41 protein-coding genes and 1 pseudogene (1 of these 42 running past the window's edge) are annotated in these 40,673 nt (G+C 42.3%); 13 read left to right on the plus strand and 29 right to left on the minus strand.

Annotation, left to right across the window (positions count from 1 at the left end; translation table 11 throughout):
- Nucleotides 1-128, plus strand: partial view of a nucleoside recognition domain-containing protein gene (locus GJB61_RS19670; RefSeq protein WP_154120711.1) — the 3' end only. 1,099 nt of this gene lie to the left of the window's left edge; the window shows 128 of its 1,227 coding nt (coding positions 1,100-1,227); its start codon lies off the left edge, out of view; it ends in the stop codon at nt 126-128.
- Here GJB61_RS19670 and coaD read toward each other — a convergent pair.
- The 8 genes and pseudogenes from coaD to GJB61_RS19705 all read right to left on the minus strand — a co-directional run bounded on the left by coaD (nt 100) and on the right by GJB61_RS19705 (nt 5,841).
- Complete coding sequence (gene coaD / locus GJB61_RS19675; RefSeq protein ID WP_154120712.1) at nt 100-618, minus strand: pantetheine-phosphate adenylyltransferase; 519 nt, start codon at nt 616-618, stop codon at nt 100-102. The two genes, GJB61_RS19670 and coaD, sit on opposite strands and share 29 nt — an antisense overlap.
- On the minus strand, nt 602-1,210 hold the full coding sequence (rsmD, locus tag GJB61_RS19680; protein ID WP_338115961.1) for a 16S rRNA (guanine(966)-N(2))-methyltransferase RsmD: 609 nt from the start codon (nt 1,208-1,210) through the stop codon (nt 602-604). Before rsmD ends, coaD begins: the two co-directional genes overlap by 17 nt.
- 339 nt (nt 1,211-1,549) lie before the next feature.
- Nucleotides 1,550-1,663 carry a YjcZ family sporulation protein gene (locus GJB61_RS32405; RefSeq protein WP_338115976.1) on the minus strand — a complete coding sequence of 38 codons (114 nt, stop codon included), beginning with the start codon at nt 1,661-1,663 and terminating at the stop codon, nt 1,550-1,552.
- A gap of 168 nt (nt 1,664-1,831) precedes the next feature.
- The gene (locus GJB61_RS19685; protein WP_154120713.1) at nt 1,832-2,317 is read right to left on the minus strand and encodes a DUF2798 domain-containing protein; all 486 of its coding nucleotides are present in this window, start codon (nt 2,315-2,317) and stop codon (nt 1,832-1,834) included.
- A gap of 179 nt (nt 2,318-2,496) precedes the next feature.
- Nucleotides 2,497-2,748: pseudogene (locus GJB61_RS19690) on the minus strand (DUF2935 domain-containing protein); the annotation flags it as partial.
- Between the two features lie 106 nt (nt 2,749-2,854).
- Complete coding sequence (locus GJB61_RS19695) at nt 2,855-3,253, minus strand: VOC family protein (RefSeq protein WP_154120714.1); 399 nt, start codon at nt 3,251-3,253, stop codon at nt 2,855-2,857.
- Nucleotides 3,254-3,417: 164 nt separating this feature from the next.
- Nucleotides 3,418-3,969, minus strand: coding sequence for a hypothetical protein (locus tag GJB61_RS19700; RefSeq protein WP_229522024.1), 552 nt, complete (start codon nt 3,967-3,969; stop codon nt 3,418-3,420).
- Nucleotides 3,970-4,140: 171 nt separating this feature from the next.
- Entirely contained in the window at nt 4,141-5,841 is a 1,701-nt protein-coding gene (locus GJB61_RS19705) for an alpha/beta fold hydrolase (protein WP_154120716.1), read from the minus strand.
- 166 nt (nt 5,842-6,007) lie between these two features.
- Between GJB61_RS19705 and GJB61_RS19710 the strand changes: the two genes are divergently transcribed.
- Entirely contained in the window at nt 6,008-6,250 is a 243-nt protein-coding gene (locus GJB61_RS19710) for a hypothetical protein (protein ID WP_154120717.1), read from the plus strand.
- Nucleotides 6,251-6,328: 78 nt separating this feature from the next.
- Here GJB61_RS19710 and GJB61_RS19715 read toward each other — a convergent pair whose 3' ends face one another.
- The 9 genes from GJB61_RS19715 to nirB all read right to left on the minus strand — a co-directional run bounded on the left by GJB61_RS19715 (nt 6,329) and on the right by nirB (nt 13,211).
- Nucleotides 6,329-6,547, minus strand: a complete 219-nt coding sequence (locus GJB61_RS19715) for a hypothetical protein (protein WP_154120718.1) — start codon at nt 6,545-6,547, stop codon at nt 6,329-6,331.
- 165 nt (nt 6,548-6,712) lie between these two features.
- Nucleotides 6,713-6,859 (minus strand): hypothetical protein, encoded by a 147-nt coding sequence (locus GJB61_RS31295; RefSeq protein ID WP_195724402.1) that lies wholly within the window; start codon nt 6,857-6,859, stop codon nt 6,713-6,715.
- A 119-nt stretch (nt 6,860-6,978) separates the two neighbouring features.
- A complete protein-coding gene (locus tag GJB61_RS19720) occupies nt 6,979-7,401 on the minus strand; it encodes a hypothetical protein (RefSeq protein ID WP_154120719.1) in 423 nt (140 codons plus the stop codon).
- A gap of 126 nt (nt 7,402-7,527) precedes the next feature.
- On the minus strand, nt 7,528-7,809 hold the full coding sequence (locus GJB61_RS19725) for a holin (RefSeq protein WP_154120720.1): 282 nt from the start codon (nt 7,807-7,809) through the stop codon (nt 7,528-7,530).
- Between the two features lie 5 nt (nt 7,810-7,814).
- On the minus strand, nt 7,815-8,621 hold the full coding sequence (locus GJB61_RS19730) for a glycoside hydrolase family 73 protein (RefSeq protein ID WP_154120721.1): 807 nt from the start codon (nt 8,619-8,621) through the stop codon (nt 7,815-7,817).
- Between the two features lie 172 nt (nt 8,622-8,793).
- Entirely contained in the window at nt 8,794-9,561 is a 768-nt protein-coding gene (gene cobA / locus GJB61_RS19735; protein WP_154120722.1) for a uroporphyrinogen-III C-methyltransferase, read from the minus strand.
- The gene (locus GJB61_RS19740) at nt 9,558-10,412 is read right to left on the minus strand and encodes a formate/nitrite transporter family protein (RefSeq protein WP_154120723.1); all 855 of its coding nucleotides are present in this window, start codon (nt 10,410-10,412) and stop codon (nt 9,558-9,560) included. Before GJB61_RS19740 ends, cobA begins: the two co-directional genes overlap by 4 nt.
- A gap of 33 nt (nt 10,413-10,445) precedes the next feature.
- A complete protein-coding gene (nirD, locus tag GJB61_RS19745) occupies nt 10,446-10,757 on the minus strand; it encodes a nitrite reductase small subunit NirD (protein WP_154120779.1) in 312 nt (103 codons plus the stop codon).
- 24 nt (nt 10,758-10,781) lie between these two features.
- Entirely contained in the window at nt 10,782-13,211 is a 2,430-nt protein-coding gene (nirB, locus tag GJB61_RS19750; protein WP_154120724.1) for a nitrite reductase large subunit NirB, read from the minus strand.
- Nucleotides 13,212-13,503: 292 nt separating this feature from the next.
- On the opposite strand from nirB, the gene GJB61_RS19755 reads away from it, so the two are divergent.
- The 4 genes from GJB61_RS19755 to GJB61_RS19770 all read left to right on the plus strand — a co-directional run bounded on the left by GJB61_RS19755 (nt 13,504) and on the right by GJB61_RS19770 (nt 16,356).
- The gene (locus tag GJB61_RS19755; RefSeq protein WP_154120725.1) at nt 13,504-14,100 is read left to right on the plus strand and encodes an ANTAR domain-containing response regulator; all 597 of its coding nucleotides are present in this window, start codon (nt 13,504-13,506) and stop codon (nt 14,098-14,100) included.
- A gap of 16 nt (nt 14,101-14,116) precedes the next feature.
- Complete coding sequence (locus tag GJB61_RS19760; protein WP_154120726.1) at nt 14,117-15,163, plus strand: anthranilate phosphoribosyltransferase; 1,047 nt, start codon at nt 14,117-14,119, stop codon at nt 15,161-15,163.
- 292 nt (nt 15,164-15,455) lie between these two features.
- Complete coding sequence (locus GJB61_RS19765; protein WP_154120727.1) at nt 15,456-15,743, plus strand: hypothetical protein; 288 nt, start codon at nt 15,456-15,458, stop codon at nt 15,741-15,743.
- Nucleotides 15,744-15,972: 229 nt separating this feature from the next.
- Nucleotides 15,973-16,356, plus strand: a complete 384-nt coding sequence (locus GJB61_RS19770; RefSeq protein ID WP_154120728.1) for a PilZ domain-containing protein — start codon at nt 15,973-15,975, stop codon at nt 16,354-16,356.
- Nucleotides 16,357-16,527: 171 nt separating this feature from the next.
- Here the strand turns inward: GJB61_RS19770 and GJB61_RS19775 are convergent, their stop codons facing one another.
- From GJB61_RS19775 to GJB61_RS19795, 5 genes are read right to left on the minus strand one after another with little or no spacing between them, the layout of a single operon-like run.
- Complete coding sequence (locus GJB61_RS19775) at nt 16,528-17,286, minus strand: hypothetical protein (RefSeq protein ID WP_154120729.1); 759 nt, start codon at nt 17,284-17,286, stop codon at nt 16,528-16,530.
- Nucleotides 17,280-17,981 (minus strand): ABC transporter ATP-binding protein, encoded by a 702-nt coding sequence (locus GJB61_RS19780; RefSeq protein WP_338115962.1) that lies wholly within the window; start codon nt 17,979-17,981, stop codon nt 17,280-17,282. Before GJB61_RS19780 ends, GJB61_RS19775 begins: the two co-directional genes overlap by 7 nt.
- 13 nt (nt 17,982-17,994) lie before the next feature.
- The gene (locus GJB61_RS19785; protein WP_154120731.1) at nt 17,995-18,369 is read right to left on the minus strand and encodes a GntR family transcriptional regulator; all 375 of its coding nucleotides are present in this window, start codon (nt 18,367-18,369) and stop codon (nt 17,995-17,997) included.
- On the minus strand, nt 18,369-19,115 hold the full coding sequence (locus GJB61_RS19790) for an ABC transporter permease (RefSeq protein ID WP_154120732.1): 747 nt from the start codon (nt 19,113-19,115) through the stop codon (nt 18,369-18,371). The genes GJB61_RS19785 and GJB61_RS19790 overlap by 1 nt, the downstream gene beginning before the upstream one ends.
- Nucleotides 19,108-20,082: an ABC transporter ATP-binding protein gene (locus GJB61_RS19795; RefSeq protein ID WP_154120780.1), complete on the minus strand. Its 975-nt coding sequence runs from the start codon at nt 20,080-20,082 to the stop codon at nt 19,108-19,110. Before GJB61_RS19795 ends, GJB61_RS19790 begins: the two co-directional genes overlap by 8 nt.
- A gap of 194 nt (nt 20,083-20,276) precedes the next feature.
- On the opposite strand from GJB61_RS19795, the gene GJB61_RS19800 reads away from it, so the two are divergent.
- On the plus strand, nt 20,277-20,648 hold the full coding sequence (locus GJB61_RS19800; RefSeq protein WP_154120733.1) for a hypothetical protein: 372 nt from the start codon (nt 20,277-20,279) through the stop codon (nt 20,646-20,648).
- A gap of 131 nt (nt 20,649-20,779) precedes the next feature.
- The gene (locus tag GJB61_RS19805) at nt 20,780-21,613 is read left to right on the plus strand and encodes a sulfurtransferase (RefSeq protein WP_154120734.1); all 834 of its coding nucleotides are present in this window, start codon (nt 20,780-20,782) and stop codon (nt 21,611-21,613) included.
- Between the two features lie 724 nt (nt 21,614-22,337).
- Here the strand turns inward: GJB61_RS19805 and GJB61_RS19810 are convergent.
- Both GJB61_RS19810 and GJB61_RS19815 read right to left on the minus strand, forming a co-directional pair.
- On the minus strand, nt 22,338-23,369 hold the full coding sequence (locus tag GJB61_RS19810; protein WP_154120735.1) for a DNA cytosine methyltransferase: 1,032 nt from the start codon (nt 23,367-23,369) through the stop codon (nt 22,338-22,340).
- 6 nt (nt 23,370-23,375) lie between these two features.
- Complete coding sequence (locus GJB61_RS19815; RefSeq protein ID WP_154120736.1) at nt 23,376-25,271, minus strand: ATP-dependent nuclease; 1,896 nt, start codon at nt 25,269-25,271, stop codon at nt 23,376-23,378.
- Nucleotides 25,272-25,726: 455 nt separating this feature from the next.
- On the opposite strand from GJB61_RS19815, the gene GJB61_RS19820 reads away from it, so the two are divergent.
- Both GJB61_RS19820 and GJB61_RS19825 read left to right on the plus strand, forming a co-directional pair.
- Nucleotides 25,727-26,845, plus strand: a complete 1,119-nt coding sequence (locus GJB61_RS19820) for a hypothetical protein (protein WP_154120737.1) — start codon at nt 25,727-25,729, stop codon at nt 26,843-26,845.
- Nucleotides 26,846-27,370: 525 nt separating this feature from the next.
- Nucleotides 27,371-28,861, plus strand: a complete 1,491-nt coding sequence (locus GJB61_RS19825) for a 4-hydroxyphenylacetate 3-hydroxylase family protein (RefSeq protein WP_338115964.1) — start codon at nt 27,371-27,373, stop codon at nt 28,859-28,861.
- A 328-nt stretch (nt 28,862-29,189) separates the two neighbouring features.
- Here the strand turns inward: GJB61_RS19825 and GJB61_RS19830 are convergent, their stop codons facing one another.
- Both GJB61_RS19830 and GJB61_RS19835 read right to left on the minus strand, forming a co-directional pair.
- A complete protein-coding gene (locus GJB61_RS19830; RefSeq protein ID WP_195724403.1) occupies nt 29,190-30,092 on the minus strand; it encodes a hypothetical protein in 903 nt (300 codons plus the stop codon).
- A gap of 226 nt (nt 30,093-30,318) precedes the next feature.
- The gene (locus tag GJB61_RS19835; protein WP_195724404.1) at nt 30,319-30,819 is read right to left on the minus strand and encodes a nucleoside deaminase; all 501 of its coding nucleotides are present in this window, start codon (nt 30,817-30,819) and stop codon (nt 30,319-30,321) included.
- Nucleotides 30,820-31,472: 653 nt separating this feature from the next.
- On the opposite strand from GJB61_RS19835, the gene GJB61_RS19840 reads away from it, so the two are divergent.
- Nucleotides 31,473-33,053, plus strand: coding sequence for a hypothetical protein (locus GJB61_RS19840; protein WP_154120741.1), 1,581 nt, complete (start codon nt 31,473-31,475; stop codon nt 33,051-33,053).
- Nucleotides 33,054-33,524: 471 nt separating this feature from the next.
- Nucleotides 33,525-33,956 carry a hypothetical protein gene (locus GJB61_RS19845; protein WP_154120742.1) on the plus strand — a complete coding sequence of 144 codons (432 nt, stop codon included), beginning with the start codon at nt 33,525-33,527 and terminating at the stop codon, nt 33,954-33,956.
- A gap of 424 nt (nt 33,957-34,380) precedes the next feature.
- On the opposite strand, the gene GJB61_RS19850 is transcribed toward GJB61_RS19845, so the two are convergent.
- The 3 genes from GJB61_RS19850 to GJB61_RS19860 form a co-directional block, all read right to left on the minus strand.
- Nucleotides 34,381-34,920 (minus strand): hypothetical protein, encoded by a 540-nt coding sequence (locus tag GJB61_RS19850; protein WP_154120743.1) that lies wholly within the window; start codon nt 34,918-34,920, stop codon nt 34,381-34,383.
- A gap of 939 nt (nt 34,921-35,859) precedes the next feature.
- On the minus strand, nt 35,860-36,333 hold the full coding sequence (locus GJB61_RS19855) for a hypothetical protein (RefSeq protein ID WP_154120744.1): 474 nt from the start codon (nt 36,331-36,333) through the stop codon (nt 35,860-35,862).
- A 213-nt stretch (nt 36,334-36,546) separates the two neighbouring features.
- Nucleotides 36,547-36,846, minus strand: coding sequence for an iron-sulfur cluster assembly accessory protein (locus GJB61_RS19860; RefSeq protein ID WP_154120745.1), 300 nt, complete (start codon nt 36,844-36,846; stop codon nt 36,547-36,549).
- A 197-nt stretch (nt 36,847-37,043) separates the two neighbouring features.
- Here GJB61_RS19860 and GJB61_RS19865 point away from each other — a divergent pair, with 197 nt between their 5' ends.
- Entirely contained in the window at nt 37,044-40,403 is a 3,360-nt protein-coding gene (locus tag GJB61_RS19865; RefSeq protein ID WP_154120746.1) for an S-layer homology domain-containing protein, read from the plus strand.
- Nucleotides 40,404-40,673: the final 270 nt, after the last annotated feature.

A 40,673-nucleotide genomic window follows, 5' to 3' on the forward strand; every position in this document is an offset into this window, starting at 1 on the left:
TAGAAACTGCTGATCTATGGTCTTTTTTTCCCAAGTTACTAGGCCTGCAAGTTCTACTGTTGCTTCTACTGTCGCTGCTTTCTTTAACTGTCTATCTTCTCACTTCGATTCGTCGTCAGAGGGGCTGAATTTACGCTTCATGGCTTGTTCAACCTCTGGCGTCACAAAATCCGTCACATCTCCGCCAAAATGAGCGATTTCCTTAACCACACTGGAACTTAAATAAGAATATTTCGGATTCGTCATCATAAAAATGGTCTCGGCATCCGGATCAAGATTGTGATTAATAGAGGCATTTTGCAGTTCGTATTCAAAATCAGTGACTGTACGGATGCCGCGTACGATGACCTGGGCATCCTTTTGCCGGACATAATTGACCAAAAGATCACGAAAGCTGTCAATTTCCACATTTGGAATGTCATGGGTAGCTTGACGCAAAAGCTCCTTTCGTTCCTCTACAGTGAACAATGGATTCTTGCTTAAATTGTTTAGCACAGCAACGATCAAACGATCAAACTGCTTCGCTGCACGCTGAATAATATCCATGTGCCCCATGGTTACCGGATCAAATGTACCGGGATATATAGCCACGCGTTCTTTTCTAATTTGTAGACTCATCTGTACCTCCCTCACCACTCTTGGTTTCTTCCGAACGAGCAGCTTCATACTGATAAATAGAAATAGTCGTTTCCCCATAAACGGCCTGACGCAGCCTGTAGAACCCCGAAATATCTTCGGGATACCCGTAGGCCGATTCATGTTCTAGTACAATTACTGCTTCCTTGTTCAGCAAGCCTTTTTGAGCCATAGCAAGCATCAGCTCGTCACCGTGCTTCAGACGGTAGGGAGGGTCCAGAAAGACAAGATCAAAAGAACGTCCCCGTTTCTCCATCGCACTAAGTGCTCTTCCGGCGTCATTGCGGTATACCTCTGCCTTCTCTTCAAGCCTTGTAGCTTTCAAATTCGCGCGCACCGTATCAATGCTTTGGGGTTCCATATCCACAAATACCGCGCTGTCCATCCCCCTACTCAAGGCTTCGATTCCCAGTCCGCCTGTACCCGCGAACAAATCGAGCGTTGAGCCACCTTCGAAATAAGGGCCGATCATACTAAATACCGCTTCCTTAACCTTGTCGGTCGTTGGCCGCGTTCCGCTGCCCGGAACACTTTTCAGGGGTCTCCCCTTTGCACTTCCCGATACAACTCTCACCAATCTCACCTGCTCTATATCTCTGTTTATTATGCCGGTTTGGGGCATAAGTCCACGCCTATCGTACCACATTTGCAGCATGAAATAAAAAAGATTGTCTCTATATGTCATGCAGCCCGTCACTTGCGATCTCCATAATAATTTCAATCGTATGTATAAGACTGGACATCGAGGGACATCATGTAGTTATCGACATCGCAAAATGTCGTAGACAACCGCGGAGCAGGCTTACGTTTCCCCATAAGCTCTTCGTCCGGTTTCTCCTCTCCCATGAAAGGGGCCCTAGTGATAGGGCCCCGAATTTATGTTTGTAGAGCCTTATGTAGTAAGGATTTATTGCTAATGGTGGCGTCTAGGGGCTTTAGAGATGATTACTAACAAGATAAACAGAACAAGGATAGCACCTGTAGAAGTAAATCCTTCACCGTATCCGCCAATACCTTCGCTCACTATTTAATCACTCCTTTGCAATAATGTACTGTTTAGAACTGAAGAATCGGGGGACTTCAAGTGGAGGTGCAGAGTATCGTCCGATTGCGAAAGAAAAGAACGCCCACATGGACGTTCCCTTAATTTCTGTATTCGTCTGCAACGTTCTGGTAAGTTACACATTTACAATTTCTATTTACGATTCTGTCTTGCATGTAATGTTTTCATTGCAAATCTTGCTATCGGCTGTGCAACCAACAGTTCAATCCAAAATGCTATACCAAAGTTTCTTGGCCAAATGTGAAGGAAGTTTTTAAATGGCTCTATGCTTATTTGTTTCGTCCCAACCCATGTGCCTATAATTGATAGTAAAATAGATAACACTGTGACATTCAAAAAAGTATTCAATAGTACCCTAGCATTAAATCCATCAGTTTGTCCTATGAATTTGGGCATTACTTTCCCAACTACTGGTCCTGCTACTAATCTTACGGATAAAACTACGATTATCCACATGAATGGAATAATCTTTAGTGTATCTATATACACTTCCTTGCTGAACCCTCGTTCCAATCCCACAATAATAGGAGCAATAGTATTTACTGAAATGATTGAAATAATTAATAAAAATAATATACCTTCTTTTGCGTTTCTAGGAAGTCTTGTTTCTCCATGCATGTTTGTCATCTCCGCGAATACTATTTCAGATGGCAGACGTATCAAGAGACATATATTTTTGGTCATTAAAAAACCAATATCTCTACACACTGATTTAATAATCATAACATTTTTTCCAAATGAATATCAGACCTTTTTACTGGGAATTTATTAAATTCAAGCAAAACTTTCACAACGTATCAGTGTAATATTTCTCTCTTGTTCACCTTAAAACCTGATAGGGATTGATCAAACATATCCAGAATAAAAAGGAATCGTTCAGCTTCGCGGAATACATGATCGGCTAACAACGGGTGGATAATACTCTTTATTTTGCATTCATCGATTAAATCACGCGCTGTCTTTTTAAAATCACGTAAAGATTGAACGGAAACTCGGTTTTCATCAACAAATTGACTCAATAGGGGAACCGTTTGTGATTGTGGTCGCATTCTTAAATGCCTTCTTCGAGAAATATAGAAAAAACGATACGCTGGCAATTACCGAAGTAACTGCCCACATACCGTTCTTTTGATACATGTGAGTGAGGAATGACATTTAATTGAAGATAGAATGGTGGTCTCCTACGATTGGTCTGCTTCTAAAACAAATTATATTGCCATCGGGATCTCGAAAATGCATTGATCTTGCACCCCAAGGATAAGTAGTAGGAGGTGTCAGAAATTCAACACCCATAATTTTTAATCTTTCATATTCCATATCTACATCATACACATTAAACCCCAAAGTGAAATTTCCTATTCCCCAATGTTTTGAAAAGTCAAATCCCATATCAGTTCCAGCAGCTTTTTTCGAGTAAATTGCTAAACCTGTACCTATAGTTTCAATTTCCGCATGAATATCATTTCCCTCTGCTACTGTTTGCAATATTGCTTCATAAAATTTAGTAAGGACTACCACGTTTTCAGTTATGAGACACACATCAGCAAATTCCATATATGCCCTCCTCAAACAGACTAAATTTTTTGTTTATTAACATCATTAGCGAGAATCAACGCCTTTAATGCTGAAGTTGACGATCTGACTAAACCATTGTACAAAAAAACTCCTTCACTTATAGCCGTGAAGGAGTCTCTTAATGTTTCTACCAAAACGAATTACTATTTCGCAGCCTTAGCAGCGTTCAGAATCGCTGTTAAATAACCTTGAGTATCCACTAGAGTAGCTCCGCTTACAGCATCGACCATTTGTTCTTTGGTCTTGTGCGTAAGTGTAGCTTCAAGTGATTTGATTGTTCTGCCAGTTGCATATTTCTCAACAGCAGCCATGTTTTTGTCATAAGAAACCGTGGATTTGGCTTCTTCTTTCATGTGCTCACTGTAATATTTAGTATTAGCCTTCTTCGAGGCAAGGACCATTGCTGGATCTTTGTAATTCTGTCCGAAATCGGAGTCAGAGTTAGGCACTCCCTTTGCCACATCTGAGCCCAAGAATTGATAGTCGTCCAGCGAGGCAGCTACAATCACACCATTTTGAACTACAGCAACTGCTACAGTAAAGCATTTTGTGCCATGAGCAGCCGCTTCAACCCGGCCTACCTTAAGCGGAGCACTTGCCGCCGACGAAACATTGTTCAGAGCGGAGCTATTACCTGCCCCTACAACAGCCAAAGAAATACCAGCAACTAGCAATAATTTTGTAACTTTTTTCACATACATTCCCCCGATTCATGTTATAAATAGCGCTTTCATGTTATAATTTATCAATATTAAGCATACCCGTCAGTTAAAAATGTTACTATAAATATGCAAATATATGGTATTAGCCTATTCATATCACATATATGTATAAAAAGAGCCGTCTATTAGACGGCCCCCTCTATATTATTTCTGCACCTTTATCCATTCCCCTATATCGCTAATCACTTTGGCATCCACAAACCCGGCAACGTTATACTCTGTAGCGGTTCCTGCTCCAACCCCGTCGTAATCGACAAAGAAATGATTCAAGCCCGGATATAGCTTATAAACAGCCAATGGATCATTTTTCAATACTTCCTGCCACAGTGTATAGTCTTTGTTGGCATAGACCTGGATATCATCCGCGCCCTGCAGCACAAGTACCGGTTTGGTCAGTTTGCGGGCGATAGTCTCTGTACTATGTTGGTCCATCTCCATGAAGTAATAGGCGGGGCTTCCAAACAAAGTTGCTGCTTTAGCCTCCGTCTCGCTCCATGTACTCATTTGGTTCGCTTTTGCTATTTCTGCTGCGAGCATGGCTTGAGATTGTGCCTTAAGTGGGTCTTTGTCATCCATGACCTTAAAAATGGCTGCGTATTGATCATTCATAATCTCCCACAGCTTCCGCGGTGATCCTGCCAATAGTATGAGTCCGGCAAAATCACCGCCCTCCGCATCTATTCTAGGTGCCAGCATCCCCCCCAGGCTGTGCCCAACCATATACACCCGTGCTGGATTAATCCGTTTGTCGCTCTTAAGTAGCAGAGAAGCCGCAATCGCATCGTCTACCGTTTCTTCTTTGACGGTTACACCTGCGGCTGCTTCACCCATAAATTGTTGCGGATAAGTATAAGTACGCTTGTCATAGCGGAGAACCGCTATCCCCTGCTGCGCCAGCCCCCATGCGATATCGCGGAACGGCTTGTACCCGTACGCAGTTTCGTCCTGATCCGACGCCCCTGACCCTTGAACTAACACGACTGCAGACAATGGACCCGTCGCATTCTTAGGTAATGTCAGTGTACCCTTCAGTGGATGTGTCGTTCCTGCCCCTATAATGATCTCCTCTTCTATTACACCCGCTGGAATAACCAAATCAGCAGGAAGTGGGGAGATGTGGAGCCCAATAATTTGACCGTTATTGTTATATAGACTTGTTACAGCTACATCTCCTTTGCTAAAAGAGACAGTGCTTACTATGGTAAGCCCATCATTTCCTTTGCTAGATTGAACTGATTTCAATTGCACAAAGTCTCCGTTCGGAGTAGCGATGCTTTCCCAGGCCTGCTGAAGCTGTGGAACAGAGACGGCTGTCTGCATAACCTCACTAAAATATCGTTGTGACAGCAGTTCATATTTACCAGAGGTAAAAAGACCGAGAACCGTGTTGGCCATTGCTTGTGGAGTGTTCACAACAATCTCTCCCGACACAGCATCATAAGTGGTCACCAGTCCCAGTGCATAGAAGAAGGACAAGGGTACATAAATACGATTATTTCGCAATACCACTTTGCCGTCAAAGGCGATTGTGTCCTGCCCATTAATCGTAACTTCACTTCCTCCAACCTTAAGTGTGAGCTCACTTTCTCCCCCCGCTAATTGAACGATGTTATTCTTTTTAATGAAGGAAACAGTAAGATCCAGTGCGTCTCCTGCTATACGGAGGGGTACCATCACAGTCGAGCCGCTTACATAGGGTGTGCCGTCCACCGGGAGTATCAACGCCTCATTATTAATACTGAATTTCACTTTTCCCGCTGCCCCGTGCGCTGTTGTAGCTGGCCAGGCCCAACCTCCTGAGAGCAGTAGACAACAAGACAAGACAATCGCTAACCCTTTTTTCACCAAAACCCTCTCCTCTCTTGACTCACAACACTTTTTACGGAACACATTAAGATTGGTTACAGCATCATTTGGAAATTCTAGCACAATAGAAGTTAATTAATTTCTCCCGCTTGTCTCCAAGTGCTGTTATGATTAAAAGATTAAATAGATGTAAGGAGGTATCTACTTGTTAAAGCTATCTGTATATCGCAGTTGTCCGCCTCAAGGAGATCCCAACGAAATCATTACTGGAGAAACAGTTCAGGATCTAATTGCCACACTTTATAATAAAACATTAATGAAATGGGCAGGAAAACTGAATGGCAAGGAAGTCATTGAGCAAATAAGTTCAAGTGATGTTGTAGAAGGTGTAGTCTGGTACCCCAAAGGCGACAAAAGATATTGGTTTGTTGTTGAACGCATTTCATGATATTACTAAAAAAATAGATACAAAAAAATAGAAGGCAGGAGAAGTTCCATACCTTCTATTTCTGCTATTCTAAAGATTTTAACAAGACCTCCGCAAATTTTTAATTGCAATTTCATTTAAACGTAGAGCTCTTTTAATGGACACCCTCGCTTCCAACACTTCCTGTCTTGCCCGGCTTCCAAGAGGTAAACAACGAAGATTTTCATTTATTTCTGCAAGTCTTCTCAATAGAATAACTCTTTGCGCCCGCAAAGCCTTTAAAGCTCTCCAAATTCTTGCTTTATTCTCAACAGACATTATCCAACACCTCTTTTCTTTTTATAGAATAAGAGATGCAAGAGATCACTTATCTGTCTGGATGATTTGGCAATTAAAGATTTAGGAATATAAGAAAAAAGATGACCCCTGTTAAAGACAGAAGCCACCCTTGAAAGGCAAGATCAGATTATTAATATCGTCCCCCTAGATAAAGCAGGCACTTAAAATAATAACTAGCAAGATATAAAGTACCAATATCGCACCTGTAGAAGTCCAAGGACCTACCGGACCCGGACATGGTCCTACACCAACGCCGCCAACATTGCCGCCGTAACCGCAATCAGCACCCATTAGAAAACCCCCTCCTTAAAGTTGAGTACAGAACAGAATATGTAGTGAATGTCTTTAAAGATTGGGCAATCAGTCAAAAAGAACCCCGTCATGATCTGACGGGGTTAAACAAATGTGGATTAATCAGAAACCAGAATACCATCAAAGCTCTCTGGACCTACACGAATTGTGCCAAGAATATTCGAAGCAACAAAGGCTGTATAGGTTAACTGCGGGGTAATCGGCGGCAAGAAATCAGCAGCCGAGAAGGTAATGACTTGCGGAGCCAATACACTAAGATCGAAAGTGGAAGTAGCAGAATAAACCAAGGGATCGGTTGGCAAGGTTCCTCTGACAATCGTAATGGTGATTCCCGCCAGAGCTAAAGGAAGCGTAACAGATATCGTTCCTTTAAGCAGAACACGCGGATTCGTGGTTACGCCCTCGGTGATCAGACCAATTTGACCAAAGAGCTGCGGGGTATCGACAACCAGAATAGGAATCGCTATGGAACCCGCGTAGCTGGCGTTCTGCGAGGTTCTTGCATCAAGATAAGTTCCCATATAAAGCACCTCCTTTCTTGTTGACATACAATAATGTATTAATAATTCTGATAGAGTGTGTGGTTATATCACCAGTGTTATATGCTTGTTTTAGGAGAGGAGATCATCATTCATTCAAAGACATGATTAACCATCCTTGGTTGTTCCCTCCCGTTTGTTAAAGGCCAGCTCGAAAAGCCCTGTCGCAGAGAGTCCTGCAAGCCCACCCGCCCAGAGACGCAGAATAAGACTCATGTCCGTAAAAGGATAGGCAATCGCCCCTACCAAGAGTCCTATTACCAATCCTACAGCTGGCACTATATTACGTGGAAGCTTTACACTATTCTTCACAAGCTGCACAAGCGCCATTACAAAAACAGCCAGTACAGAAGCAAAAGCAAGCACATTGTTAAGTGCATCATTATTCATATTTATCAATCCTCCTTACCTGTTATCAGCAGTCCTGCCCGATTAAGCACAGTTAATATTCGATAGAAATCATAGCTACCTCCTGAAGGAGAGTCTAGTAGTCCAGCAGCGATTGCCGCATTCACCGCGGGCTGCGCCCAAGCGGGTAAAGCCATCGCTATCTGTCCTTCTAACAGGCTCAGGCGCTCTGATACGTTCTTGATGGACTGACCCTGTTCTTGCACACCTGTCTTTAGTGTATCCTTACTGACAGTGAGGCTGGTTATCAAATTACGCAGTTCCGTCAGCCCCGTTTCCAGATCAACAAGCTTTTGTTTGTCTTCTGCCGACATTTCATCATCCTCCTTCACCTCATCGTCATATGGATACAGATTGAAGCTGTTCATAATCTGAATCAGCTTTGCTGCATAGCTCGGGTCCGTTGCATATCCGGCTGCAGCGATCTCTAGAGCAGCGGTCTTGCCAAGTGCGCCAATCACCTTACTGTATCGGCTATTATCCCTTGAGCCCACACCCACAATCAACTCGGAATGATCAGCAATAGATTCGCCCCAGTTGTTGTATGCGCGAAAAGCAGCAGCGACCTGTACAGCCTTACCACTAACATATTCAGTAGTTTGAATCATCATGCTTCCGGCTGGACCCTTGCCTTTGATACCGAACAGGTTATTGGCTTTTACCGTTAAAGAACTGCTGCCCCAGCCAGATTCAAGCGCCGCCTGAGAAATGGTCAGTGAGGCGGCAATCTTATTTTCTCGCATATTTTCTATAGCATAAGGAGCAATCCTAGCAATAAACTCCGGCTCCTTCATTTCATCACATCCTTTCTATCATATTTAATGCACTTTCTCTTTAAATGCTTGTGCTTATCCCCTACTAACTGCTTTGTTTCTGCTAGATTCTTGTTTTACAAGAATAGACGGATAAATTCTTATCTTTGGGCAAAAAAAAACACGCTCCAAGAGCGTGCACATCATTCCAATGTTAGCCAATTTGCGATCTGGTCGTAATTTCCAAACTCAGCAGTTGCTCACGCACCTTCACAACTTCCCCAACAATAATGAGCGCCGGATTAGCGATCTTCATCGCTGCAGCCAGCTTATCAATGTTTCCAAGTGTTCCGGTCACAGTCCGTTGGCGAGACGTAGTGCCATTCTCGATCAACGCAACTGGTGTTGTAATATCTTTCCCATGCAGCAGTAGCTGCTCACGAATGTGACTTAGCTGGCTAACCCCCATATACACGACGATCGTATCCACACTATGCGCAAGGATGTCCCAGCGGACAGGCGAGGCATGGTCATGGCAGCGACTTCCGGTCACAATGGCAAAGGAGGCAGCGAGCCCCCGGTGAGTCAGCGGAATTCCAGCAGAAGCAGCTGCACCAATAGCTGAGGTGATCCCCGGTATAACTTCATAAGGAATACCTGCCTCTGCCACAGCAAGCGCTTCTTCCCCACCTCTGCCGAATACAAAAGGATCTCCTCCTTTCAGACGGACCACTTTGTGGCCTTCGGCAGCATATTGAATCATTAACCGTTCGATTGTCTCCTGCGGCATAGAATGATGACCTGGTGATTTGCCACAGTAGATTCGGAGAGCCTCTATTTTGGCATAGTTTAACAATTCTTCATTCACAAGTCGATCATATAGAATTACGTCTGCCTCTTGGATACGGAGCATCGCTTTAATAGTGATTAACTCCGGATCGCCCGGTCCCGCTCCGACAATGGCTACACTACCCGGCCTCATGAACTTTTCTCTACTTTCTCTACTAATGAAGGGGATATCATCTTGTCGGCAGAGGCCCGACCTGTCTTAAAGCTTCTTTGTGAAAGGTAGAACAGGATACCAGTAAATACAACACCACCGATGAAATTACCGACCAAGACAGGTATGCCATTCCAAATCCACCAATCTGCAAAGGTAACATTCGCCCCCAACATCATACCTACGGGAATGACAAACATGTTCACTACCGTATGTTCAAAGCCTTGACCGAAAAAGGTCAGAATCGGCAGCCACATGGCCATTATTTTGCCTGATGTGGATTTAGAGGTTAATGCCATTACTGACCCCAGCGTAACCATCCAGTTACACAACATGGCTTTGATGATGGCCAGCAGCATCCCGTCTCCTCCCAAATGCTGGTAGGCAAGGGTCTTGCCTTCACTGGCCGTAATCAGGGTTTGAATTATCGGATTACTCATATCGGTGCCCATCTTCGTAATCGTAAGTGCGTACAGAACCGCATATACCGCACAGCCAAGCAAATGCCCGAGGATAACCCACAGGAAATTATTCAGCATTCGCCTTACCGTTGTTTTCTTCTCCAGCACCGCCAGCGGGATCAAGGCGAAGCTGCCCGTAACCAGCTCTAAACCGAGTAGAATAATCATTACGAAGCCTACCGGAAATAACAGCGCCCCCACCATCGGAATCTTTGTCTGAGCCGCTGCTGTAAAGGCTAGTGTTGTCGCACAGGCCAGAATTGCGCCACCCAGACTCCCTCGTACCAATAGCTGCATGATGGATGATTCCGCTTTATTTTTTCCAGCCTCCACCATTGAATTCAGAACTTCACTAGGCTTCACGTAGTCCATGATTATCCCCCCCCTTTTTATAAGTTATTTCTATTAAATGGTCACATAGATGGCGCCGTTGTCCGGATCAATCTCTACATTAAAAGTGGTAACACAGCCAGTATCCGGTTCCTGCACAGCTCCACTATGCAAATCTATACGCCAATCGTGAAGCGGACAATGCACCTTGGAGCCGCAGACCATGCCTTCTGACAGTGCTCCACCTTTATGCGGACATTTATTCTCAACTGCCAGGACTTCACCATCGGAAAGACGGAATAGGGCAATATCAGTGTCATTTACTCTAAAGGTGCGAGAGCCCAAGAGATCAATATCAGTAACTTTTCCCACAAGCATTTTGGTCATATTCATAGCATAGGCCCCCTCTTTTTATACAGTCTCAGTTTGTGTGATGGGTTCAAAATTCTTGCGCAGCTCCGGTTCGTTCACAATCTGCTTCCAAGGGTCGGTTGTCAGGCTGAGTGTCTTCTGTATTCTTTCCTGCAGCGCCAGACGATCCTCACGATTCTCCAAGGCCTTCTTCACACTATCCACACCTACGCGCTCTACCCATGCTGCCGTTCTCTCATTCCATCCAGCACTCTCGCGATAATATTGGAGAAAAGCACTCGCCCACTCTACTACCTCATCATCCGTCTTCACTACACAGAGCAGATCGGTTGCACGGACATGTACACCGCCGTTACCTCCGATATGCAGTTCCCAACCCCCATCAATTGCCACCACGCCAAAATCCTTAATCGTCGCTTCCGCACAATTGCGTGGACAGCCAGAGACAGCAAGTTTAACTTTAGCTGGCGCTGTCAGCCGTTCGAATTCTTTTTCCAGACGAATCCCCATTCCAATAGCATCCTGTGTGCCAAAGCGGCAGAAGGTAGAACCAACACAGGTCTTCACTGTGCGCAGTGTCTTCCCATAAGCGTGGCCGGAGGGCATATCCAGCTCCTCCCACATCTTCGGCAAATCCTCTTTCTTAACCCCAAGCAGATCGATTCTCTGTCCGCCCGTAAACTTCACCATTGGCACATCGAACTTTTCAGCTACTTCAGCAATCTTTTTGAGGGCTGCCGGCGAAGTTACACCACCATATATTCGCGGAACCACTGAGTAAGTCCCGTCCTTCTGAATGTTGGCATGATAACGTTCGTTCGTGAACCGTGATTCCTTCTCATCCACATATTCTTCGGGCCAGAGCATCCCCAGGTAGTAATTTAAGGAAGGACGGCATTTGGAGCAGCCTTCTTCCACATTCCACTCCAGCACATTCATCACTTCTTTGACCGTCTTGAGCTCCATACGTTTTATCTCGGAGACGATTTCATCACGTCCCAGTGAGGTACAGCCACAAATCCCTTCCTTGACAGTTACAACTGCATCACCTGCATACAATTGCAGTAATCCTTCGACTAGAGGCTTACAACCGCCGCAGGAGGCAGAGGCTTTGGTGCATGCTTTAATCTGACCTACGCTGGTGCAGCCCTCGGATTGAATCGCTTCAGCGATTCTCCCCTTGGATACTCCATTACAGCCGCAGATGATCTCATCATCTGCCATTTCTTCCAGCCGATTCCCTTGGCTCGCAGAGATGGCGTCCGCGGATATTCCTAACAGCAATTCTTTTTCCCGCCCTTTGATATTCTCGCCCTTCTTAATCATGGAGAACAGCTGTGCTCCATCATTGGTGTCACCAAATAACACAGCTCCGATGAGTTTGTCATTCTGGATGACCAATTTTTTGTATACCCCATCTATCTCATCCTGAAAACGCAGTGCGCGAGAATTCTCTGGCTCCGCAAATTGGCCTGCTGAGAAGACATTCACACCAGACACCTTAAGTTTGGTTGATGTCACAGAGCCGGCATAACCTTCAGTCTCAACTCCGGCCAACCTTTTGGCTAGAACAGCTCCTTGCTCATATAGGGGCGCTACGAGCCCATAAGCGATTCCCCTATGCTCTGCACATTCACCGACAGCTGAGATGCCAGGGATATTCGTCTCCATATAATCATTGACTACGATGCCGCGATTGATCGTAATCCCACTCTTTTGTGCTAGTTTAATATTGGGCTTGATGCCGACCGCCATTACAATCAAATCTGCTTCAACTGTACTTCCGTCAGCGAATAGTAAACTTTTGACTCTCTTTTGGCCAAGGATGGCTTCCGACTGCTTATTTAAAAGGAACTTCATCCCCTGATCCTCAAGCTCTTTTCTGAGCATGATAGAGGCGGGTTGGTCCAACTGACGTTCCATAATATACTCATTGATATGAACAACCGAGACTTCCATCCCGAGATGTAACAATCCTCTAGCTGCCTCCAAGCCGAGCAGGCCTCCGCCAATCACAACCGCCTTCCGATATGACTTCGCAGTTTCCTGCATAATCTCGCAGTCTTTGATATCACGAAAAGCAATAACACCTTTCTTATCTGCACCCGGCAACGGCAGCATAAAAGGATGGGAGCCGGTTGCCAGAATTAACTCATCATATTCTATTTCTATCCCTTGATCAGAATAGATTTTTCGTTTATCGGTGTCTATCGCAGTTACTGTCTGACCAATATATAAGGTAATGTTGTGGCTGCGATACCATTCCAGATCATTAATGATGATCTCATCCATATTTGCTCCACCAGCAAGAACAGAAGATAACATAATTCGGTTATAATTAGGATGCGGTTCAGATCCGAATATTGTAATTTCATAAGCCTCGGGAGCCAATTTGAGCAAGTGCTCAATCGCCCACACCCCTGCCATGCCATTGCCGACCAGTACCAGCTTTTTGCGTGTAGCTGTCATATTATCTCTCTCCTCTCCATGTAGAAAACGCAAACAGCCCGCTCCACTCCGCCCGGAAACAACCATTTCCATTGCGATAAGTGAAAGCAGGCGCCATTGCCGCTTCAAGCGAATACATCATTGTATTCGTGATTGATTATTTATTAAACCGACTATACAACAGAAAATAGAGATACGTCAACAATTATGACATTTAAATTTTTAAATTCTTAAATTTATCGACAAATCGGTTGCATCTGTGTTATATAAATTAACATTAAGATTCAATATAGTTATAAAGGAGCGTCAAACTATGCATTCCCTGTTGATCATTCATAATAGTATGGCAGAGATAGACATAGAAGAGCGTTCAGCTAGCAGTCCTGACAGTGTTCTTCGTTCCTGTGGGTATCTTGTCAAGATCGCCACTACCTCAAAGGAAGCTCTGTCCATGATCAGAGATGCGGATGCCTCGATTCTCCAATGCCCGATTACAGAGATCAACACCTGGGGTATTCTACTCATGCAGCAAAAAATTGCGCCGATTATCTGGTGGTGTACCCACGAGACTGCAAATCTCTCTGTCGCTGCCTGTGATGACAATATTATGGTAGATGGTGTATTATCGCCTTCTATGCTCGCTCAGGAGATTCACTGGACCCTTCATTTCAGTGCAAAACAATGCTTCGAGCGGCAGCAATGGCTGAAGGAACGGGAGCAGCTATTGTCCCGAATTGAGGAGCGGAAATGGATTGATATGGCTAAGGGCATTCTGTCCAAGGTGAAGAACATTTCCGAATCAGAAGCCTATGACCTTCTCCGCAAGCAAGCGATGAACGAACGCAAGCGTATGGTTGACGTAGCCACTTCTATCGTCAAGGTATATCAGCTGTTGCAGGATCAAACATAAGGGGGCTTACTTATTTATGATAAATATATTAAAAGAAGTCGCCCGAGGTAAGCGCGGGGCCCGTGATTTAAGCTACGAAGAAGCCGTCTATACAGCAGAATCTATTCTGGGCTTAACCGCTTCTCCTGTACAGATTGGAGCTTTTCTTATCGCCGAGCGCATCAAACTTGAAAGTATAGAAGAGCTGGAAGCCTTTGTCAGCGTTTGCCGTAAATACGCACATCGCGAACCCTTGCAGCAGGGACTGGATTGCGCAGGTCCCTACGATGGAAGAAAACGTTCCTTTGTGTCAACGTTCCCGACAGCATTTCTACTCTCGGCAGCAGGGTTGCCGGTTACTTTGCATGGAGCCGCCTCTTTGCCGCCCAAATGGGGAGTGACACTGCAGGATATCATTCACGAAACCGGGATTAATGTCACCCAGCTAACCCGTAGGGAAGCAGTAACTGCTGCCCGTGAGAGCGGAGTGCTGTTCGCTGCTGCGGAACAGTGGTGTCCTCCCTTGGGAGCGATCCGGAGTCTTCGTGAAGATATTGGCATGCGGACTATTTTTAATACAGTAGAGAAGCTAGTCGATTATTCCTGCTCTCCCTTCATCGTCTTCGGTATCTATCACAATACCGTCTTCGACCTCTTATCCAGACTCATTATCAAACTTGGTTATCAAAAAGCATTAATCATCCAAGGTGTAGAAGGCTCTGAGGACCTCTATATTGACCGTCCAACCCGTGTATACACTATAGAAAATGGTCTTTCCGCCTTGGATATTATCGATCCAGAGTCGCTGGGTCTGGACACCGAAGTACCTGAATTAGATTGGACGGCCCTTCAGCAGATAACAACAACAGAAGCTGTACTGCAGGGAGGCGGGCACATGGCCTTTTATAATCAGACGTTGTTAAACGGCGCAGCAAGGCTGCATTTGGCCGGAAAGGTCAATTCTTTAGAAGAAGGAGTGTATACGTGCAAGCATTTATTGGATAACGGTGAAGCTTGGTCCGTCTACACCAGATGGAAAAGCGCACTGCTAGGCAGTAAAGCAGCCTCCATTAGCCCAGCGTAAAAATACAACAACAAATCTGAGCACCAACACAGCACAAAAACCGCCATCTTTCGGCGGTTTTTGTGCTGTGTTGGTGCTGTTTATTCCAGATCGTTCGTGGTTCTCAAGAAGCCATTTCGAATGGTTCTTAACATTCGACTGATTCCCCACAGAACTGCGGAGTCATTTCTTCTTGATAAAGCTCATAGTTTGTATAAAAATTGTCCTGAGTTCTGCGAATGATAGTGCTTACATGAATCTCATATAGTATAATTTATTAAGCATTAGATGCCAAAAATAGGAGTGATTTCATTTGTCCGAACAATTCGAAATGTACGACGACCCGTTCAAGATGCTGATCCTACTGGCTACACTGATCTCAGAGAAGCAAGGTGTGGAATTGAAGTATGAGCATGTTCCTACTTATGAAAATGATGTATTCGCAATTCAACATGAGAAATTCGTCTATAAAAAAGACGGGACTGAAATTACCTGGTTTGAATTTCTGGGCAGAGACATTGCCTCTACTACCGACCTGAGCCGGTCCCAGTACAATAAGATGTTTGTGGATTGTATGGCTTCTCTTTACAGTCTTGAGTAGCTCTAGCGCTTCTTCATAATTCTCCTTTGCGGGAGCCTCTCCGGTAGATTCTTATCTGCGGAGGGGCTCCCATTTTGAGCACAATCCCCTCAGGTTTTCCCTCTCGTAATAAGGATAATTTAATGTGTGAAACAAATAAATTATTATCTTTTTTAAAAATAGAACTTTAGTAGATTGTCCTACTCCGCTCATTTCGATATAATAGCTAATAAACAAGCGGAGGTAAACTATGGGCGGCTCCAGTAGAAAAGAACCATTCCGTTATGTAATGAATCAGCCTATTGATTGCTGGCTCGAAGTACCAGCCAGTAATGCTGGTCCCGGAGCCGGAAAGTTAACTGAGGGGATACTGCTTGACCTCAGCCATTCCGGCTGTAAGGTACGTACTTCCTTAAATCTCCGCTTCACAGCGGGCGATACGAAGCTAATTATTCATTTTCAATTAAATGATGAGAAGCTACAATTTGAGGGCAGTGTACGTTGGGGCTGGATGTTCGGTCTCGGCCAGTACCAATATGGAGTAAGACTGGATCTGCAGGAAGCCGAAGAAGATGAACTTCTACGGGAACTGGAAACATGGACAAGTGCTCGAAGTAATGTTGAAGGAATGTAGGATCTATGGAGTTCTTTGGACGCCCTCCACACAGGAGTGGCGTTTTTTTGCGCAAAAACGAAAGCAAAGCTTATCCAGCCTTACTCTCGTCCACTGAACTACATCTTTAGATGATAATACCATTGTTCCGGCGATGAAGATAAGTGACTAATTTCCTAACTAAGTAGGCTATCAGGACTCTACTCTTTTCTTAACAAGTAGGACTGTTACATATAGTAGCAGAACTGCCGTAATCACTTCGAACACAGCCGGCCCTAGGTTAATGATGCTGCCGGAATTTGTATAAAAGTCAGGCGTAATCTTTCCCTCAACCATATGAAACTGTAAAGTATTCTCCAATCCGCTAAAAGAATTACTAAATAGCTGCTGCTTTATATAGGAAATTCCATTATTGAGTATAAAAAATATTGCGATTCCTATCCACACCTGCCCCTTTATCCGCACACTTCGTGCCACCGTTATGGACAGCATCAGAAGAATCATCAGGTACCCTGCTACCCAGAGCATTTGCAGCATACTTCCGAATGAAAGAGTCCAAAAATTTACCGGAAGGAAATCTGCCGAATGAAACATAATATAAAGACCCAGATGCAACCCAGCCATCACCACGACTCCCAGCAGAAGAATCCATCCCAATAGCAGCGGAGACAGAACACTAAGAACAGGGTTCACTGGCAATAGCCGCCGATGATAGGATCTCAAATTGTGATCATAGGTACGCACGTTATAGATTTGGAGGATAATCCCGGCAATCAAATAGGTAATTATATTTCCGATGAACATCCCTTCACTCGTTTTCTCCCCAAACCGCCATATCCCGGTTTCACCCGCAAATATCCATAAGCCGACTTGCACCAGCAGGGTAATTGCAAAAACTCGAAGAATCCGGTCCCGATTGCGTCTGAAATCATACTTAAGCAGCATTAGCATTCTGCATACACCTCTCTAAACAGTTCATCGATACTCTTCCCGTGACGGAGCCGGAGTTCATCCACTTCGCTATGCATGATGACTTCTCCCTCTTTCAGAAATATCACATCATCAAATATTCGCTCTATGTCTGATACCATATGGGTCGAGAGTAATATCGTACTGTCCTCTTCATAAAACTCCACCAGTGCATCAAGAATTCGAGTTCTCGCCACTGGATCTACCCCACCAATAGGTTCATCCAGCAAATATAGCCTCGCTCTGCGTGACAGGACCATTGTAAGCTGCAACCGCTCATTCATTCCTTTAGACAAGGTGTTCACCTTATCTTTTTCCTTCAGCTTCATAAATTCCAGCATGCGCTGAGCTTTGTCTGGATCAAAGTCAGGATAGAACGCACGCTGAAACTTTAGAGCATCACCAACACTCATCCATGATTCGGTCAGCGGTCGATCAGGCATGAAGGATACAACCGCCTTACTCGCAGGTCCCACAGGTCCCCCAAGAACGGCTACAGAACCGGAGGTTGGGTGGGTCAGACCAGCAATGATCTTCATTAATGTACTTTTACCGCTGCCGTTGCTGCCTAGCAGTCCGGTGATCTTACCTGCACCCAGGGTAACGGATACACCGCGCAGTGCGTGTGTGGCACTGTATTTTTTCGTAACCTCATGAACTTCCAGGATATTCTCCACCTTGCTAATCCCCCTATTCTCCATCCTTGGTCCCGATACTCTCCGCCACAGCCGCTAGAATATCCTCTCCCTGAAAGCCAAGATCCTGCATCCCACGGATAAAACGATCTAAAATGTCCTTGGCCATTTCTTTTTTAATCGTCATGATTGTCTCTTCCTTGCTTGTGACGTATCTACCCATTCCGCGCCGTGTCTCCACAATCTCCTCACGCTCCAGTTCTTGAAATGTTCTTTGCACTGTATTCGGATTAATCTGCATCTCACTGGCTAGTTCGCGCACCGAGAGGATCTTATCCCCTGGTTTCAGCTTGCCTGTGACGATTTCTCCTTTGATGTAATTCATGATCTGGAGGTAAATCGGCAGGTTGTTATCGAATTCGATTGTCATCAAGCAACGTCCCTTCGTCTAAACACGACAAATCCGGCCAAGAGAAATAGAAGCATATACACGGCGAGCATCGTAATGGAGAAACTTAAGGTCATCCCCCGCATGGGTGCTCCATTCCCTTCGTATGCAGAAAGATTCAAGTTAGGGAATAATACATATTTGTAGAAATCACGAGATATGACCAATTTATCTATCGTAATGGCGAACATTGTGATCCCGATCGTTACTCCAGTGGAAGTCGTCAAGATACCGATCATAAAGGCCAGAGTTACATACACAACGGTGTACACAAAACCATATAAGACCGACAACAGGATCTCTGAGAATCCAGCCTCTCCCCCATTTAGCCCAAACCATAAAATACCGGAGCCGTAGACTGCAATAGTAGTAACTATCGTCAGAGTCAAAGCATAGACCAGTACGATCACATATTTGGAAGCAAGAATAGCGGTGCGGCTGCGGGCCCGAATGAGAAGGAACTTAATGGTTCCTTGCCCGTACTCCTTGGACACAACACCAGCTGTACCGATGATAGCAAGAATGGTTAACGCCTGACCAATGCCATTGGGCAGCAGCATCGTCGAAGAGAAGTCAAAGGCCGATCCAAATAATTCAGCAGATACAGAATGTACTATATAACCTACTAGCAGCGGTAATAGAATGAGCAGCACATACGGCATAAAGAACATGCGCTTCTTGGACAATTTCAGCCATTCATTAATCATCAGGTTATTAAATCTACGCAATGAGGTTCCCTCCTGTCCATTTCAAGAAATCTTCTTCCAGACTTTGTTTCAGCTCTGTGATCCGGTAGATACCCACTCCGCCGATCCCAAGGGCTGTTACAAGCGCAGGTACATTACTATCCAACAGCGTTACTGTCAGCTCAGCGCGTGTACTATCCATACCATTCAACTGTGCAATCTCTGTTCCTTCCACGATGTCTATCGCAGATTGGAGCAAATCAACACGAATCGTTAGTTTCACCTGTGCTGCCGCTTCTTGCTCCTCACCCAACTTCGTCACCGTCACCAGCTTGCCGTTCTGAATGACCACCGCGCGGTGACATATTTGTTCAATCTCAGCCAGCATGTGACTGGAGATTAGAATGGAGATGCCTTCCACCTCGGCAATCGTGCGCATGTATTCGCGCATCTCGCGAATGCCGGCAGGATCAAGGCCGTTGGTCGGCTCATCGAGGATTAATAGCTTTGGCCGCTGAAGTAATGCCTGGGCAATCCCTAGACGTTGACGCATGCCCAGCGAATAGGCCTTCACCTTCTTGTTCATCGCTTCCTGCAATCCTACCAGCTGTACAACCTCATTGATCCTCTCGTCATTGACCTCATCTGTCATCCGCTGATATTGCTTCAGATTATCAAGTCCGGTCATATACGGATAGAATTCCGGGTTCTCAATAATGGCTCCAATGTGGGCAATGGCCCGCTTGAAATCATTCCGGATACTATGGCCCTGAATCATCACATCGCCTTCACTCATCCGAATCAGACCCGTCATCATCCGAATCGTCGTTGTTTTGCCTGCCCCATTGGGTCCGAGGAGCCCGACAATCTCACCCTTACGGATATCAAAAGACAGCTTATCAACAATCGACTTCCCCTTGATGATCTTGCTCACGCCATTCATTTGCAGCACTAAGGGTGCTTCCTTACCAGGCTCTACGTTCTGCTGCTTCATCGTCATTTGATTCATCATTATCTGATTCATCGAAATCCTCCCTGACCTTTTCATTGTGTCGGTGTTATAGTTAAATAGTACACTAACATAGATGATCTGTAAAGCCTAATTTATGTAAAATTTTTCTGCGATTTGGACTCTCTACTAGTCTCTCAACCAAACCAAACCTATTACCAAACATAGAATAGCAAATAAAGGAGGAATGACAAATGAAAAAAGAAGTCCATGTGTCTCAGACTTACCCGCGCCTGACCGTTTATAATGAGGAAAACTTCAGTGGAAGCAGCAGGATTTATACTGGCAACCTTGGCATCCGGAATACAGATTCTATTCTCGACGGGATAGAAAGCTTACGTTTCTTCTCCACCAGCAGTAATGCTACCTTGGTATTGTTCACAAGAACCCGCTTTAGAGGTAACTTCCGGGTACTGCGTGGAAATCGCAGCATCAGTGATCTTGACGACTACATTAACGGGAATGATGTGGAATCCATTATATCAAGCAATCAGCGTCTTACCTTAGAGCAGATCCGCAATATCCGCAGTAGTGGTGACCTGCCGTCAGGCTACCGGTTGATTTAATATCAATAAACGAATGGTTGAACAATGATTAGAGGAGTTCCAACAGCCTATTTGTGAAAGGCTGAGGTGCACCCTCTTTTATTTTCCGCTATAATGACTCCATACATATCAAAGGGAAAGAAGGTATCCATATGGACCCAGTAGTTTCTACCCGCTGGCTGCTTGCTCGTCTATTCGAGCCCGAGATGGTCATCGTCGATTGCCGTTTTTTGCTCTCAGATCCGGAAGCCGGACGCTCAGCCTACACTGAAGACCATATCCCTGGTGCAATTTATTTACATCTGGAGGAGCAGCTGTCCTCGCCTGTCGGCACTCATGGCGGACGCCATCCCCTGCCGAACATCACGGAATTAACCCATACACTTAGTAAAGCTGGCATTAATCGAGACAGTGTAATCGTTGCTTATGACGACCAAGGTGGGGCAATGGCTTCCCGTTTCTGGTGGCTGCTGCGTTACTTGGGGCATGAACGTGTCTATTTAATGGATGAAGGCTATTCTGCTTGGAAAAAAGCAAGCTTCCCCGTCAGTGCGCATCAGGCTGTACGTATCCCTAGTCAGTACGAAGCTGATGTTCAGCAGGATATGGTCGTTGGTGTGGAGGAAGTTCAAGAAGTGGTGCTTAATGGAGGGTCTTTGCTGGTGGACTCGCGTGAACCCCGCCGCTATCTAGGTCTGGAAGAGCCGATGGACGCCAAGGCGGGCCATATTCCGGGAGCGGTTAATAAGTTCTGGAAAGATGTGCTGGATGATCAGGGGCGCTGGAAAAGCTCCGCTATGCTGAAAGAGCAGTTTGCGGACGTTAAGCAGGAGCAGGAAGTTATTGTGTATTGCGGCTCAGGCGTTACCGCCTGCCCGAATGTACTCGCGCTGCATAAAGCAGGGTATGAGAATGTGAAGTTGTATGCGGGGAGCTGGAGTGACTGGATTTCTTATGAGGGGAATCCAGTGGCTACAGGGGAATAGTAAAGGCAAAGAGCCCGCGTATGACGCGGGCTCTTCGTACTGGAGTTATGGTGATGTAGAGTTCATACAGAGTGCCAAGTGGTATCTCAAGTCAACTAGGAGTCAACCAAAAACTAGAAAAAGTAGTTACAACTGAATGAGATTAAAGAATTTATTGGCGCTTCTAAAATACATCGTGTGAGAACGGGAGAGCGCTCTGAAATCAGATTTTTTACAGAGTAGGTGGTCGGTTAGTTCTAACTAAGAACAGACAACAGACGAACTGACCAACTGGATCTTGAACCCGTCACCGAGCAGTTCCCGCGTGGTCTGTTTGGCGGTCTGCTCTGCTTGCTGATACTAAGTCACCTGTACCAGAACAGACCATAGACTTAACTACATGGCTTACTGATAAAGCTGAAACTCGTACCGGAAGCCATTTTGGCGGATACTTCTTCTGGCAACTGATGCTCCGAAGCTCACTTTACTTTTTGGCGATCCCTGAGAAAGGCCGAGGAAGAACTTGCTTCCCCCGTACCGATGTAGGCCTTGCCTTCTAGCATGCTCATCATTATTAATGTATGTAAGCCGTTCGTTTGAATTATACTAAATAGAACACGTTGCCAAACCCTAAGCAGAGTACACAGAGTCAACACTCTTAAATTCGATCAACTCACGATCAATAGAGAAGGCTCATTTAAGAGCAAACTAAAATTAACTCCTTTAGAATCGTTATATACGCCACTTATACTTTTGTAGTCTCTGCAATAAGCAATTGCTTTAAATAAGATGCCTGTATCTCAGAAAATTTTGGTGGAAAAGAGTTACCAATCATTTGAGCCAATTCCCCCTTTGAAATATCAGAAGGAAATTTATAGTCTTTTGGAAACGTTTGAAGCAAAGCTGCCTCGCGTGCAGTGATGGTTCTATCTTCTGTTGGATGCAAAAACCTTCCTTTAGATGGGTTCAAACAACCACCTGTAATTGTAGAAGAGACTTTATCCCAACTTAAACGACCATAAATATCCGAGAAACCAATTCCATCTTTTTTATGGCAATCTAGCCAGTATTCTTGTGGTAAATCCTTTCTACTCCCTCCGTCTTTAGGGATTAGAGAAATAATTTTCCGTACTTTTTCACCATGCTTTGAAAATATTTTATGCATTGGATCGTCACTTTCTTCTGTAGACGGAAGCTTATTTATATAATCTCTTACCGTAGTTCTTTTATACACTGCATTTGAAGGAATTGCTACTCCTCCTATAAGTGATCCTAAAAGTACCAGTCTTTTTCTACGCTGAGGAACTCCATAATCTTCTACATTAATTACCTGGTAATCGAGACGATAACCTAACTCAATCAGTCGGTTTACTGTTACTTTAAAATAGTGATAATGTATGATCCCTGGGACATTTTCCATAATAATAAAAATAGGTTTAAGGCCCTCTATCATTCTTAAATATTCGAGGATTAATGTATTTCTTTCATCTTCTATAATATTTCCTCTATTTCGAGTACGTATATTAGAAAAACCTTGGCAGGGTGGACAGCCAGCGACTAAATTTATTTTTTTGTTTGAGTACTTACTTAAAATATCATTTATCTCTACATTCCGGATGTCATCTTGTATAAGGTTAATTTCAGGATGATTCATTTTGTAAGTTTTAGCTGCATTCTCATTATTTTCTATAGCTGCAACTACATTTACTCCTGCTTGTTTTAGCCCTTGAGTTAACCCCCCGCAACCTGAAAATAAATCTATTGCAATTAGTTCCATATGAAATCACCCCATTACCATTTCTTGATTATTTATGATTTTCATAAATCCAAGTAAAATTTCTTTAATTTCAACCTGAGATTCGTCGTTTGTTTCAATCCACTTCTTTATGAGCATATCTTCTATGAATCGTATTGAACTAGGATTATCATTTCCCGTCAGTACCATTGCAGTCTTTAAAATCTTAATTTTGTAATCTGACTCCTCCATCACCTCTTTAAAAGACGTTTTATCCTTAATAAGTAATATTTCAGATACATAATTTTCGTCCCAAATGATTTCTTCAGGCGTTGTTTTAGGAAGAAACTTAACGCATGACTTGTAATAATTAATATATTTTTTTTGAGCTTCAATTATTTGATCATCTCTACTTTTTCCATTTCCACCATCTTTAACAAAATTGATTTCTTGTCCTGTAAAACTTTTTATTTGTTCTTTTAGGTAATCCTTGTTGTGAAAATCCTTTACTGTTAATGTATTTAAGTCAACAATTGACCCATCATAACTTTGATCTCCATCAAAAAGCACAAAGTTTTTGTTGTTATCTTCATGTGCATAGTGCAATATATAATTTTGTTTCATATACGAGGCTCCTCCCGGAGTAAAAAAAACATTTAAATTATCAAAACGATCAGAATTATTTTTTATTACGCTAAATATTATTTTTTGGGCTAGCTCATCTTCAACATGAATCTTAGCATTATCATACTTTGAAGAAAGGCCTAAATATTTAAAAGCTTCACTTGGAAAGCATTCATCCAGTATATCTATTTTATTGGTATCTGGATTACGAATAAACCTTTTAATTGCTTCCTTTGGCATTCCTTCTGCAAAAGCAGGAGAATGCGTTGACATAATAACTTGATGTTTTTTCGTTTTAACTTGTTCCAACAAAAATAATAATAATAGCTTTTGAGCCCCAGGGTGCAAGGAGACTTCAGGCTCATCCAAAAGTATCAAACTCTTTGGTTGAGCATTTAAAACCTTATGAACTAATATTACTACGGCTATCTCTCCACTGCCAGCATGAGCTTCTGAATAAGTAAACCCATCTTTGCTCCATATAACGGACGTTCCCCATCCTTGAAAGAGTTTATGATCTATTAACTTTATATCCTTATAATTTTCTTGTAGGATTGATCCAATCGCCATTATTTCAGGCTCAGTTAATTGGATAGAACTTTCATTTTGTGGACAACCACGTATCTCATGGATTTCACCAGAATCAATCACATTTTTTAACTCAACTGATTTTAATCTTAAATAGTCTTGTTTTGAATTTGATTTCAAATGATCTATATTTCCAAAATAGAAAAATTTATCAAATGCACTTAATTCTTTCCTAAAATCAATATAAACTAATTCCTTTTCAATTGGATTAGATCGCTTTTGATTAGTATTCATTCGATACTTTGCCCTAGGCCTAGATGTCTCCCAGTATTCCATGCTGTTGCGATTCTTATGATGATTTCTTTGGTATAAAACTGAACTGTTTTCCCCATTATAATAATATTCATAAAAAAAACAATGTCGTTCTCTAACTTCTCCTCCGAAATCTTCTATTGGGTCTAGTTGTGATGAAAACCAATAATCACTTATATTTTTCCCTTTAGGAGAGCCATAAAGTGCATGTAGTGCAGAACTTTTTCCAGAACCATTTTTCCCAGTTAAAATAGTTAAAGGGAACTGGAAATTAATTTCGGAATGAAAAGTAAAATTTTTAAAAAAAGGAAATGCTAATTTAGTAATGTAATTATCAAACACTCTATTACTGTTCATCTTATTAATGTCTGCTAATGTTTTTTCGAATCTATCGTCAACTTCTTCTAATCCCAAATTCAGCCCTCGCTTTATATTTTTCTCAGTATTCCAATTTCCTCGGTAAACTCCACCAGCTTCCATCTACCTATAACAATTACAGTCCGTCACCTTTATATTCCATGAAACTTTCACGTTGTTTTTAGTAAAGTAACGTATTCGGTAAAGTATTGTAATTACTTCGTCAACATACTACAAGCTGAAAGAATCATTAAGTATTATAGATGTTAATTTCGCTAATGAGAACTAACATATTTAACGCAACAATACCATCATACAACCTTTACAAGCCCTATTATATTACAAAATTCTACAATAGTAGAATATATTTTTATAGGACTTGACCTTCTTTGTGCTCACTCTACTATACCTGATGCATACATCTAATGAAGAATGTTGAAAAGGATTTTTTTTCTGAATTCAACATGATTTAAGAGGGGATTATAATTCTTCGAAGAATTGATATAGCATGGGCGGTCTTAATACTTGCTTCGGTTAGCTAATCAGATCAGAAGGATTAAACTATATAGGGGGTTCACATGACATACTGTCTAGCATGGCGCAAAAAAAACAAACTTTTTATGATTGCCGACTCTGCCATCTCAATGAAGAGCAACAATGACACAAATGTAAATGAATTCTCCTCATTTGGAGAATTTCAAGAGAAAGACAGAGAATATTTAGTATATGAAAATCAAAATAAGCTCATCATTATTGATAATAAATACGTGATTTGTTATGCGGCTAGTGATATTAAGCACGCTTTTGAAGTTATACAATTATTTAAGGATTGTATATCATACGGCATTGAGGTAATAGAAGCTATAAATACGATTCTGAATTCTATCAGTTATACGGATGTCCAACTCTTGATTGGATATTCCGAGTCTGATGAAGTGAAACTACTTTTATTCGATTTAAAAACTATCAAATTCGGGGATTGTTTTGAAATAGGATCAGTTGCAGAAATAGAAGAATGGACAAGGTATTCGAATCGATGGATCAGTTGCAATTTAGCGGATGGACATGAACTGGTGATGACGATCGCTTATTTGCAGATGAAGGCTTTAAAACATGGGCTATTGAAGCATGGTGCAGGTGGAACATTTTCCGGCATAGAATTAACAAGGAGTGAAATAAAATGGTGTCCGGATTTGAACTACTGTTTGCTTGATTCAATGGCTAGACCGGAAGGAATAATCACCGTAATTAATCGTGAAAATATTTTGTGTACTTCATCGACCTATAATCGTTCAGTTAATATGTTTATTAATATGGGCGTGAGCGCGGACCAAGAAAGCCGCTTGCTTGATACTGCTCGGAGTTGTATGAAAATTCTTGAAGAGGTTGAAAGCGATTATTTAATTCTTACTAACATGAATCAAAAGAAAGTACTCATTTTGTATATTGATAAATGGTTACATAATAAAGTTTTTAATCTGTGGAAAAGAAATAGAGAAAAAGAAGTTGACTACCTGCTAGCATTACAACCTATCATTTATGATTTGCTGTTTACAAGTAAATATGGAGACGATGATGATTTAACGGTACATTGCATGGAGGCTAATACTGTTAAAACAGAATACATATCCTTAATTGATTTTGAAAAGAAGCATAATAAACACAGCAACGTTCAAAACCCTGAAGCGTATTATTGAGCCATTTCATTAATAAAACGGCATAGCCGTTTCTTCACCTAAACTAATTATACTGGCCCCAACGGCATTGTAGATGAAAGTTAAAGAAATAGTAGTGGTAGAAGTAACAATCCGTGGCCGTCACCGTTATTGGTGCAAGGGAGCAGACGAATCACAAAGCTTTTTAAATGCCGGGGATTTCGATCCATAAACATATCCAAAGCACAATCAACAGTTGGAGTGACTGGATTAGTTATGAGGTGAATGCGTTGGCTACTGGGGAGAAATAAGAATTAGCTGGAAAGCTGTTCTTAATCTCAACAAGACTGCGAGTATAAGACCCTCGAACAATGAATTTCTTTAAATAAGAGGGTATTCCACTACCCAGAGGCTAGCGGGATATCCTTTTTCTATAGAGTTTGGATACATCTCCCACGTCACTCTCAATCGATGTACGGACAATGTACAAAGTGGATCATGGTTACGTATATTAAATGCAATAACACGGCTTTATAGTCAAAGCTGTTTTTCAAAGAGGTGAATCGTGTGCCTATTAAAACAGGTGATCAATACATCGAACGTATCGACCGACAAAATATCAATATCCTGTACAAAGGAAAGCGTATCGAAGGTCCTTTATCCAAGCATCCTGCATTTCAAGGTCTCATACAAACACAAGCCGAAATGTACAACATGCAGTGTGATGAGCGTTATTTAGCGCTGATGACCTATCCTTCACCCGATACAGGAGAGCCTGTTGGTCTATCTTTTCTTCCACCCAAGAATGCTAAAGATTTACAACGCCGGAGAAGAATGATTGAACTCTGGTCCAACAGACATCATGGGTTTTTAGGACGTTCCCCAGATTATATGAATACAGCCATCATGTCTCTGTTTACAGCTGCCGATATCCTTGAGGATCTTAATCCGAAATATGCTGAGAACCTCAGGAAATACTACGCTTACTGCCGAGATCATGACATCACATTATCCCATGCATTCATCCAACCTCAAGCAAGCAAAATATCTGGCCAGATTGATGCTACAGAGGATTCTATCGCTGCTAAAATCGTAGAAATCAATGATGAAGGGATGATTGTAACCGGTGCTTTTATGATGGCAACACAAGGGGCTACATGCGATGAAATGCTTGTATTCCCGACTCCTTCACCCTCGTTTGTGGATGATGATAATCCGTTCGCGTTTGCCTTTGCAGTGCCTAATGATCTGCCTGGGATGACTTTTTTTTGCCGTGAAAGCTACGCAGCCTCATCTGCCTACGACCATCCATTAAGTTCAAGATATGAAGAAATGGATACACTAGTTATATTTGACCGCGTTCTTATCCCTCATGACCGTATATTTTATTACGGAAATGAATTGTACTGTTCCCGGTTGTTCAGCGAGAGTCACTTCCATACGCATATGGCCCATCAAATCATCACTCGCTATATTGCAAAAACCGAGTTCTTTCTCGGTTTGCTAGAATCTTTGGCGGAAGAACAGAACGTTGTCCTTGAGACTCATACTATTCTGCCTATTTCCAGAACCATAACCTATTTAGAGACATTCAAAGCATTAAGACTTGCTTCTGAAATAGGGGCTTCCCAAGACAAATTTGGATATCTCGTTCCAGACAAAGGTCCACTTTTGGCTTCGTCCGTTCACTTTTCGGAGTTTTATCCAGAACTGATTGAAATGGTTCAAAATCTCAGTTCAAGTGGTCTCATCATGATCCTCTCCGAGTCCGACTTCGATACAAGCGCTGGTTCGTACCTCAGTCAGTATTTGAAAGGTACGGTCTCGGAGGCTTGGTACCGAAACGCATTATTCCGACTCGCTTGGGAACTGGGAGCGGGTGCATTCGGGGGTCGACAAATCCAGTTTGAGCGATTATTTTTTGGCAACTCCCAAACACTGGCCTGGCGTATGTACAACAGCTGTTATAATCACGAATACTTCCGTCAAATCATTCACGAGTTTATTGCTCCAGAAGAACTCCGACCTAATTCAACAACGGATGGAGATTCTAATTAAAATGTAGGACTTTTTCCCACACTTTTGAAGGGGATTTGATATTAAACTAATCACAAGAATTATTTTCGAATCCGTATATATCTTGGAAGAGGAACAGTCGAAGCCTTCACAAAAACAAATATCTGATCGTGTAATTAATCTAATTATGAATAATTTTTTATAGATTGGCTGGTATGTTCACTAAAAATACGAAGAACCCGCGTCGGACGCGGGTTCTTTTGCGGTGGAGTTATGCTCATGCAGAATTTTTACTGAGTGCCAAGATGAGTTCTCCCTTGGCCCATTCCCATTCGTCAGTCCTCCCTAAGACCGGTCCAACTACCTTCCACTACAGCTTGGTCAGCACATGCGCGCTCACAAAGTAATCCCTGTCTTCGTATTCGTCATGGACGAACTCCCACAGCAGCGAAAACCTTAATTCAACTTTATACAACCGCATAATTTGCGGATGAACGTGGACAAATGCTCCCGGCAGGCACAAGCCTTGTTCAGCCAGATCCGGCAGATGCTCGTAAATCAGGTCCAAGTTTTCCCGGAGATTTCCTCCCGTCAGCTCCAGAGTCTTAAAAGTAGCCGGGCTGGTGTAGCCCGTTGTTTTCATGTGCTGCAGCAGCAGAGTATCGGTTAAATGAACAATCACCCCGTCCGATGCCAGGAGGCCACGCAAAGATTCAAAGATATTAATATGAATGCGTTCAAGCAGCCGATCCAGCTGAGTGCTGAATTCTGGCGTATGGGCAACCTTATTTTTCTTCCGATAAAAAAAGGCGGAAATGAGCTGCGTCGTGAAGCATAAATTCATGACCACGTCAAAAGAGGGGTGCAGCGGCGAGAAATCCACGTTAGGCAGCAAATCGTCGACCTTTTCTTTCAAGTCATCCAGCGAAGACACTTCCGCTCCTACTCCAGTCAGATCAATGATTACTCGTTCGTATTTTTCCGGGTGCGCCGACTTGGTCAGAAAGCGGTCCAGCGCTTTTTCATCGATATCGACAATCGTGATCCGTTCAAATATAGACTCAATGTACGAAATGGGCACATCGTTTCCGTTCCCGGCCCCGAGTAATAAAATATGCCCGCGTCCGCAGCAGTTATGCTCCAGAGTTTGCTCCAGAACTTGCTGGATTTGATCCCGGTAGCCCCCCCAGTGCTGCCAGTCATGCTGGGTCGAGTCGTTTCGGAGGGTGTTGGCTTTGCGGAATTTGACGTAAGGGACATTGACTTTTCTCATAAATGGATTCATAGCGAGATTCACCTTTTCTATCTAGAATGGAGCATTAACAATTCATTAAATCCATCAAAATCAAGATATTTGATTTTCAGAGGTTCATTATTTAATATTGGAACTCTAGCTGTATCTTTTCTGCGCACGTATATAACCACTCTTCAGACAAAACTGATCAATTTCTTGTTTTTAAGATGTGTAGCTGATCATCTATCGGATTGAGTGAGCACATTTATTGATCTAGAAATATTTGTTTATGTCTTTCTTGCTTTGGGATTAAGGGGTACCTCTGAAAAATCTCCATGCCTTCCTCTTCGAGTACAGGACCAATAACTTGCGTTCGGCCTGACCCAAATAATAAATCCTTACATGTTGGTTTCTGATTCCCCTTACTCACTGCCTTGAGTTTTTCTTGTGATACCCCATACACAACTCGGGATATCCTTGACCAGTGGATTGCTCCGGAACACATAATACATGGTTCAGTGCTACTATATAAGGTATATCCCTCTAAGGAAAATATTTTGTTATTGGAGCAATATTCTCCAATAACATTTACCTCTGCATGAAGTGTCGGATTAGATTTAACAACACTTACGTCAAGAGACTTATACTTTAATTCATTGTTCTGTACAAGAATTGCAGCAAATGGGTCATAATTCAATGATGCAGACTCCGCTGCTAGTTGATACACCAATCTTATGAATTTTATATCATCTATAGTGATGTCCATATCCGAACTCCTATCTAATGTGGTACGTGTCAGATTGGTCATTCTCAGCTTGTTCAGAATCTCCGTGTTGGTGATATAAAAAGGTCCCCTTCCATAAACAGTTGACCGCCTTTGCCGAGCTGGATTCATCTGTTTACGAGTTGGAAACCATTAAGTTCAATCTCTAAGGAACATATTACCATATGACTATTACCTTGAGGCAGTTTTATTTGATTCGATTATCTTATTGATTTTTTCAATGAGCTTATCCCTTTCCGATACTACAAATTTATATTCTTTCCCTGAATGAAGCTTGATCTAACCTCCAAGATTTCATTAATATAATTTCCAATAAGCTTCCTCAGTTTAAAATCGAATGATCTTCCTTCAGTTCTAGAAAATCCCTCTTGAGAGCAATTCGTTATAATCTCTCCAAAAATCATCGGTATTTAAAAATATAAAAACTATTGTCTCATTTTGATTGATCCATTTTCTCAACTCCCCGTCACTGTTCAGAAACAAATAAATCTACTTTCATATAAATAAATTCGCATCAGTTAGATTTCCATATGTAGGATCATCTCCCTTATTTAAATGTTTGTGACTTAATTTCAACTGGACCTTTACCGATAAAAATAAGATGTACATAGCTATCATTACAAGGAGGATATATTTTGAACAATGTCAAAAACAACAGCTCACTATTTACAAAGAAATTGCACAGGATACTTCTGTCACTTCTCATTTTAACAGTATGGGCAGGATATTTCCCTAATCCCGCAGCCTATGCGGAAACCGGCGATATACCGGTTATGAAATCATTTCCTGCCTCGGAACGGGTACGTTCTGAAGTTGAGTTTGCTTTTTCATATCCACATAGTAATTTACATATCGTTGTTACTGTAAAGCAAACTAGCTTTGATACCGGCGAGATCATCACCAACTCCTATGATTTTGAAGACCCTTCATTGAATTCCAAATATATATTAGGTGAACGGCCTATGAGCGGGAGTTCAGTCTTAACGCCTACCGGGCCGAAAAGCTATGTAGATGTAGTAGCCAAACTGGGTTCTACCCTCTATGAATTTGATTTCAACTCCAAGCAGCTAAAAAAAATCACGGATATCAATAATAAGTTTTCGGTTCGGGTGTATGGTTCTTTAGGTATCTATGAGACAATACACAATGAACTGTTAGCAGGTTATTCTAGCACGGACAGGCACCAACTCTACTCCATTCAAACGAACAAAGCAATTTTGCCGCAAGGAAAATATGAAATTATCGAGCGGATTACTCCTCAAAAAAATGCCGGTTCTGGACCATTTGAAACTACAGATTATTTGACCGTTGGAAAATCCTTATCAGATAAAGGAACTGACAAATATTATTTGGTCTCTTATGGCGGGAAGCTTACTCCAATACCGACGATATATAATAAGTTCAATCATGATCAGAGCAAAAAAATCTACTCTTTATTGATGGAAAATGGAAATGGACAGCTTCAAATGAAGGATAGCATCCGCTCAGGTCAGGAATTTTCCACTCTCACCTGGATCAAAGGAAATACCAAAAAAACGTTGTTGGAAGTACCCGGTTATATTAATGAATTCAGCATGCCTTCGTTTTCACCCAACAACCGCTATATGATTATTTCCAGCCAAGTTAGAGGAGTACATCTGGCATTTGTAGATGCCACCTATTATATCTTTGACCTCAACACAATGACCGTGATACAAAAAATTAAACCACACTACAAATTATATCAATACAAAATAGACTGGTTTAGCGATGTTTTATTTCAAATTTCATATGATACATCCAATCCGGGCGTGTTCTCTCCTGTCTTCTATCATATTCCTACTCAAACTTCTACGGCGTCCAGAGAATTGCTCGATTTCATGTCATATTTAGATAATTTCACATATGAAGGCTTGCTGTCATTAAATTCTCCAATTTCACTTCAGGTAGATGATCAGTATATTCGTTACAGCGGGAACGGACCTTTAGTGGAAAAGGATACCTTCTACATCCCATTGCTTGATTTTGCAGGACAGCAAGGAATAACCGTGAATATCTCAGCAACAGAGCTGCAGTTAAGCAAAGGGGACAAACGCACTTCAGTTGGGGTCAAAAATGCTAAAAAAATAGGAAGTATCTGGTATGTGCCACTAAAAGAGCTCCTACCGTTAGGCTATGGAGTATTGTTAGCCAGCTCACATTATATTATGCTTACAGTAAAAGATGGGGAAAGTTAAGCTGACTTGGTCAGAGTTGTGCTTCTTGACCTCTGACTCTGACTCTGGCTCTATGTCAACAAGAGGCTCCTAGATATTTACAAAGTGTGTCAGACGTAACGTCCGCTCGTATCTCGTAGCGCACTTTTCAGACATACAAAGAGCCGGATCAACCTCACCATAGCGGTGCTACTACCCCGGCTAGCATTCAAAAAACAAAACAGCTGCTGCAATCTTATCATCAAACAGTTCAAACTCATGACTTAGGAACTCGAACCGGAAATATCCTGCTTCGGCCGACAGATCTTTGGGCAAGAAGCCTCTGCTAATGCGGGGCTTTTTTGTTTTTGGTCGAACGGAGGCGCTTGAAGAAGAAATTAAGGCAAAAATTTGACCAGGTACCTAAAATACCAATATACTCCTAGTATGGGAAAAAATAATTTATATGATAGGTGCTTGCAGTATATATCCTTGTCTTTTGGAGGAGTCAATTTGAAAAAGAAGTTCATGCTGTCTTGCTTGATTGCTGTAATGTCATTAGCCGTTGCCGTACCAATGGGATTTACACAAGAAGCACCAGCGACGGTTAACACTAATGCTGTTACGCAGATTAGTATAGCTGTCGATAAAGACCTTACCGCTAATAATGGTTCTGATATAGCCGAATTTCACCCCAATAGTGCAATGGGGTATTACAAAATCTGGGTTCCTAATTATAGTACTGTAAGGCTTAACGCATTGTTGACAGACATGAATTCTGTTTACCAGGGCGAATACGTTATTCAGCCCGGCACAAGTAGCTTCTTTAGAAATAGCAGCAAAGCAACTGCAGAAAGTCGTTTTTCTGTAACATCAGGCGATGGTAGTAAATTGAACGGGCATATTAATATAAAAATTGCAGTGACCGCGAGTGAACTTCAGTAGGTTTTCACTTTTAGCATTGAAGGGGTAAGAGCCGCCTTATTGTCCAAACGAATCATTCCATCATGGGATTTTTCGTGAGGGGGATAAGGCGGCTTCTCTATGTAATTACTTGAGTACATATGTCTGAGCAGGATTCTAAAACTAAAACCCACATCAGATGAATTCCTATTTTTAATTCCTCTATTAAACGTGACAGCTATCTTTGTGTTACCTTTATCGATTGCGGCATTAAATATCCTTTATACATATGCTTTTTCGGTCAATATGCAGCAAAAAAATCCCTTATCATATAACCTTCCTGCGCGTTTTAGAGAACTTTTCATGAAAGATAAAAAGATTCATCCTGTACGCATGTATTCTTGCACTTTCATCATTAGTAATGGGAGCTCAGTAAGCTAAAGATGAAAGGAGATTAAATTGCTAATTAAATCGATTTGGAGTTTTTTTCCTTTTTGGGTGAGAAGAGATAACTGAAACTCACTAAAAAATCTATCCCCAACAGTAGAGACCATAACTTCATAAGTTTTCCAAGTTCCAATGTCTTTTCAGGATCACCAACCAATTTAATCATTAAAACTATAATTGAACAACCAATACAAAAGCCTAGCAGATGACGTATCCAGGCTTTAACCTCATTCTCAGCATGCGCTCTCCCATACCTTTTTATTGGCTTTGGTCCATCGGCAAACCAGTAAGCAAACTTTTGATCGGCCCAGCGAATAAGAGGACGTCCAAAAGCGATGCTCATTCCGATGTAATACGCGGCTAGCCCATGAACAAAAGAAGCCTCAGCTCCATTTTTCAAATTAATAAATGTGAATATCAGCAGCAAGGTATCAACGATCGGTGAACAGAGTAACAGCATTCCACCTAATTTTTTTTGGTGGAGAGTGTAGCGAGTAAACAGTCCAGCAATAACAAATACCCAAAATAAAACTTCACATAGAATGATTACGATTCCCATTGATATCTCCCTTTTCTATCTATTCTGGTATCAAGTCACTTTGTTTTTGTCCACCCGACAAACGTTTACTAGTAGTTCCATAGCCTATAATTGAATTACCTACTTTTCGTTTTTTATTTCATTCTCAACTTGATAGGAAGAGGAGGGTTAAAAAACACGAATTCCATTCATAATGGAGAATTACTTTTACACCTGTACAGATCTGAGTGAGGAACCCTTGCTGCGGCTTCATACTACTTATGTTGCCTCTCCATCAAAAAATCATTCTTGCTGCACGCTGTTCAACTAGGCGTGACGTCGATGACCGCGACTCCCTTTGAACAACCGTTGCAACGAGTTACAGATTCATTTCTTTCACACTTCCGCTTATTCGCTCCACTCGCTTCGAACACCCTAGTATTCAGTTCTTGTGAAGCTGCATAACTAAAACACCTGACTTTTACATGTGGTGTCTTTTTACTTTTATAGGATTAATATTATTTTATTTCATCTTTCAGCGGAATGATTCCAAAGTCCTATTTGTATTATTTTGGAATTTTATACCTATTTTTATCTTTCGTTCAATGACCTCTTGTAAAGAAAGCAAACACAGAAAATTTAAGCAGACAGTCTTAATTACAATGAAGAATTAAAACTTCTTACTTTTAGCAGTGGTATTAGAGAGACTGGATTTCTTATGAGAAGAATCTGGTGCTACAGGGGAATAATAAATACGGAGAACCCACGCTTAGCGCGGGCTTTTTATGTTGGAGTTATGGCGATGTAGGATTCGTACAGAGTACCAAGAGATAGTAGAAATTAACAGGGAATCAACCAGAAGTCATAGAAAGCAGTTTCAGCATGCAGTGGTCGGTAAGCAACAAAGAGCCTGCAGTATGCGCAGGCTCTTTATGTTGTAATTATAATGCTGAAAGCTTGTTCATAGTACCTATGATCAGGTTATGCCAACAATAATCCGTCAAAAGCCTGCTCCAGTGCTTGTGGATAATAAGGACTTATAATTTTATATGCATTCAAGTGAGGATTCTTCAAATCATTCTCATAGATAATCATATGCTGTCTTCCCTTTAAAATAATATCAAATCGTTGCTTGCGGTCAGCCTGAACTATCGTAATATAGTAGCTGAACTTTTTGTCAGAGTTTACATTTCGGGCCGATTTCATTAATTGAATATGAGAGAAATCAGCAAAAATTCTTTCAATGACAGCAGGATCAGTAATAATAATGTCTTTCTTCTCACCGGGAACTGACGACAATCGCGTGATTTCTAGCGAGGCGATTTCTTCCAAACGGATGGTGTTGGTTACGATTCGTTTAAATGAAGTATAGCGACTTGCTGTATAGGTCATCAAAGAGACGCCTACCCCTGTCAGAAGTGCACCAACAAGCATGTATTTTCCACTTTTCCCCATAGTACCCGTTCCTCCCTGTAATACGATTCTGTAAGCTCCAATTATAAAACTATAAAGACATTGGTGCAAATCTACTTAATTTAGATTAGCTGCCTCCACCATTCGGGACTTCTACCCTAGAGAAAAGTTCCCTTGCTGGGAGCGCGAAAAAAAGCCCCCTCATGGGAGCCTTTAATGAAACCTTCACATTTTTCAAACGAACTCTTTCCCTGCTTATTTTTCATTGAATCCGGTAGAAGGATTTGTTATAAAGAAGCCTTCTGGTTGCACATAAAAATATTGAATCCAAACCCCATCCAAAAGAGGTTCGCGTGTATCTAGCAATACGTCGATATCTTTATCTGTTTTGACAATTTCATCATGCTCAGTAGCTGTATCAAGAGTCACATCATAATGACCATGATTTCCATGATTCTGAGTGATAATTACACGAATCATCTTGCCTTGCCCTGCTTGACTACTCAACATATCTTTTAATACTTTAGATGCATTCTTATTAATTTTACATTTCATTTTCTTTGTCCTCTATTCATCTGAATTTACGATAAGAAACTCATTATAACATAACCTAATAAGCAAAGTGTAATGCAAACAACAACTGATCGCTCTTTAGCATTTGTTGATAGAGTTTGTCATTTTGCTATCATTGGAGGTTGTTATACTTGGTTCAATCATGAGTAGTAACGTGGAAATTTGAAGGAGGAATTGGAATGCGTATCCTATTAAAAAAAAGAATATCTATTTTGCTAGTGATGTTGATGCTCTTAGGTGGAATGAATGGGCTGCTTATTGGAGGAGGGAACGCTTTTGCAACGGCTTTTAATGGTTTTGATGGAGGAACAGGTGTACTAAATGATCCTTATCAAATTGCAACTGCTGCTCAACTCAATGAGGTCAGGCTTCATTTAGAAGCAGATGTTTATTTCAAACTGACTGCAGATATTGATTTAAGCACCTATGCAGCAGGCGAGGGCTGGCTGCCAATAGGTCCGTTTGGAGGCGTTATGGACGGGAATGGTTTTACAATCTCTAATCTAATAATAAATACTCATAATACAGATACAGGGCTTTTCGGAAGTGTTTTAAATAGTAGTACGATTAAAAATATAACTCTTAAACAAATTAATGTGCAGGGTGATGACAAAACAGGTGGCTTGGTAGGAACGAACAGCGGAACAATTATTAACAGCTCCGTCATAGGAAGTGTGAGTGGGGGCAGTCTTACTGGCGGCTTGGCAGGACAAAGTTATGGTGGAACAATCAGCAATAGCTACGCCACAGGAAATGTGTGGGGATCTGATAATACAGGCGGCTTGGTAGGAATGAGCGGAACAATCAGCAGTAGTTACGCCACAGGAAACGTGTGGGGGGCTGAAAAAACAGGCGGCTTGGTCGGATCTGATCTCGGTTCAATCAGCAGCAGCTACGCCACAGGAAATGTGAGTGGTACTATTGGAGTAGGTGGTTTGATAGGAGATGTACCTTTTGTATCAGGAGCTACTACTATTAGTAGCAGCTATGCCTCAGGAAATGTAAGTGGTACATCTGAGGTAGGTGGTTTAGTAGGAAGTACCTATTTACCAATCAACAACTCCTACGCTTCGGGAAGTGTGACTGGGAACAAAACGGTCGGCGGATTGGTGGGACAAATTGCCTTCACCTCAGAAATTATTAACAGCTACGCCATGGGAAATGTGTGGGGATTTTATATAGTTGGCGGTTTGGCAGGATATTATCCAATGCTATCCCAATTCAAGAACAGCTACTACGACATTGAAACAACAAGACAACCGGATAATACAGGAATGGGTGTTGGTAAGTTAACTACAGAAATGAAAAACTGGGATGTTGGCCCAGCATGGTATATTACTCCAGGTCAATACCCACGATTATGGGAGTTCACAGCCTTGACTCAAGGGAGCAATATCGGAACAACCAAATTGAACAACGTTGCAAATGGCATGGAGTATTCGTTTAATGGCAATATAAATTATACTGCGATCACAAGTTCTTTTGTCGATGATATTAGCGTAATTGCGGGAGATACGATTTCCGTCCGAGTAGTTGCAACTCCAACAAGCATAAAAACATTAACAGTTGATCTCAAGGATATTAGACAAGCAAGTGAAGATGCAAAGTTGGTATCCACAATCGGAACAGTAAGCTTAGGTAGTACAGTAAATGAAACCATAACAGGCATTCCTTTTGGAACAACATTGGGGGCTTTGGAGAATGCGTTCGCGCTACCGGCGAATGCAACCTTTGAAGTCTACGAAGCAGACGGAATAACAGTAGCAGCAATTGTGGCAACAGGCTATAAAGTGATTGTTACAGCACAAAATGGGTTAACGAAGGTTGTATATACGTTAACCGTAGCGTCGAACTCTGCGAAGACTATAGACGCCTTTAAGTTTGCGGGATTGACTCCAGAGGTACATGGAACCATTGACGAAACAAATAAGACTATTGTAATAACTGTACCAAATGGAACGGATGTTTCCGCGCTAGTCCCCACGTTTATGACTACCGGTGCGAGTGTACTGGTGGGCAGCACTGCACAAGTGAGCGGCACAACAGCGCAGGATTTTACTAACGCAATAACGTACACGGCAGTTGCGGCTGACAGTACCACACAGAGCTACACGGTAACGGTAATCGTAGCGTCAAACTCTGCCAAGGCACTCTCCACCTTTAAGTTTGCCGGATTGACCCCTGAGGTAATTGGAACTATTGACGAAATGAACAAGACCATTGCTTTGACTGTTCCAAATGGGACAGATGTTTCCGCGCTAATCCCCACGTTTACGACTACCGGTGCGAGTGTACTGGTGGGCAGCACTGCACAAGTGAGCGGCACAACTGCGCAGGATTTCACTACCCCAATAACGTACACGGTAATTGCGGCTGACAGCACCACACAGAACTACACGGTAACGGTAATCGTAGCGTCGAACTCTGCGAAGACTATAGACGCCTTTAAGTTTGCAGGATTGACCCCTGAGGTACATGGAACCATTGACGAAACAAATAAGACTATTGCATTAACTGTGCCAAATGGAACGGATGCTTCCGCGCTAGTCCCCACGTTTATGACTACGGGTGCGAGTGTACTGGTGGGCAGCACTGCACAAGTGAGCGGCACAACAGCGCAGGATTTCACTAACGCTATAACGTACACGGCAGTTGCAGCTGACAGCACCACACAGAACTACACGGTAACGGTAACCGTAGCAGTAGTTCCAACCCCAAGTAACAATGATAGCGGAAGCAGTCCTACACCTACTCCTACACCTGCACCTACACCAATAGCGACGACAATACCAACTGCAATACCAACTGCAACACCAACTGCGACTGCTACACCAACTTCTACACCAACACCAACTTCTGCACCTACACCTACACCAACACCAACAGAAAATATTTTCATGAGTGATATTGTAAATCATGCAAAAGAAGCAGATATTATCCGGTCCATGGTGGAAAAAGCCAATAACTTTGGTGGTAAGGTTGAATTAAAGGATACAAATGGCCATTGGGCGAAAAAAACAATAGATACATTCATTAATCTAGGTGTAATACAAGGTTATGGGGACAAAAGCTTCAAACCTGATAGTAATATTACTAGAGCAGAATTTGCAACAATCCTAACTAAAGTATTCTATATGGACGCTGGTCCTAAATCTGTGAATTTAGAGGATTTAGGAACTCATTGGGCGAAAGCGGCGATTGAGAAGCTTGCCTCTCTTGGTGTATTAAGTGGATATGGGGATGGTACATTCAAACCCGATCGCACAATATCGCGGGAAGAAATGATTGTCATTATCTCACGAATTGTAAACTTAACTCCTCTAGCTGATGGTACTAATAAAAGTACATTTACAGATATAGCGGGTTCTTATGCTCAATCTGCTATTAACAATGCTTTTGAAGCTGGTATTATCACAGGTAAAGGAAACAATAAGATGGAGCCTAAGAGTCATGCAACACGTGCAGAGGCTTTAACCCTAGTGTTGAACACTTTGAACCTTGATCCACAACTGAAAACGTTGTTAGACGGGTTGAATTAAATCCTCACTGAATGTCAAGAAAGCTCGTGTCTCAACGCGGGCTTTCTTGTTGTGTGAGTGAAGCAATAGATGAAAAAGAGGAGCATTGCAGGCCTGTAGAACAATGTCCAAATTCTTTTATTTTTATACATTTTTATACATATTAACTCAACTTTCGCAGAGTCAAAATCGAGTTGACCCCAAGCTGGGGTTAAGGTGGAGTCGGTTTAAGTAAGGATCTTGCCAACATAGAAAAACACCGCTTCGTTTGGTAAAGTGAGATTGTCGAGA

Origin of the sequence: Paenibacillus monticola (genome assembly GCF_009664975.1) — a bacterium.
Lineage (GTDB): Bacteria > Bacillota > Bacilli > Paenibacillales > Paenibacillaceae > Paenibacillus_AQ > Paenibacillus_AQ monticola.

Coding starts and splice junctions, on each gene's coding strand:
- GJB61_RS19850 (WP_154120743.1), bottom strand. CDS start 34,920: ATGGGAATCGTAATCATTCTATGTGAAGTTTTATTTTGGGTATTTGTT.
- GJB61_RS19785 (WP_154120731.1), bottom strand. CDS start 18,369: ATGACAATCGAATTCGATAACAACCTGCCGATTTACCTCCAGATCATG.
- GJB61_RS19815 (WP_154120736.1), bottom strand. CDS start 25,271: ATGGAAGCTGGTGGAGTTTACCGAGGAAATTGGAATACTGAGAAAAAT.
- GJB61_RS19725 (WP_154120720.1), bottom strand. CDS start 7,809: ATGAATAATGATGCACTTAACAATGTGCTTGCTTTTGCTTCTGTACTG.
- GJB61_RS19760 (WP_154120726.1), top strand. CDS start 14,117: ATGATAAATATATTAAAAGAAGTCGCCCGAGGTAAGCGCGGGGCCCGT.
- GJB61_RS19740 (WP_154120723.1), bottom strand. CDS start 10,412: ATGGACTACGTGAAGCCTAGTGAAGTTCTGAATTCAATGGTGGAGGCT.
- GJB61_RS19865 (WP_154120746.1), top strand. CDS start 37,044: ATGCGTATCCTATTAAAAAAAAGAATATCTATTTTGCTAGTGATGTTG.
- nirB (WP_154120724.1), bottom strand. CDS start 13,211: ATGACAGCTACACGCAAAAAGCTGGTACTGGTCGGCAATGGCATGGCA.
- coaD (WP_154120712.1), bottom strand. CDS start 618: ATGAGTCTACAAATTAGAAAAGAACGCGTGGCTATATATCCCGGTACA.
- cobA (WP_154120722.1), bottom strand. CDS start 9,561: ATGAGGCCGGGTAGTGTAGCCATTGTCGGAGCGGGACCGGGCGATCCG.
- GJB61_RS31295 (WP_195724402.1), bottom strand. CDS start 6,859: ATGGGTGCTGATTGCGGTTACGGCGGCAATGTTGGCGGCGTTGGTGTA.
- GJB61_RS19770 (WP_154120728.1), top strand. CDS start 15,973: ATGGGCGGCTCCAGTAGAAAAGAACCATTCCGTTATGTAATGAATCAG.
- GJB61_RS19730 (WP_154120721.1), bottom strand. CDS start 8,621: ATGAAGGAGCCGGAGTTTATTGCTAGGATTGCTCCTTATGCTATAGAA.
- GJB61_RS19795 (WP_154120780.1), bottom strand. CDS start 20,082: ATGAATCAAATGACGATGAAGCAGCAGAACGTAGAGCCTGGTAAGGAA.
- GJB61_RS19685 (WP_154120713.1), bottom strand. CDS start 2,317: ATGCATGGAGAAACAAGACTTCCTAGAAACGCAAAAGAAGGTATATTA.
- nirD (WP_154120779.1), bottom strand. CDS start 10,757: ATGACCAAAATGCTTGTGGGAAAAGTTACTGATATTGATCTCTTGGGC.
- GJB61_RS19810 (WP_154120735.1), bottom strand. CDS start 23,369: ATGGAACTAATTGCAATAGATTTATTTTCAGGTTGCGGGGGGTTAACT.
- GJB61_RS19800 (WP_154120733.1), top strand. CDS start 20,277: ATGAAAAAAGAAGTCCATGTGTCTCAGACTTACCCGCGCCTGACCGTT.
- GJB61_RS19820 (WP_154120737.1), top strand. CDS start 25,727: ATGACATACTGTCTAGCATGGCGCAAAAAAAACAAACTTTTTATGATT.
- GJB61_RS19835 (WP_195724404.1), bottom strand. CDS start 30,819: ATGGACATCACTATAGATGATATAAAATTCATAAGATTGGTGTATCAA.
- GJB61_RS19830 (WP_195724403.1), bottom strand. CDS start 30,092: ATGAGAAAAGTCAATGTCCCTTACGTCAAATTCCGCAAAGCCAACACC.
- GJB61_RS19755 (WP_154120725.1), top strand. CDS start 13,504: ATGCATTCCCTGTTGATCATTCATAATAGTATGGCAGAGATAGACATA.
- GJB61_RS19860 (WP_154120745.1), bottom strand. CDS start 36,846: ATGAAATGTAAAATTAATAAGAATGCATCTAAAGTATTAAAAGATATG.
- GJB61_RS19720 (WP_154120719.1), bottom strand. CDS start 7,401: ATGGGAACTTATCTTGATGCAAGAACCTCGCAGAACGCCAGCTACGCG.
- GJB61_RS19695 (WP_154120714.1), bottom strand. CDS start 3,253: ATGGAATTTGCTGATGTGTGTCTCATAACTGAAAACGTGGTAGTCCTT.
- GJB61_RS19775 (WP_154120729.1), bottom strand. CDS start 17,286: ATGCTAATGCTGCTTAAGTATGATTTCAGACGCAATCGGGACCGGATT.
- GJB61_RS19715 (WP_154120718.1), bottom strand. CDS start 6,547: ATGTCTGTTGAGAATAAAGCAAGAATTTGGAGAGCTTTAAAGGCTTTG.
- GJB61_RS19805 (WP_154120734.1), top strand. CDS start 20,780: ATGGACCCAGTAGTTTCTACCCGCTGGCTGCTTGCTCGTCTATTCGAG.
- GJB61_RS19855 (WP_154120744.1), bottom strand. CDS start 36,333: ATGGGGAAAAGTGGAAAATACATGCTTGTTGGTGCACTTCTGACAGGG.